This window comes from Brevundimonas basaltis (assembly GCF_014202075.1).
Classification (GTDB): Bacteria; Pseudomonadota; Alphaproteobacteria; order Caulobacterales; family Caulobacteraceae; genus Brevundimonas; species Brevundimonas basaltis.
In genome coordinates this window covers 333,670-388,482 of the sequence record NZ_JACHFZ010000004.1, presented here as the reverse complement: position 1 = coordinate 388,482, position 54,813 = coordinate 333,670, and the positions used below count along the sequence as shown (strand labels likewise).

Here is a 54,813-nt window from a genome sequence, read left to right as displayed (position 1 = left end):
GTGCAGAACGAGAAGCGCCAGGGCGACAACCAGCCGTACGGACTGGTCTACTATTCGCAGCTCGAGGCCCTGTTCCCGCCCGGCCACCCCTACCGCCACTCCACGATCGGCTCGATGGCCGATCTGGACGCCGCCAGCCTCGAAGATCTGCGTCAGTGGCACCGCGACAACTACGGCCCGAACAACGCCGTGCTGGTCCTCGCCGGCGACATCGACGCGGCTGCCGCCCGCCGGAAGGTCCAGCAGTATTTCGGCCATATCCCGCGCGGCGCAACGAACGGGCCGGCCCAGGCCGATATCCCGACCCTGGCGGCGCGCATCGACCAGCAGATGCAGGACCGGGTCCCGAACACCCGCCTGTATCGCACCTGGATCGTGCCCGGCTTGCTCGCCGACGAGGCCGCCGATCTGCAGGTCGCCGCCTCGGTGCTGGGCGGACTGGCCAGCTCCCGCCTGGACAATGAACTGGTGCGCGGCGAAGAGACCGCGACCTCGGTCGGAACCGGCTATCAACCCTTCCACCGCATCGGCATGTTTACCGTGACGGTCGACGTAAAACCGGGCCAGGACGCCGACGCCGTGTCCCGCAGGCTCGACGCTCTGATCGCCGACTACATCGCCAACGGCCCGACCGAAGACGAGATCGCCCGGACGGTGACCAGCACCTTGTCGGGCCAAATTCAGGCGCTGGAGCCCGTCGGCGGCTTTGGCGGCAAGGCGGTGGTGCTGGCCGAGGGCGAGCTCTACGCCGACGATCCCGGCTTCTACCGCAAGGAATTGGCCGATCTCGGCGCCGTCACCCCTGCATCGGTGAAGGGCGTGATGGGGCGCTGGCTGACCCGTCCGGTGCTGGCCACCCGGGTCGATCCCGGCGAGCGCGAGCCCTACGTCGAGGCTGCGGATAGCCGTCCGGCTCCGGCTCCCGCCGAACCGCTTGCCTTCACGCCACGCGAACCCATGCCCGGCGTCGGCCCGATGAAGGCGCTGGACTTTCCGGACGTCGAGCGCGCCCGGCTGTCGAACGGCATGGAGGTGATCTACGCCCGCTCGACCACCGTGCCGGTCACCCGGGTGGCGGTGGAGTTCGACGCCGGCGTCGCCGCCGATCCGGCCGCGGCCCCCGGCACGCAGCGGATGATGCTCGACCTGCTGACCGAAGGCACCACCAGCAAGACCGCCGTGCAGATCGCCGAGGAGGAAGAGCGGCTGGGCGCCAACGTCGCGGCCTTCGCCAGCATCGACCGCACCACCGTGGGCCTGACCGCCGTGACCCCGAACCTCGAGCCCTCTCTCGACCTGCTGGCGGACGTGGTCCGCAACCCGGCTTTCCGAACCGCCGACATTGAGCGGCGTCGCAACCAGCAGCTGGCCGCCATCGCCCAGGAGAAGAGTTCGCCCAACGGTGTCGGCGGCCGCGCCCTGCCGATCGTCCTGTACGGCCCCGATCATCCCTACGGTCGCGCCTGGTCGGGTCTCGGGTCGACCGAGGCGGTGCAGGGCCTCGGTCGCGACGATCTGACGGGATTTCACCAGCGCTGGATCCGGCCTGACAACGCCCAGCTGTTCATTGTGTCGGACCGGCCGCTGGCTGAGCTGACGCCACTGCTGGAGGCCCGCTTCGGCTCGTGGGGTCCCCCTGCGGCGGCGAAAGGCTCCAAGGCCTTCGACGCGCCCATACCGGCTCCGCGGTCCCGCATTGTCCTGATCGACCGGCCGCAGTCGCCCCAATCCCTGATCCTCGGCGGCCTCGTGCTTCCGGTGACCGGTCAGGACGACCTCGTCACCCTGAACGCCGCCAACGAAGTCATCGGCGCCGGCTTTCTGTCGCGCATTAATCAGGACATCCGCGAAACCCGCGGCTGGTCCTACGGCCTCAGCGGCCGCGTCAATCCGCTGGAGCGCCAGACGCCCTACATCGTCACCGCTCCGGTGCAATCGGACCGCACAGGCGAATCGATCGCCGTTCTGATCGAACAGTACCGGTCCTTCCTCTCCGACCGGGGCGTCACCGCCGCCGAGCGCGAGCGCACCGTCAACGGCAATGTCCGCCAGTTGCCCGGTAGCTTCGAAAGCTCGGCCAATGTCCTCAACGCCTTGCGCACCAACGCCCTCTACGGCCGCCCGGACAACTACTGGGAGACGCTGGCCCCGCGCTACGAGGCCCTGACCGCTGGGCAGATGGACGCCGAGGCCCGCCGCGTGCTCGGCGAGGCGCGAATGGTTTGGGTGGTGGTCGGCGACGCTTCGGTGGTCCGGCCACAACTGGAGGCGCTCGGCATGGAGGTCGAGGTCCGGGAGGCTCGCTGAGCCCCTGACCGAACCTTTGCCGGATACCAGGCGTTGACGTCATGCGCCGGATGGACCGGCAGAGGGGCGTCTGACCGATGAACCGTTGGCAGTTCCTGCTTCGGCGACTGGGGCGCAAGCTCTGGGTCCGGGCGAGTCTCTATGCGCTGCTCGGTGTGATGACCGCCATCGCGGCCACCCTGGCCACGGGGATTGTGCCAGAGGACTTCGCAACCCGTTTCGGCGGCGACTCGGTGGTCTCGGTCCTGACGATCCTCGCCTCCAGCATGCTGGCTGTGGCGACCTTTTCACTTGGCGCCATGGTCACCGCCTACACCTCGGTTTCCCAGCAGGCGACGCCGCGGGTCGCCGAACTGATCACCGGCGATGCGACCACCCAGAAATCCCTCTCGACCTTCGTGGGCGCCTTTCTCTACGCCATCGTCGGGGTGACCGCGATCAATGCCGGCTACTACGGCGCCGAGGGGCGGGCGGTGGTCTTCGTCATCACACTCGTCATCGTCGGCCTCGTCGCCTTCCGCCTGTTGGCCTGGGTGAGCCGTCTGTCCAGCCTGGCCCGTGTGGGGCACATGATCGAGCGCGTCGAAGGTCTGACCCGCGAGGCCATGGCCCAACGGATCGGCGACCGCCATCACCCGTCGGGACCGCTCGACGGGCCATCCTTCATCATCGCCAGCGAACAGACCGGCTATGTTCAGAACGTGGACCGCGACCACCTCCAGGGCATCGCGGAGACGGCGGATGTGATGATCGAAGTGGTCGCCGGCCCCGGCAAACTGGTCCGTCGGGGCGACACCCTGATCCGCACCAGCGGCGGCATCGAGGACCTGGAAGGCGTCCGGGCGGCCTTCGCCATCGGCCCCACCCGCTCGTTCGAACAGGACCCCCGCTACGGACTGGTGGTGCTGGGCGAGATCGCCGGCAAGGCTCTGTCCCCGGGGGTCAACGACCCCGGCACGGCCGTGCAGGTGATCGTCACCGGCCTCCGCCTGATGGAGGAATGGGACCGCGACCCCGCGGGCGCCCGGGTGGTCCATGACCGGCTGCTGGTTCAGCCGATCGAGGAGGCCGACCTGCTCGATGATCTGTTCGGATCGTCGGCTCGCTACGGGGCCGGGGACTTCGTGGTGGCGACCCGGCTGCAGACGGTGCTGCGGTCTCTCGGCGACCTGCCCGGCCGTGTCGGACCAGCCGCGCGAGACTACGCCCGGGATGCCCGCTCGCGATCGATGAAGGCGCTCGCCGAGGGCGCCGACCGGAAGCGATTCAGCACCGCGTTTCGTTAGACGCCCAAGCCCCCTCCGCTGGACGGGATCGCCGCAGCCGTGCCATTAAGACTTGCCTCGCGGCCCTGTTCGGGTCATGCGGCGCGCCCCTGCAACCGTCGACAGTCCGTCCATGACCGCATCCGCCGCCGCCGTCGCGTCCGTTCGGGACGTGTCCAAGACCTTCGGCGCCCGCAAGGCGCTGAACGGCGTTTCCATCGAGGTCGCGGCCGGCGAGATGGTCGCCCTGATCGGCCCCTCCGGCTCGGGCAAGTCGACCCTGCTGCGTTCGATCACTGGCCTTCAGAACATTGATTCCGGCGCGGGCGTGATCGAGGTCTTCGGCCAGACAGTGCAGAAAAACGGCCGCATCACCGGCCAGGTCCGCGCCGCCCGCCAGAAGCTCGGCATGATCTTCCAGCAGTTCAATCTCGTGGGACGGCTGTCGCTGTTCTCCAACGTCATGCTCGGCGCCCTCGGCCGCATTCCCGGCTGGCAGGGCGTCCTCGGCGTCTGGCCCTCCGCCGACAAGCGGCAGGCCATGGAGGCCCTGCACCGCGTCGGGGTCTCGGAATACGCGGCCCAGCGCGCCAACACCTTGTCCGGCGGCCAGCAGCAGCGCGGCGCCATCGCCCGCGCCCTGGTGCAGGGGGCCCAGGCCATCCTCGCCGACGAGCCCGTCGCCTCGCTTGATCCCGTCTCGGCCCGCAAGGTGATGGAGTTGCTCGTCGAGCTGAACAAACGTGACGGCCTCGGCGTCATAGTGACCCTGCACCAGGTCGACTACGCCATCCGCTACTGCGACCGCGTCATTGCCCTCAAGGCCGGCCAGGTCGTCTATGACGGTCCCTCGACCGCGCTCGACACCAAACAGCTGATCGACATCTACGGGCCGGAGTTCGAGGACGCGTTCTGGGAAACCAAGACGTGACCTTGTTCAGCCCGGTCCGGCTTGTCGGCGTCGGCCTTGTCGCCGCCGTCCTCGGCCTGTCCGGCTGTGACCGGCGGGCCGACGCCCCGGCCCCGGCGGGTCCCGCCGAAATCACCTTTTCGATCCTGTCGGCCCGCGGCGAAGCGTCGGCCGGTCCACTCTGGCAGCCCCTGCTGGCCGATATGTCGAAAGCCGTCGGCATTCCGGTGGAGCCCCATTTCGCCTCGGACTACGCCACGCTGATCGAGGATATGAAGGCGGGCCGGGCCCAGGCCGCCTGGCTCTCGGCCCAGCCGGCCATCGCCGCCATCGAGGAGGCCGACGCCGAGATGATCGCGCGCACCGTCGATCCGGGCGGCGCCGACAGCTACCGCTCGACCCTGATCGTAAAGCGGGGCTCCGGGATCACGCTCGACGACACGCTGGCGTGCGGCCAACGCTACAGGTTCGGCGCGGGCGACCCTCGCTCGACCTCCGGCACGCTGGTCCCGATGACCTTCCTGTTCAACCCCCGCGGCATCCAGCCCGAAGTTTGTTTCCGCACGGTTCGGCCGGGCAGTCACGAAACCAACGCCTTCGAGGTGGCGTCGGGAATGGTCGATGTGGCCACGTCCAACAGCGTCACGGCCAGCGATCTGCGCCGCCGGAACCCGGCCATCGCCGACCAGATCGAGGAGATCTGGCGCTCGCCGCCGATTCCCGAGGGGGGCATCGTCGTCCGCGGCGATCTGGATCCGGTCCTGAAGGAGAAGATCCGCAGCTTCTTCCTGACCTACGGACAGGGCTCGGGGAGCGAGGCCGAGCGTCAGCGGCGGGTGCTGGCCGCCCTGAACTATTCGCGCTTCAGCGCCGCCGAGGACGACTATCTCGACCCGGTGCGCGAGATGATGGCCGACCAGGCCCTGACCGTCGCCCGAACCAGCGGGGACGCCGCCGCCGTCGAGGCTGCCCAGCGGGAACTGCAACGGCTGCGGGCCAAGCGTGAGGTCCAGCCATGATCCCCGGCCAGTCCACACCCCTGATGCATCTGACCCTTCGCATGGGCGCCGCCGGCGGCCCGGATATTCAAGTATGAGCCGTCTTCGCACCCTGATCACCGCCGGCCTGGCGTTTGCCGTCGTCCTGTGCGGCTTCCTCGCCCCGGCCAGCACCGCCGTCGCCCAGACCGAGCGTCCGGCGAAGATCGTCTTCACGGTCCTGTCCGCCGAAGGCCAGGCGTCCTCCGGTCCCCTGTGGCAGCCGCTGCTCGACGACCTCGAGCGCGAGCTGGGGCTGCCTGTCGAGCCCATCTTCGGTTCGAACTACAGCGTGCTGGTCGAGGCCATGCGCGCCAACCAGGCCCAGATCGGCTGGTTCTCCGCCCTGCCGGCCGTTCAGGCCATCGACCGATCGAACGGCGAGGTCATCGCCCGCACCGTCGATGTCGAGGGGAAGGATTCCTACGTCTCGACCCTGATCGTAAAAAAGGGCTCGGGCATCACCGCCGAGGACGTCGCCCAGTGCGGCAAGCGCTACACCTTCGGCATCGGCGACGCCCAGTCCACCTCGGGCACCCTGGCCCCGATGACCTATTTCTTCGGTCCCCGCGGCATCGACCCGACCCAGTGTTTCTCGACCGTCCGCTCCGCCAACCACCAGGCCAACGCCTTCTCGGTCGCCAACGGCCAGGTCGACGTGGCGACCTCGAACTCGGTCAATACCGTCTTCCTGCGCCGCCAGAACCCCCAGGTCGCCGACCAGATCGAGGAGATCTGGCAATCGCCGCCGATCCCGGAATCCGGCATCGTCATCCGCTCGGACCTGCCGGCTGATCTCAAGGCCCGCATCAAGCGCTTCTTCATCACCTACGGCCAGGGCTTTGGCCCCAACGCCGACCGGCAGCGCCAGGTGATGGAGGGGCTGAACTACTCCCAGTTCCGCGCCGCCGATAACAGCTATCTCGACCCGATCCGCGAGATGAAGGCGGATCAGGCGCGGCGCGAAGGCCGCCCGCCGGAAGTCGCGCCCCCGGCCAGCGCGGGGACCTTGGCCGGGCGCTGGTGGCCCTTCGCCCTGATCGGCGTGCTGGCCCTGATTGCGATCGCCCTCAACGCCGTGCGGCGTCCGGCCCAGGCCACTGCCGATCCGACGAGGGTGCCCGAGCCTCCGAAGAAGTCGCCGGCCGCGTGGTCGCTGGACATCCTGCTGTGGGGCGGCTTCGCCATCATGCTGCTGGCAGCCTTCAACCGGGTCGATCTGCCCAACATCGTCAACCTGTTCTCGAGCCCCGAAAAGATGCGGGACTATGGCAGCGATTTTCTGAATCCTGATTTCTCGAACTGGCGGGCGCTGGTCAGTCTGATGTGGCTGACGGTGCAGATCGCCCTGTGGGGCACCTTCCTGGCCGTCTTCCTGGCCGTGCCGCTCAGCCTGATGGCGTCGCGCAACCTGTCGCCGTCCTGGCTGGTCTGGCCGATCCGGCGCGTCATGGACCTGATGCGCTCGATCCCGGACCTGGTCATCGCCACCCTGTTCATCGTCGCCGTGGGCCTCGGTCCGCTCGCCGGGGTGCTGGCCATCGCCCTGAACACCGCCGGCGTCCTCGCCAAACTGTTCTCGGAGGCCGTCGAGTCGATCGACAAGGGCCCCATCGAGGGGGTCAAGGCGACCGGCGCGGGCCGGCTGCACGAAATCATGTGGGGCGTCATCCCGCAGGTCGCGCCACTGTGGACCAGCTTCGCCCTCTATCGTTTCGAATCGAACAGCCGCGCCGCCACCGTGCTCGGCCTGATCGGGGCCGGCGGCATCGGTCAGGCCCTGTTCGAAAACCTGCAGGCGTTCGAGTACCGGACCGTCTCAACCATCGCGATCATCATCGTCGTGGCCGTGACCCTGATCGACATGCTCAGCCAGGCCATGCGCAAGCGGCTGCTGTAACCTCGCCCCGGCTGGTCAACGAAAAAGCCCGCCCCTGCATCGCAAGGGCGGGCTTTCTGTTTCGTCCCGCGCCGATCAGCCCCGACGCAGATCCGGCGGCGTCGCCTCTTCGGTGAGAAGACGGATGGCCTCCTCGACGGTGACCACCTCCTGCGCTTGCGACCCGAGGCGGCGGATGGCGACCTTGCCTTCTTCCGCCTCCTTCTTGCCGACCACGGCGATGACCGGGACCTTGGCGACCGAGTGCTCGCGCACCTTGTAGCCGACCTTTTCGTTGCGCAGGTCGATCTCGGTGCGCAGGCCGGCGGCCTTGAACTTCGCCACCACTTCGCGGGCGTAGTCGTCGGCTTCCGAGACGATGGTCGCCACCACCGCCTGCGTGGGTGCCAGCCATAGCGGGAAGGCCCCGGCGTAGTTCTCGATCATGATGCCGATGAAGCGCTCGAAACTGCCGAGGATGGCCCGGTGCAGCATCACCGGCCGGTGCTTCTGGCCGTCCTGGCCGATGTATTCGGCGCCCAGACGTTCGGGCAGGACATAGTCCAGCTGGATGGTGCCGCAGGTCCACTCGCGGCCGATCGCGTCCTTGACCACGAAGTCGAGCTTGGGCGCATAGAAGGCCCCGTCGCCCTCGGTGACGACCGGCTCGGTCCCGGCGGCGCGGGCAGCCTCGGCCATCAGCGCCTCGGCCTTGTCCCAGAACTCGTCCGACCCGGCGCGGATTTCCGGCCGCGTGCCGAGGCTGATATAGGCCGTCTCCATGCCCAGGTCGGCGTGGACCGACCGCGCCAGTTCGATGAAACGGGCCGTCTCATCGACGATCTGGTCCTCGCGGCAGAAGATGTGGGCGTCGTCCTGGGTGAAGCCGCGCACGCGCATCAGGCCGTGCAGGGCGCCCGACGGTTCATAGCGGTGGCAGGCCCCGAACTCGGCCATACGCAGCGGCAGCTCGCGATACGAGCGCTGGCCCTGATCGAAGATCTGCACGTGGCCGGGGCAGTTCATCGGCTTGAGGGACAGGGTCTCGCCTTCGACCGTCTCGCAGACGAACATGTTGGGCCGGTATTTTTCCCAGTGGCCCGAGGCCTCCCAGAATTTCCGGTCGAGCACCTGCGGCGTCTTCACCTCGACATAGCCGGCGGCGTCGAGACGGCGGCGCATATAGGCCTCGATGACCTGCCACAGCATCCAGCCTTTGGGGTGCCAGAAGACCATGCCCCGGCCCTCTTCCTGCATGTGGAAGAGCTCCATGGCCCGGCCGATCTTGCGGTGATCGCGCTTCTCGGCCTCCTCGACCCGCTGCAGATAGGCGTCGAGGTCCTCCTTCGAGGCCCACGCCGTGGCGTAGATGCGCTGCAGCTGCGGATTGCGGTGGTCGCCACGCCAGTAGGCGCCCGCCAGCTTGGTCAGCTTGAAGGCCTTGCCCACGAACTTCGTCGACGGGAAATGCGGCCCGCGGCACAGGTCGACCCAGTCGCCCGTCGCATAGGTCGTGATCGTCTCATCGGCCGGCAGGTCGCGGATCAGTTCGGCCTTGAAGGTCTCGCCCTTCGACTCGAACAGTTTGATGGCCTCGTCGCGGTCCCAGACCTGACGGACCAGCTTCTCGTCGCGGTCGACGATCTCGGCCATCTTCTTCTCGATGGCGGCGAAGTCGTCGGTCGAGAAGGGCTCGTCGCGGGCGAAATCGTAATAAAACCCGTCGTCGATGGCCGGGCCGATGGTCACCTGGGTGCCGGGGAACAGTTCCTGCACCGCCTGCGCCAGCACATGCGCCGCGTCGTGGCGGATGGTTTCAAGCGCCGCGGGATCGTCGCGCATGATCAGGCGGAAGGCGCCGCCGCTCTCCAGCGGGCGGTCCAGATCCCATTGCTGGCCGTTGATCTCGACCAGGGCAGCGCGCTTGGCCAGCGACGGCGAGATGGAGGCGGCGACGTCGCGGCCCGTGGCGCCGTCGGGATATTCGCGGCTGGCGCCGTCGGGGAATTTCAATTCGATCATCGTTCAGTCTTTGCAGGGCGGAACAGGGTCATAGCCCGATTTGCCGAAGGGGTGGCATTTGCAGAGGCGGCGGACGGTGAGCCATCCCCCCTTGATCGGGCCGTGCTGGATCAGCGCGTCCCGGCCATAGTCGGAGCAGGTCGGCAGGAACCGGCACTGCTGCCCGATCAGGGGAGACAGCGTCAGCTTGTAGCCGCGATGGGCCAGCCGGACGCCGCGTTCGTAGAGATTACCGCCGGGTGCCATGTCGCCGCGCTTATCCCCCGAGGCAGGCTCCGGGGCAACGGGGCTTCAGGCCGCGCCGGCGAGGCTAGTTCGGTCGCCGGGCGATTTGCGGGCGAGCGCCTGCTTCATAGCGTCCAGCGTCGCCTCGATGGCGACCATGGTCGAGGCGTGCCGGGCCGGGTAGTCGGCGACTAGTTTCAGGGCGCGCAGCCCTTCGAACCGGCCCTCGGGGCCTTCGCCTCCGGATTTGAGCATGGCGGTCACGCCGTCGCGGGCGGCCTCGATCTCATGCACCGACGCGCCGATGACGGCCTCGCCGAGCACGCCCGCCGCCGCCTGCCCGAGGGCGCAGGCCTTCACATCCTGGGCGAAGGCGGCCACCCCGCCTTCGGCATCCAGCCTGACGTCGACGATGGCTTTCGAGCCGCACAGCTTGGCCACCCGTTCGCCCGTGCCATGCGGTGCGGCCAGCCGCCCGCTATGCGGCAGGTTGGCCGCCAGCTTGAGGATGCGCGCGCTGTAGAGCTCGTCGATCATGGCGGGAAGATAGGCGGGGCGGGCCCGAACGTGAAGAGCGGCTCTCAGCCGCCCTGCAGCGAGCCCCAGGTCCGCGCCTGATCCGCCGCGGCGGATCCGGCCCGCGCCCTGAGCCATGCCAAATTCCGATCGGCGGCGTCCGGCGGCAGGTCGCGGCGCATCATCTGCTCCGCTTCGGCCATCTTGCCGTTCAGCCCCAGCGCCATGGCCAGGTTCAGCCGCACCTTCAGCGAGGCGCCCGGCTGGGCCGCGGCGCGCCGCAGCAGCGGCTCGGCGGCGGCGGTGTCGCCGCGGGTCATCGCCGAGATCGCCATATTGGTCAGCACGTCCGGATTGTCCGGCGACACGGCCAGGGCCTGCGCCCAGGCCATCTGCGCATCCTGCGACCGGCGCACCTGCTCATAGGCCGTGCCCAGCAGGGACCAGGCCCGCCAGTCCCGTGGATTGGCGTCTCGCGCCTTTTCCAGCGCCGCAACGCCGTAAAAGGCGTGGCCCCGGGCGATGTGACCCCGGCCGACCTCCAGCATGGCCTCGACATTGGCCGGCTGGACCAGCAGCACCCGCTCGGCCATATCGGCGGCTTCCTGATAGCGGCCCAGTTCGCGCATCGCCTGCGCCGCCTTCACGCCGGCGACGGGATCCAGCGGATTGATCTCGGCCTGTTCGGTCCAGAATACCGACCGGCTCAGCGGATCGGCCCGGTCATAGGCGGCGCGCGCCTCGGCGCTGGCCGGGGCGCGGGGCGTCGCGGCCTGCGCCGGGGCGGCGGCCTGCTGCGCGACGGCGGGCGCGGCCAGACCGAACAGCGGCGCGGCGAACAGGGCGATGGTTGCGATACGGGCGGTCGTGCGCGACATGGAGGGCGCTCCGGAAGGTTCGGGCTCCAGACTCGGCCCTTCGCGTCAATCCTTGGTTAAGATCGGCCGGAAAGGTCCCCCTCGATGTCCGCCCTCCACCCCGACCTTCTGACACCCGACGCCGGGGGCGCTCTGCCGGTCCGCATCGTCCGCAAGGATGAGCCCGTCGAGGGCGTCTGGGGGGCCTGGGCGCGGTCAAACGACTTCACCGGCAAGGCCGGCCAGCTGCTGCTCCTCCCCTGTTCCGACGACGGGCTCTCCGGCGCCCTGTTCGGCGTCGGCGAGGCCTTCGATCCCATGAGCGTCCGCGCCCTCTCGGCGAAACTGCCGGAAGGCCTGTGGCGGCTGGAGGGGATCGAGGACGAAGACGCCGCCGCCGCGGCCCTGGCCTTCGCCCTCGGGGCCTACCGTTTCGACCGCTACAAGACGCGTCCGGCTAGCCCGGCCCGTCTCGCCGTGGGCTCCGACGTGGACGCCGCCGCCGTCCTGCGCATCGCCGCCGCCTGCGCCCTGGTCCGCGAGATGGTCGACACCCCCGCCGCCGACATGGGCCCGCTGCAGATCGAATCCATCGCCCGCGAGATCGCCGAGGCGTCCGGAGCCGCCGTCACCGTCACCACCGGCGACGCCCTGATGGAGGAGAACTACCCCGCCGTCCACGCCGTCGGCCGGGCCGCCGCCCCGCACAGGGCGCCCCGCGTCATCGAGATCGGCTGGAACCTCGACCGGACCGACCGGCCGCTCGTCGCTCTCGTCGGCAAGGGCGTGGTCTTCGACACCGGCGGCCTGAACATCAAGGGCGGTGCGGGCATGCGCAACATGAAAAAGGACATGGGCGGCTCGGCCCACGCCCTCGCGCTGGGGCGGCTGGTCATGCAGGCCGACCTGCCGGTGCGGCTTGTGGTCCTGGTCGCCGCGGTCGAGAACGCGATTGCCGCCGACGCCTTCCGCCCCGGCGACATTCTGTCCAGCCGCAAGGGCCTGACCATCGAGATCGGCAACACCGACGCGGAGGGGCGGCTGATCCTCGCCGACATCCTGACCCGGGCCGGCGAGCACGCGCCCGACCTGACCCTCGACTTCGCCACCCTGACCGGCGCCGCCCGCATCGCCCTCGGCCCCGAACTGCCGCCGCTCTATTCCGAAGACGAGGCCCTCGTCGCCGACCTGCTTGAGGCCTCCCGCGCCGTCGGCGACCCCCTGTGGCCGATGCCGCTGTGGCCCGGCTACCGCGCCGCCCTCGACAGCGAGGTCGCCGACCTGCGCAACGACTCCGCCGCCTGGGCCCAGGCCGGTTCGGTCACCGCCGCCCTGTTCCTGCAGAAGTTCGCCCCGACGACGGGCGCCTGGGCGCATATGGACATCTTCGCCTGGAACCCGCGGGCCCAGCCCGGCCGGCCCGAGGGCGGCGAGGCGCAGGGCCTCCGCGCCTGTTTCGAAATGCTGTCCCGACGCTTTCCGGCCTCCGCCTGACAACCGGCGCCACAAGAAAGCCTCCGTTCGTTAACGGCCCTTTCGGCATATGCAGCCATCCTGGCGGTTCAACCGGACGAGCCTGATTGACTCCAGACGCCGCCACCGTTGACCCTCGCACCACGCTCGCGCGGCCTGACCTGGCCGAGCAGGCGCTGGAAGGGCTCGTGCGCGCCGACACCTACCGCGCGGTCCAGCCGATGCAGGCCGCCGTTCCCTTCGCCGACATCCACGCCGACGCCGACCCGGCCTCCGAGCGCATCGACCAGCTGATCTTCGGCGAAGCCTTCGACGTCCTCGACCGGCAGGGCGATCGCCTGTGGGGCCGGGCCCGCCGCGACGGCCTCGTCGGCTGGATCGCGGCTTCGGCCCTTCAGCCCGGCAGCCGCCTGCCGACCCATCGCGTCGCCGCCGTCGCCGCCGGCCTGCCGCTCAACGCCCTCGTCGTCGAGGCGGCGGACGTTTCGCCCGACGACCTCGCCCCCATCGGCGCCTTCGAGAGCGACCCGGTCGCGGTGGCTGAACGCCTGATCGGCGTCCCCCACAGCCTCGGGGCTCGTTCCTCGGCCGCCACCGACTGTTCAGGCCTGATCCAGCAGGCGCTCTACGCCTGCGGCCTCGCCGGCCCGCGCCATGCAGACCAGCAGGCCGAACTCGGCCGCGCCATCGACCGCGCCGACGCCCGCCGCGGCGACCTCGTCGTCTGGCTGGCCCGGCCCGGAGACTACAGCTGGACCGGCCATTCGGCCTTCATGCTGGACGCCGACCAGGTCATCCACGCCACCGGCCATCACGGCGCCGTCGTCATTGAGGCCTTCGCCGAGGCCGACGCCCGCTGCCGCGCCGAAGGCTTCCGCGCCCCGGTGTTCCGCCGCCTCTAGAGAGCAGCGCCCGTCCACTCCGCCTGCACCGAGGCGTCCGCCTCCGCCGCCAGCCGCTCAGCCCGCAGCGCCGCGAACGCCGTCCCGTCCATCAGCCGCGACAGGGCCCACACCGCCGCGCCCCGCACCACCGGCGCCGGCTCGTCCAGCAGCGCCCGCGCTGCCCCGATCAGGCCCGAATCTCCGCTGTTGCCGATGGCGTAGAGGACGTTGCGCACGAACCGGTCGCGCCCGATCCGCTTGACCGGGCTCTTCGCGAACAGCGCCCGGAAGGCCGCATCGTCCAGCCCCGCCAGATCGGCCAGCCGCGGCGACACCAGCGCCTCGCGCGCCTGCACCCGGCTCTCCTGCGAGGCCACAGCGAACTTGTTCCACGGACAGACCGCCAGACAGTCGTCGCAGCCGTAGATCCGCGACCCCGTCGCCCCCCGGAACTCCACCGGCCACGGCCCGGCGAATTCAATGGTCAGATAGGACAGGCAGCGCCGGGCATCCAGCTGGAACGGCGCCGGGAACGCCTGCGTCGGACAGACGTCGAGACAGGTGGTGCAGGCTCCGCAATGCTCCCCCTCCGCCGGGTCCGGCTCGAACTCGGCCGCGCTCAGTATCACCCCCAGGAACAGCCAGTTGCCCCGCGTCCGCGACAGCAGATTGGTGTGCTTGCCCTGCCAGCCCACGCCCGCCCGCTGCGCCAGCGGCTTTTCCATCAGCGGCGCGGTGTCGACGAACACCTTGACGTCCTCGCCCGTCCTCGCGGCGACCTGCCCCGCCAGCGTCTTCAGCCGGCCCTTGATCACGTCGTGATAGTCGTCGCCTCGCGCGTAGACCGAGATATAGCCGGCCGAACGGTCCGCCATCTCCGGCAGCGGATCATGGCCCGGCCCGTAGTTGAGCCCAAGCACGATCGCCGTCTTCGCCTCGGCCCACATGGTGGTCGGATGCGCCCGCCGCTCCAGCGTCGTCTCCATCCAGCTCATGTCGCCGTGCCGCCCGGCCCCGACGAAATGCGCCAGCCGCTCCCCCGCGCTCCACGGCTCCGAGGCCGAGGCGAAGCGGCAGACGTCGAAGCCGAGGGCTGACGCACTGTCTCTTATGAATTTGCGGGGATCGGCCGCCATCCGCGTCGTCTGACGCCTCGGCGCTCAGAAGTCGAGATCGTGATACCAGGCTGAGGGTTGCACCCCCGGGAAGCGATCACCCAGCAGGGGCCGGAAACACGGCCGCGACTTCAGCTTCATGTACCAGGTCTTCAGGCCCGGATACGCCGCCCACCCCACCTCGCCGAAATAGTCCAGCACCGACAGATGCGCAGCGGCGACCATGTCCGCCCGGCTGATCCGCCGCCCGGCCAGCGCGTCCCGCGTCGCGAGCAGCCCTTCCAGCATCGTCAGATGCGCCTTCAGCGCCTCTCGGCCGGCCCGCAGCGCCCGCGCCTCGGGCGGGCCCAGCCGCAGCAACGGCTTCTCCATCCGCTCGTGCAGCAGCACCGCGTTGACCTCGTCGTTGAAGCGACGGTCGAACCAGGCCGTCAGCCGCCGCGTTTCGGCCCGCTCCGCCGGATCGACCGGCATCAGGAACGGCTCCTTCGACCGGTCTTCCAGCCAGCCGAGGATGGCGGCGGGCTCGCAAAGGGTCAGGGCCCGTCCGGCCTCGGTGACCTGCAGCACCGGCGGCATGCCCGAGGGGTTCAGCGCGGCGACGGGGCAGCCGTCCTCCCACGGCCGCACCACCGTTTCGGCGAACTCGACCCGCGCCTCGCCCAGGGCCAGCCGCGCCGTGCGGGATCCGGGATCGAAGGCGAAATGGTACAGGACGCAGGCCGACATCATCGATCCATGCGCCAGAGGGCGTTAAGTCCGCGTTAGCTATGGAGATCGGGGCGCCGTCGCCGTCAGGCGCTTTCGCACGACTCTTCGCCCGACTCTTCGCCCGGCTCCGCATGGACCTCGGCCCGGCCCCGCGGGTCGGCGTGAATCAGGATGTCGGCGCGCGGGAACGCCTCGAGAATCCGCTGTTCGGCCCCCACGACGATGTCGTGGGCCTGTTCGAGAGTCAGGCTCGGCTCCAGATCGACGTGCATCTGGACCGACATCACCGACCCGGCCATCCGGCTGCGCAGCTGGTGGACGCCGGAGATCCGGGGGTCGGCCAGCACGGCGGTGGTGATGGCGATGCGGTCGGTATCCGGCACGGCGCGGTCCAGAAGATGATCCGCCGCCTCCTTCAGCAGCGTCAGCGCCCCCCAGAACAGCCAGACGGCGACGATCAGCCCAGCCGCCGCGTCGAGGCCGGGCGCCGCCAGGAAAGCCCCGGAGGCAACCCCGATCAGCACCACCACCCCGGCCGCCAGATCGGCGGCGTAGTGCGCCCGGTCGGCCTTCACCGCCATCGAACCGCTGCGCTTGATGGCCCGGTCCTGCATCCAAACCAGCCAGCCGGTCAGGGCGATCGAGATCAGCACCACCATCACCGCCCAGTAGCCCGCGCTCACCGGGCGCGGATCGAAGATGCGCAGCACCGCCTCCCAGCCGATGAACAGGGCCGAGGCGAAGATCAGTCCCGACTGCACCAGGGCGGCCATCGCCTCGCCCTTGCCGTGTCCGTGACGGTGCTGGGCGTCCGGCGGCGCGGCCGCCCAGCGCACGGCGAAGAAGGTTGTCAGCGAGGCGATCAGGTCCAGCGCCGAATCCGTCAGCGAAGCCATGATCGCCACCGAGCCGGAGGCGCCAAGGGCAAAGGCCTTCAGCGCGATCAGGACGACCGCCACTCCGACGGACAGCCGCGTCACGCTGCGGGTGGCCAGTTGGACGTCGTCGGAGGCGGGCGGGGTCATCGCCGCCTTGTCGCGGAAAGCGCGCGCGGCGCCAAGGCTTGCGGCGTTAGCGGCATCGTCACGAAATGGCCCCATGCTGGGCGCGCCATGGGGCGAAAGGGTCCCAGGTCTTCGGAGGCGAGATGCAGACGGCAGGGACGGCGACGCAAGCCGACCGCTGGATCGGACGCAGCGAGGCTCTGGCCCGGTTGGGGGTCAAGGCCCAGACCCTCTATGCCTATGTCAGCCGTGGCCGTATCGCCGCCCGACCCGACCCCGACGATCCGCGCCGCAGCCTCTACGCCGTCGCCGACGTCGTCCGGCTCAGCGGCGACGAGCCCGAAGCCGATATCGGCCAATGGCTGCCGCCTCCGCAGGAATCGGAGTCGCCGGACCCCGAAATCCGCTCTTCAGTCTCCTTCAGCGACGGCCGGCGTCTGTTCTATCGCGGCCTGGACGCGGCTCAGCTGGCGGAGAGCGCGACTCTTGAGGACGTGGCGCGGCTGGTCTGGGATGCGCGGCCGGGTAATCCGTTCGCCGAGGTCCGCCCGCGCGTCGGCGCCATGCCGGGTCATTCCGCCCGCGGCCGCCTGTTCGCGGCCCTCGCCCGCCGCGCCGAGGAGGACGCCGAGCTCAAACCCCGATCGCCGGAATCGTTGCGGGTCGAATGCGCCCGCGTCCTCGACGAAGCGGTCGACGCCGTGGCCGGCCCCGGCCCGCGTCTGTTCCTGCATCAACGGCTGGCGCGGACATGGAAGGTGCGGGAGCCGGACGCCCATCTGGTTCGCCGCGCCCTGGTTTTGGCCGTCGATCAAGGACTCGACGCACCCGCCCTCGCTGTTCGCGCCGCTTCTGCGGGCGGAGCCTCGCCCTCCGGCGCGGCTCTCGCGGGCCTCGCGACCCTGGCCGGAACCGGGACCATTATCGATCTGATGAAGGAATCGGCCTGGGTCGTCGCCGTCCGGCGCCAGGCCGTCGACGCCGCCCGCCGCGCCCACGAGGCCGGCGGCCTGTCTGGTTTCGGCGACGCCGCCTGGCCCGCCGGCGACCCCCGCGCGGCCGCGCTGTTGGCCGCCACCGACCTGCCGCAGGATATCGCCCGGGCCATGCGCGAGGGCGAGCAGATGACCGGTCGGCCGCCGACCTTCGGCCTCGCGCTGGTCGCCCTCGCCCGCCGGCTGGAGTTGCCGCGCGACGCCGCCGCCGACCTTCTGATGATCGGGCGCCTCGCCGGTCTTCTGGCCCATGCGCTCGATCAGACGACGAACGGCTCGCCTATCCGGGCGCGGCTGCGCTATGTGGGGCCCGAACCGGGCGCGAACTGATCCGCCTGACCTGTTTCGGGGATGCGAATGGCGGATTGGCTGGCGGCGATCATTCTTGGTCTGGTCGAGGGACTGACCGAGTTCATCCCGGTGTCGTCGACCGGCCATCTGCTGCTCCTCGGTCACTTCCTCGGCTTCGAGAGCACCGGCAAGACGTTCGAGATCGTCATTCAGCTCGGCGCCCTGCTGGCCATCGTCAGCGTCTATTTCAAACGGCTGTGGACGCTCGCCACCCGCTGGCACACCGATCGGGAGGCGCGTCGCTTCCTCATCGGCCTCGCCGTCGCCTTCGCACCCGCCGTGGTGATCGGCTTCCTGGCCTACGACTTCATCAAGACCATCCTGTTTGAGACCCCGCTGGTCATTTGCATCGCCTTGATCGTGGGCGGCGTGCTGCTGCTGTGGCTGGATCGGATGAAGAAGGTCCCGATCTTGCTCGAGGCCGACCGCTATCCGCTGCGGGTCTATTTCCTGATCGGTCTGTTCCAGTGTCTGGCCATGGTGCCCGGCGTCTCCCGGTCCGGCGCCACCATCGCCGGCGGCCTGCTGCTTGGAACGGACAAGCGTTCAGCCGCCGAATTCAGCTTCTTCCTCGCCCTGCCGACGATGGGCAGCGCGGTGGCTTATGACCTGTTCAAGAACTGGGACAGACTCGATTTCAGCGACGCCGGGCTGATCGTGCTCGGATTCATGGTCGCCTTCCTGACTGCCTTGGCGGTTGTTCGCCTGCTGCTCGATTTCGTCAGCCGGCACGGTTTCGGGCCGTTCGCCTGGTGGCGGATCGCAGTCGGCCTCGCTGGCTTGGCCGGTCTGGCGGCGACGGGCGGTCTCTGAAGCCTCAGGCCTGGACGGTGGCGGCGGTGTCGGCCGGCCGCTCCGAGAACTGCCCGCCGCGCCGGTAGCGCCACAGGTAAGAGGGCGCGATGGCCTCGATGCCCGTCGGCTCGACGCCCAGCTCGGCCAGGCCCTCGGCGCCGTCTGCAACGACGTTGTCGGTCTCGAGCAGCACGACCTGATCGCGCGTCAACACGGGCGGGATGCCGACGAAGGCGGTCAGCTGGGCCATGGAGCCGATCATCCGGGCGGCGAAGAAGGGCAGGGGGATCAGGCCGTTGCTTCGCCGCGTCTCGCGCAGCACCAGCTTCAGCACCGCCTCGAAGGTCATCACCGCCGGCCCGCCCAGTTCGAAGGTGCGGCCCGCCGCCTCGCGCAACTCCACGGCGCGGGCGATGGCCTCGGCGACATCGCCCACATAGACCGGCTGGAACCGGGTGCGGCCGAATCCGATCAGCGGCAGGGCGGGGGCCATGGTCGCCATGGCGGCGAAGCGGTTGAGGAAGTCATCGCCCGCGCCGAAAACGACGGACGGGCGGATGATCACCGCGTCGGGCTTGGCCTCGCGAACGGCCATCTCCGCGGCGGCCTTCGACCGGGCGTAGTCCGAAGCGCTGTCGGGGCTCGCCCCGATGGCCGACATCTGCACCAGCCGGGCCACCCCGGCGGCGGCGCAGGCTTCGGCGATGGTGCGCGAGACCCCGACATGCAGGGCGTCGAAAGTGCGACGGCCCTGCTCGTACAGTATGCCGATGAGATTGACGGCCGCGTCGGCGCCCTGAAGGGCGGCCGCCACATCCTCGGGCCGGTTGGCATCGCAACGCACCGCCTGGATCTGGCCGACGGCGCCCGAGGTCTGCAGCTTGAAGGCGCGATCGGGCCGGCGCACGGCCACCCGGATGCGCCAGCCGCGCCGGGCGAGGTCCTGCACCACCTGGCTGCCGACGAAACCGGAACCGCCGAAAACGGTGATCAGGCCGGGGGCGACTTCGCTCATGACAGGCTCCAAAGGCGGGCGGCCGGAGCGAGCCCGGCCTCGGCGCGGGGATTAGACGATGGCCCCGACGGCTGCAACGCAAACAGGATAAAAGCCTGTTGACCCGCCCATGGGGCTGCCTTAAGGGTCCGCGCCTTCCGGACGGAACGCGTGCGAACGCGAAATCGTCTGGGCCCAGATGGCGGAATTGGTAGACGCGCTGGCTTCAGGTGCCAGTGATCGAAAGGTCGTGGAGGTTCGAGTCCTCTTCTGGGCACCATTATTCGAAACGGCGTCGCATCCCTGATGCGGCGCCGTTTCTGTTTGGGCCCTATCGCCTCTCGCGCGGCGAGCGGCTACTTGAGGGCCTGATGATTTCGCCGGGATCGACCGCATGACCATCCATTTCCACGAGGGCGACCTGCCCGACGGCCTCGACCTCGGCCCCGAGGTCGCGATCGATTCCGAGACCATGGGCCTGCGCTTCCGGCGAGATCCGTTGTGCGTGGTCCAGTTGTCGGCCGGCGACGGCGACGCCCACGTCGTGCGCATGGACCGCCCCGGCTATGATTGCCCGAACCTGAAGCGGCTTCTGGGCGATCCGGCGGTGCTCAAGCTGTTCCACTTCGGCCGCTTCGACATCGGCATGTTCCAGCTCCACCTCGGGGTCGAGACCCGCCCGGTTTACTGCACCAAGATCGCCTCGAAACTGGCCCGCACCTACACCGACCGCCACGGCCTCAAGGACGTGGTCCGCGAGCTGGCCGGCATCGACCTGTCCAAGGCCCAGCAGAGTTCGGACTGGGGCGCGGCCGAGCTAAGCCCCGCCCAGCTGGAGTACGCCGCCTCCGACGTCCTCCACCTCCACGCCGTCAAGGCTCGGCTGGACGAGATGCTGGAACGCGAGGGTCGCGCCGAACTGGCCCGCAAATGCTTCGACTTCCTGCCGACCCGGTCCGCCCTGGACCTCGCCGGCTGGGACGAGATGGACATCTTCGCGCACGCCTGATGACCGACCCCGCCGACACGCGCGAACAGGCGGACGAGGCCCGCATCGCCGCCACGGCGAAGGCCTTCCGCGCCCGTTCCCGCCGCGTGCAGCTGCTGCGCCGGGTCCTGCCGGTGTTGATCGTGGTGCTGGCGGGCGGGACGATCAGCTGGATCGTGCTGCGCAGCGTCATCTCCGACGTCGAGCGCAAGGCCGGCGCCTCGCGCGAGGTCACCCTCGAGAAATCCCGCTTCCTTGGCCAGGACGCCCAAGGCCGCAGCTTCGTGGTCGGCTTCGAGCGGGCCGTTCGCGACGGCGAGACCGGCCGGTTCCGCCTCGTCGGCCCGGCCCTGCGGCTCAACCTCGGCGGCCGCAAGGTCACCACCCTGACCGCCGACGGCGGCGTCTACGACGAGGCCGCGAAGACCGTCACCATCGGCCCCAATGTTCGGATTTCCGACGGCGGCTCCGGTTTCACCCTCGTCACGCCCGAGGCGGTGGTCGACACGGACACCGGCATCGTCACCGGCTCGAAGGGCGTTCAGGGCTCCGGCCCTCTTGGAACCGTCAACGCTTCGTCCTATGCCATTTATGAACAGGGCGAACGGGTCGTGTTCAGCGGTTCGGGCGATAACAAGGTGCGCGGGACCATCAACCCCGCGAGGTCGGACAGATGAGCATGACCAGACTCCTGAGCGCGGCGGCGATCGCCCTGGCCCTCGCGGCCCTGCCCGGCGTGGGCGGAACGCAGAGCCTTCAGGGCGGCCAGCCGATCATGTGGGGCGCCGACGAAGGGTCGGTCACACCGACGGCCATCTCCCTGCGCGGCCGGGCCGAGCTGACCCAGGGCCGGAACCGCATCCGCGCCGACCGGATCGAAGGCTCGATCAGCAATGGCGACCTGACCCGCGTCGAGGCCACCGGCGGCGTCTATTTCGTCACGCCCGACCAGACCATCCGCGGCGACCGCGCGATCTACACCCCGGCCAACGACACCATCGTGCTGAGCGGCGACGTCATCCTGACCCAGGGTGAGAACGTCATGACCGGCGGCCGGTTGACCTACAATATCCGCACCGAGGCGGCCCGCATGGACGGCGCCGGTCAGAACGGCCGGGTGCAGGGCGTCTTCTATCCCGAACGCGGCGGGAACTGAGCCCCGGCTCGGACTGACCTTTGGCCCGCAAGGAACTCTCCGCCCTCAACGTTCATGACGCCGCCCCGGAACCGGCGGCGGCCGGGGCCCCGCGCCCGACCGGCCTGCGCGTCGAGCACATCGCCCGCGCCTTCGGCCAGCGTCAGGTGGTGCGCGACGTCTCCCTGAACGTCCAGCGCGGCCAGGTCGCCGGCCTGCTCGGCCCCAACGGCGCCGGCAAGACCACCTGTTTCTACATGATCACCGGCTTGATCCCGCCGGACAGCGGCCGGATCTTCCTCGACGGCGAGGACATCACCGGCCAGCCGATGTACCAGCGCGCCCGCATGGGCCTTGGCTATCTGGCCCAGGAGGCCTCGATCTTCCGCGGCATGACGGTCGAGCAGAACGTCCGCGCCGTGGTCGAACTGCACCACACCGGACGCCAGGTCATCGCCGATGAGACCTCGCGCCTGCTGGACGAGCTGCGTATCGACCACCTGCGCCACGCCCCCGCCTCGGGCCTGTCGGGCGGCGAGCGGCGCCGCTGCGAGATCGCCCGCGCGCTGGCCGGCCGACCCAGCTTCATGCTGCTCGACGAGCCCTTCGCCGGCATCGACCCCCTGGCCATCGCCGACATCCGCCAGGTCATCCGCTATCTGGCCGGTCAGGGCATCGGCGTGCTGATCACCGACCACAATGTCCGCGAGACGCTCGAAATCATCGACCACGCCTCGATCATCTCGGGCGGCGCCGTCCTGTTCGAGGGCAAGGCCGACGACGTCATCCGCGACCCTGAAGTGCGCCGCGTCTATCTCGGCGACATGTACGGCTGAGGCGTCAGTCCAGCATCTCGGCACCGTAGATGTCGAGGTCGAGGCAAAGTCCGCGAGATCCCATCGCCAGAACGGTCTCCGGTTTCAGGGTCGCGCCTTCGTTCCCTGCCTTCAGGAACAGGCCGCAAAACAGTCGTCCGCGAAACCGGCTCGCGAGATCGTTCCAGACAGCGAGATCGTCAGTCAGGGTTGAGAGCAGGCCAGCGATCTGACCGTCCAGGTCGCCGGGGGGCGACCGTTGCGCGACCACCCGCCATGACCCTGTTCGTGCAACCTTCTCCGCACCGAACTCCGTAACCCAGGTCTGACCCTTGCGCACACCCACCGTGGGCCGGGCACCCAGCGCTATGGTGATCTCATCGGGATCGAGATCATCACCGTAGAAGCCCAGACTTGCCGATGTTTCGTGGATACCGCCCATAGTTGATCAGTAGCGACGGGCAGGACCGCAGGCCACCCTTCCTTTGCCGGCCGTTTTCACTCCCCCAAACTCAACCGGCTGATCAGCACCGCCGCCCGTTGCGACTGACGCACCAGACTGTCCAGATCGACCCATTCCCCCTCCGCATGGGCCCCGCCGCCGGCGATGCCCAGCCCACCCAGCGTATCCACGTCCGCCGCCACGAAGCCGCTGTCGGCCGCGCCGCGCCGGGCCGGGTCGAACTCGGCCATCTCCGACAGGCCGAGGTCGCGGTTCACCGCATTCAGCCGCGCCAGCAGCGCCCGGTTGCCCTCGCTCGGCGCCATCGGCGGATAGCCGGTGTCCGCGAAGGTCAGCTCGGCCTCGGTGTGCGGCAGGTGGTCGTCGACGATGGCCAGCATCCGGCCGCGGACCCGTTCGTCCTGCTCTGGCGTCAGGGTGCGCAGGTCGCCCCGCGCCACCGCGGTCGAGGCGACGATATTGGTCTTGCCCGAGGCGGTGACGCTGAATCCCTCGGCGTCGATCGCCGCCGGCGTTCCCCCCGCGATCACCCCGACATTGTAGGTCAGGTTCGGCTCCGGCAGCTCGCGCCGGAAGGCGTCGAGGATCCGCGCCGTCTCATAGATGGCGCCATAGCCCAGCCCCTCGCTGAACACCCCGCTGGAATGCCCGGTCCGGCCGGTCGCGGTCAGGGTCCAGTTGGTCGAGCTGCGCCGCGCCACCGTGCCGAACTCGGCCCCGTCGTCCATGGCCAGGTTCTCGAACTCCAGCGCATAATCCGCCGCCCGCCCGGCCTCGATCAGGTCGCGCCGCGCGATCCCGATGGGCGACCCGACCCGCTCCTCGTCCCCGGTCAGGACCACGGTCACATTGGCGTCCGCCAGCGTTCCGGCCGCCTGCATGGCGCGCAGGGCGGCGACGATGACCACCACCCCGCCCTTGTCGTCGCCGATCCCCGGCCCGGTCGCCCGCGCGCCCTCGCCGCGCGCGAACGTCTGGAACGGGCTGTCGACCTCGAACACCGTGTCCAGATGTCCGATCAGCAGCACATTCCGGCCCGGCCCCGGATGCGTCGCCACCAGATGCCCCGCCCGTCCGGTCTCGCTCATGTCGACCCAGCGCACCGCGAACCCCAGCGGCTCCAGCTCGGCCCGCGTCATCTCGCCGACGGCCCGCACACCGGCCAGGTTCAGCGTCCCGCTGTTCTGGTTCACCATCCGCTCCAGCAGGGCCACGTGCCGGTCGTGCTCGGCCTCGACCGTCCGCATCATCGTCTGTTCGGCCGGCGAGGCCTGGGCCAGGGCGGCGCCGGGCAGGGCCAGGCAGAGCAGGGCGATCAGGATCAGGCGCATGGGGCGGTCTCTCGTGCGGAAGGCCGAGGCTTGCCGATCCATTCGACGGAGTAAAGGACCGCTCCGGGTCCAGTGAGCCAAAGGACTTCGACTGCACCCGACCCATTGCGTATGCTGTTGAGAGTGATGAAGGTCACCTGATGATCCACCCGAACGCCATTTTGCTGATCGTCGCCATAGGATTGGCTGGGTGCCAAGTTCTGCCGAGCCGCCCTCAGGAGGCGTTGCCAGATAGCTCCGCTGCCCCCATCGACCAGGCGAACAGCCCATCCGAAGCGTCTGGTCGAAACGCGTCGCTCGAGGATTTCATCGGAGTGGTGAGGATCTTCGAGTTCGCTTCATTTCATTCGGCTGGGGGCGAGGTCTTTTCAGCCCGGGTCGAGGGAGCTGAAGCGCAGCGCCGGCTCGCCGGGGAGATGCGAGTGCACGACAAGTCCGAACCTCTGTGTTTACGGGTTGCTTTCAGCGGACGCCGGCTGGCTGAAAGGGATTTTACCGGAAGGCCGATCGTCGCAATCGAGAATCTACGCCTTCTTGAGGCTGCTGATTGTCAATAACGGCGAAGGCGAAGCGGCGGCAGCAACGCGACGCAAGCGTAGCCAGCCAGATCCGGTCCCACCGCCCCCGCTTAGACCCCCGTTAACCCTTCCGGCCACACAGTGGCCGTAGCAAGTTCCGGGCCACTTCGCCCCGGATACGTCGACGGGGTCATCGGTGCTCGGACAAAGGCTGGAGATACGGCAAGGGCAGGGGCTGGTCATCACGCCCCAGCTGCAGCAGGCGATCAAGCTGCTGCAACTGTCGAACCTCGAGCTCGACGCCTTCGTCGAGGCCGAACTGGAAAAGAACCCCCTGCTCCAGCGCGAGGACGCCGAACCGGGCGGCGAGGCCGAGGCCCCCGCCGCGGCCGCCGAAACCACCGACGCCGCCGAGATGAGCTTCGACGACGGCCGCGTTTCCGACGCCGACCGCACCCTCGACGCCCGCTCCGACGACGTCTACGGCGACGCCAGCCCGGGCGAGCGCACCTCCGACCGGATGGAGGACGTCGGCGCCGGCGAGGCCCAGCCCGGCCTCAACGACTGGTCCCGGGCCGGGACCGGCGGCGGCCTGCCCGACGGCGAGGGCCGCGAACAGCCCGACACCCGCGACGCCACCCTGTGGGAGCATCTGCAGGCCCAGGCCTCCCAGGCCGGCTTCAGCCCCGCCGACCACGCCATCGCCCTCAGCCTGATCGACGCCGTCGACGAGGGCGGCTACCTGCGCGGCGAACTGGACGAGATCGCCGACCGGCTCGGCGTCGCCCTCGACCGCGTCGAGGCGGTGCTGGCGACCTGCCACGGCTTCGAGCCGACCGGCATCATGGCCCGCTCCGTGCCCGAATGCCTGAAGCTGCAGCTGATCGAGCGCAACCGCTTCGATCCGGCCATCCAGTGCCTGCTCGACAACCTCGACCTGTTGGCCAAGCGCGACCTGACCGCCCTGAAGAAGGCCTGCGGCGTCGACGGCGAGGACATGGCCGAGATGATCGCCGAGCTGAAGGCCCTGACGCCGCGCCCCGGCGCCGGCTTCGGCGGGGAACCGGCCCAGACCGTCATCCCCGACGTCCATGTCCGCCCCGATCCCGCCGGCGGCTGGAAGGTCGAGCTCAATGCCGACACCCTGCCGCGCCTGATCATGGACAAGCGCTATCACGGCGTGGTCGCCGCCGGCGCGCGCTCCGACGTGGAAAAGACCTTCGTCGCCGACTGCGCCGCCCAGGCCAGCTGGCTGGTCAAGTCGCTGGATCAGCGCGCCAAGACCATCCTCAAGGTGTCGTCCGAGATCGTCCGCCAGCAGGACGCCTTCCTCGCCTTCGGCGTCGAATTCCTGCGCCCCCTGAACCTCAAGACCGTCGCCGACGCCATCGGCATGCACGAATCCACGGTCAGCCGCGTCACCTCGAACAAATACGTCTCCACCCCGCGCGGCGTGTTCGAGCTGAAATTCTTCTTCACGGCGGCGATTCAGTCCTCCGATGGCGGCGCGACCCATTCGGCCGAGGCCGTGCGCCACCGTATCAAGTCGATGATCGACAGCGAGGCCCGCGACGGCGACGTGCTCAGCGACGACCGAATCGTCGAGATTCTCAACGAGACCGGAATCGACATCGCCCGCCGCACCGTGGCGAAATACCGGGAGGCCCTGCGCATCCCCTCCTCGGTCCAGCGCAAACGCCTGCTCCGCACCGGCTGATTGGAGTCGGAGCACATCGATATCCAGTCAGTCGCTGACGCCAGACACCAACACCGTCATTCCGGGGCCGCGCAGCGGAACCCGGAACCCAGGAGGCTGGCTCGACTCCCGTAGCGGCTTTCCGGCCGGCCTCGATCCCCTGGGTTCCGGGTTCCGCGACGGGCTCGCGCCCGTCACGACCCCGGAATGACGGAGAATCATCAGCCCCGCGCACGGATTCCCGAGTTGGATTGGGCCAAGTCCCCGAAGTCTCTCAATTATCACCCGGCCGTCGCCGAAGTCCCTGTCGGGCCGTCCCCGAATTCCTCACCACATTTCAGTGATCGGCGTTGACACCAAACGCCAACGGTCGCGTTCTACAGACATGCAAATCCAGGTCAGCGGTAAACACGTGGATGTCGGCGAAGCGTTAGGCTCCCGCATCTCCCAGGAACTTCAGGACGGGATCGGCAAATATTTCGAACGAGGGGCCCAGGACGCCGAGGTGATCGTCGCCAAGGAGGGTCACAACTTCAAGGTCGACTGCTGGGTGCGGCTGGCCTCGGGCCAGGTCGTGGTCACCTCGGGGCAGGGCGGCGACGCCCATTCGGCCTTCACCGAGAGCCTCGACAAGCTCGAGAAGCGGGTCCGGCGCTACAAGCGCCGCCTCAAGGACCACCACGCCGGTCCCAAGGGGCTCTCGCCCGAAAAGACCGAGAACGCGGCCCGCGAGGTCGCCCGCAGCATGGTTCTGCGCGATCCTGACAGCGTCGAGGACGCCGATTTCGGTGACGCCGGCGCCCAGGACGGCCCGCCGCCGGTCGGCATGGTCATCGCCGAGACCGAGGCCGAGATCCGCACCGTCACCGTCGGCCGCGCCGTGCTCGAGCTCGACATGACCGGTTATCCGGTCGTGGTGTTCCGTAACGCCGCCCATGGCGGCCTGTCCGTGGTTTACCGCCGCCCGGACGGCAATGTCGGCTGGATCGATCCCGAGCGGACTTCGAAAACGCTCAATGGACACGGTTCGGTAAACGGTGGTGCGTCATAGTGCTTCCCACAACGAGGCGGGTCGTCTACACGGCGCCCGCCCAGCGGGAATGTTTGGGTAGAGTCGGGATAGCTTATGGACATCGGGGAATTGCTGGCGGAGGGCGGTGTCGTCCTGCGCGGCGGCGCGTCGTCGAAACGTCAGGCGCTGTATACGGTGGCGGAAGCGGGCGCCCAGGCGCTCGGCCTGCCGGAGTCCCGGGTCATGGAGGCCCTTCTCGAGCGTGAGGCTCTCGGCTCGACCGGGCTCGGCTCCGGCGTGGCCGTACCCCACGCCCGCATCGAAGGCATTGACCGGGTGACGGCGGTGTTCGTGCGCCTCGACACGCCCGTGGCCTACGATTCCGTCGACGATCGTCCCGTGGACCTGCTCTTCGCCCTGTTCGCGCCCCCCAGCGACGGCGCGGAGCACCTGCGCGCGCTGGCGGCGGTCTCGCGCGCCCTGCGCTCGTCGGAAATGCGGGAACACCTGCGCCAGGCCCGGACCACCGACGCCATCCGCGCTCTCTTCGTCCGCGACCAGGTCCCGGCCACGGCGGCGTAGCCGAACTACCTTCAACGACGTCATTCCGGGGCCGCGCAGCGGAACCCGGAACCCAGGAGTCTGGCCCGGGTCGGGAAGCAGCTTTCGCAGCAGGGACGATCCCTTGGGTTCCGGGTTCCGCTACCGGCTCGCGACCGCCACGGCCCCGGAATGACGGGTGAAATCAGACCGCTACCAGACCTGAAAGTCGATTGAATCTAGTGAACCGAAACCGGCTCCAGTTCGTGCGCCACGGCGGCGGCGAAGGCGGTTTCGCGGTCCATCATCACGGCCAGCCGCTCGCCGTCGGCCCCGTGCACCGCATACAGAACCGCCTCGGGATCGATCGACAGACCCTTGGTATCCGGCAGCGGCGCATCGGCCAGCACATCGGCGGCGCGGATCTCGCGCACATACACCAGGTCCGGGGCGCCCAGGCCCTTGAAGTCTTCCTTGGTCATCGTCATCGGCGTCATCGCGACCGCCTCCTTACTCTCAACTAACCCCCGAAGGGCGGTGTGGTTCGGCCTCCATTTGGACAGCCGGTGACATGGCGGCTGGATCAGCCCGCCGTGATCGGTATGCGCCGGACCGTGGGCAGGTCCTCGGGCCGGCTCAGTTCGACGTGCAGCAGGCCGTGTTCCAGCCGGGCCTGATCGACCTCCAGCCCGTCCGCCAGCACGAAACTGCGCACGAAGCCCCGCCCGGCGATGCCGCGATGCAGGAAGGCCTGTTCGCCCTTGCCGGCGTCCTCGCGCTTGCCGGCGATGGTCAGCTGGCGCCCCTCGATAGTCACCGTCAGGTCGTCGGGGCCGAAGCCCGCCACCGCCAGGGTGATGCGCACCGAATGCTCGCCCAGCTGCTCGACGTTGTAGGGCGGATAGCTGTCTCCCGCCGCCCGCGCCGCCCGGTCGATCAGGGCTCGCGTATGGTCGAAGCCGAGCAGGAAGGGGCTGTCGAACAAAATGGTGCGCGTGGTCATGGTCTCGCCCCCGAAGCAGGCCTGCGACCGTCCACGCCCCCCGGGATCGGCGAGGCGTCGGCCGCTGTCTCCAAGATGGGAGGACGGGCTCGCCAGATCAACGGCCGGGGGCCACAAAGGACGAAGGCCCCGCGGTCTCCCGCAGGGCCTTCGATGGTGGAGCTTAGCGGAGTCGAACCGCTGACCTCTTGCATGCCATGCAAGCGCTCTACCAACTGAGCTAAAGCCCCGAACCCTTTCGGATCGGATCGCCGGGAGAAAACCGCCCCCGGCGAGGCGGCGGAACCTATGTCAGGGCCTGATCCTGATCAAGCCCGGTTCCGCCATTTATTTTCGGCCCCCGGAGAGGCCGGAAAATCAGTCCTCGTCCTTGCCCTTCTTGACGATCTCCTCGCCGAACGAGTCGTCGTCCTCGTCCTCGATGAAGGGCACCGAGTCATCGTCATCGTCGTCGGCCAGCACGTCGTCGTCATCGTCGCCGGCCTCGCCCATGCCGGGCTCCTCCGAGGCGTCGGCGGCCGAGTCATCATCGTCGTCGTCCGGGGTCAGGATCGGCTCATGGCCCTCCTGGTCGATCTCCGGCGTGGCGACCGTTTCGTCCTCGTCGTCATCGTCAGACGCGGGCTTCTTCTTGTCGACCTGATCGTCCGTATCCTCTTCGGTCGTCTCCTCGGCGGCGTAACCGGCCGGACGGCCGCGGCGGTTGCGCAGCTTCAGCGCCTCCTCCGGATCGAATTCGGTGTCGCATTTCGGGCAGTGCGCCGGGCGGCGCGTCAGGTCGTAGAATTTGGCCTGGCAGTTCGGGCAGACCTGCTTCTGGCCCAGTTCGGGATTGGCCACGGTTGAAGACCTTTGGCGGGAGTTTGAAATCGGGCGCGTCCCTTGCCACCATGGGGGGCCGCTGTCAAAAGCCATCTCTCGCGCCGCCCGGGCCGCCTGACCAATTCGGAGACCGCCGGGTGACGATCCCCTCGACCTTGACCGCCCGCAGCGCCCCGGCGCTGGCCGGCGTGGTCCGCGCCCCGGGCGACAAGTCCATCTCCCACCGCGCCCTGATCCTCGGGGCCATGGCGTCCGGCGTCACCGACATCGACGGCCTGCTCGAGGGCGACGACATCCTCGCCACCGCCCGCGCGGTCGCGGCGCTCGGCGCCGGCGTCGAACGGCTGGGACCGGGCCGCTGGCGGGTCACCGGCCACGGCGGCTTCAAACAGCCGGCTGGCGTCATCGACTGCGGCAACGCCGGCACCGGCGTTCGCCTGCTGATGGGCGCGGCGGCGGGTTATCCGATCACCGTCACCTTCGACGGCGACGCCAGCCTGCGCAAACGACCGATGAAGCGGGTGACGGGCCCGCTCGCCGACATGGCCGCGCGCCTCGCATGGTCCGGCGAAGAGGACCGGCTGCCGGTCACGATCACCGGCGGCCGCCTCGCGGCCATCAACTATCGCCAGACCGTCGCCTCGGCCCAGATCAAGTCCGCCATCCTGCTGGCCGGCCTCAACGCGGACGGCGTCACCGCCGTCACGGAACCCGAGCCCAGCCGCGACCACACCGAGCGGATGTTGCGCGCCTTCGGAGCCGAGGTCGGCGTCCTGCCGGACGGCGCCGGGTGGCGCGTCACCTTCAGGGGCGGTCAGACCCTGACCGCCGCCCCCGTCACAGTCCCCGGCGACCCGTCGTCGGCCGCCTTCCCGCTCGCCGCCGCCCTGATCGTCCCGGGCTCGGCGGTCACCGTCGAAGGCGTCATGCTCAATCCCCTGCGCACCGGCCTGTTCGAGACCTGGCGCGAGATGGGCGCCGACCTGACCGTCTCGAACCGCCGCACGGCCGGCGGCGAGGAGATCGGCGACATCACCGCCCGCCACTCGGCCCTCAAGGGCGTCGTCGTGCCCCCCGAGCGCGCCGCCTCGATGATCGACGAATACCCCATCCTCGCCGCCACGGCCGCCTTCGCCGACGGCGACACCGTCATGCGGGGCATTGGCGAGATGCGGCTCAAGGAAAGCGACCGCATCGCCCTGATGGCCGCCGGACTGCAGGCCTGCGGCGTCGCGGTCGAGGAGGAGGCGGAGGGCTTCACCGTCACCGGCGGTTCCAAAAACGGATCGGTCCGCGGCGGCGCTGCAGTGACCACCCACGGCGATCACCGCATCGCCATGAGCCATCTGATCCTCGGCCTCGCCGCCGCCGACCCCGTCACCGTCGACCAGCCCGCAATGATCGCCACCAGCTTCCCCGGCTTTGTCGAGTTGATGCGCGGGCTCGGGGCAGATATCGGCTCCGCATGAGCCAGGCCCTGATCATCGCCGTCGACGGACCCGCCGCCTCGGGCAAGGGCACCATCGCCGCCCGGCTGGCGAAGGCCTACGGCCTGCCGTTCCTCGACACCGGCCTGCTCTACCGCGCCGTGGGCCTCGGTCTGCTCGACACCGGCGGCTCGCTCGACGACGCCGCCGCCGCCGAAGCCGTGGCCCGCGCCCTCGACGCCAGCCACCTGACCGACACCGACCGGCTGACCGATCGCGGGGCGGGCGAGGCCGCCAGCCGGGTGGCCGGCTATCCCGGCGTGCGCGCCGCCCTGCTCGCCTTCCAGAAAACTTTCGCCAGCCAGCCCGGGGGCGCCGTCCTCGACGGGCGCGACATCGGCACCGTCATCGCCCCCGAGGCCCCGGCCAAGCTGTTCGTCACCGCCACCGCCGAGGTCCGCGCCACGCGCCGCTGGAAACAGCTGACCGGCCGGGGCGAGGTCATCGCCTTCGAGGACATGCTGGCCGACATCGTCCGCCGCGACGAGCGCGATGCCGGACGCGGCGCCGCCCCCATGGTCCAGGCCGAAGACGCCGTCTTGCTGGATACGACCGATATGGATATAGAGACCGCCTTCGATGCGGCCCGCCGTATCGTCGAGGCGGCGCGCGCGAAACACGGTCTCTGACCCGTTCCGCAAATCCAACGCTCCCATCCTCGGCTTCCGCGGGCGACCTGGCTTCATTTGCCTCGCATCCCGACGACCTGCTTTCACCCTTCAATCCACCTCGCGCGGGGCCGTCCGGTCACGCGCCACAACCGTTAGAAACCCATTGACCGATACCCAAAGCTTCTCCCCCTCGCGTGACGACTTCGCCGCGCTGCTCGACGAAACCCTTCAGGGCCGTGACCTCGGCGAAGGCCAGGTCGTCCACGGCCGCGTCGTCGGCATGGAAAAGGACATCCTGATCATCGACGTCGGTCTGAAGACCGAAGGCCGCATCCCGGCCCGCGAGTTCGGCGTCGGCGAAGGCGCCGTGATCCCGAAAGTCGGCGACAACGTCGAAGTCTACCTTGAGCGCGTCGAGAACGCCCTGGGTGAAGCCGTCATCAGCCGCGACAAGGCCCGCCGCGAGGAAGCCTGGACCCGTCTGGAAGTGGTCTTCGCCGAAGGCCAGCCGGTCAACGGCGCCATCATCGGCCGCGTCAAGGGCGGCTTCACCGTCGACCTCGGCGGCGCCTCGGCCTTCCTGCCGGGCTCGCAGGTCGACATCCGTCCGGTGCGCGACGTCGCCCCGCTGATGGGCAAGGAACAGCCCTTCGCCATCCTCAAGATGGACCGTCCGCGCGGCAACATCGTGGTCTCGCGTCGCGCCATCCTGGAAGAAGCCCGCGCCGAACAGCGCACCGAGCTGGTCGGCCAGCTGCAAGAGGGTGAAGTCCGCGAAGGCGTGGTCAAGAATATCACCGACTACGGCGCGTTCGTGGACCTCGGCGGCATCGACGGCCTGCTGCACGTCACCGACATGTCGTGGAAGCGCGTCTCGCACCCGTCGCAGGTCCTCGCCGTCGGCGACACCGTCAAGGTCCAGATCGTCAAGATCAACCCGGACACCCAGCGCATCTCGCTCGGCATGAAGCAGCTCCAGGCCGATCCGTGGGACGGCGTGGAAGCCAAATATCCGGTCGGCGCCAAGATGTCGGGCCGCATCACCAACATCACCGACTACGGCGCCTTCGTGGAGCTGGAAGCCGGCGTCGAGGGTCTGGTGCACGTCTCGGAAATGTCGTGGACCAAGAAGAACGTCCACCCCGGCAAGATCGTCTCGACCTCGCAGGAAGTCGACGTGGTCGTGCTGGACGTCGACGCCTCCAAGCGCCGCATCTCGCTGGGCCTGAAGCAGGCCCAGGACAACCCGTGGGACGCCTTCGTGGCCAACAACCCGATCGGCTCGACCGTCGAGGGCGAGGTCAAGAACGCCACCGAGTTCGGCCTGTTCATCGGCCTCGACAACGACATCGACGGCATGGTCCACCTGTCGGACCTCGACTGGAACGTCTCGGGCGAGGAAGCCATCCAGCGCTACCGCAAGGGCGAAACCGTCAAGGCCAAGGTGCTGGACGTCGACGTCGAGAAAGAGCGCGTCTCGCTGGGCATCAAGCAGCTCGGCGGCGATCCGATGGAAGGCGACACCTTCAAGAAGGGCCAGCAGGTCACCGTCACCGTCACGGCGGTGGAGACCGGCGGCATCGAGGTCAAGTTCGGTGAGGACGACGCCCCGGCGACCGCCTTCATCCGCAAGTCGGACCTGTCCCGCGACCGCGCCGAACAGCGCACTGAGCGCTTCTCGGTCGGCGACCGCGTCGACGCCATGGTCACCGGCATGGACAAGGCCTCGCGCCGCGTCTCCGTCTCGATCAAGGCGCTCGAGATGAAGGACGAGAAGGAAGCCGTCGAACAGTTCGGGTCCTCGGACTCGGGCGCCTCGCTGGGCGACATCCTCGGCGCCGCCCTGCGCGAAAAGGCCGGCTCCAAGGAGTAAGGCCTTCGCTGCAGAGCGAATGATTGGGGCGGCCAGAGCGATCTGGCCGCCCTTTTTCATGCCTCCGGCCCGGATGGTGAAGGTCCAGTAACCGACATTTCCGGGCGTCGGGTCTTTTGCCTCCGGCCTCCGGTCGCTAAGGTAGGGATTGCATTCGGGTTTCGGATGCACCCGTATGGTCCTGGGAAGGGCGTTGGAGGGCGGGGGCCTGACATGATCAAATCCGAACTGATCGAGAAACTGGCGGCCGAGAACACCCATCTGACCCACGCCGAGGTCGAGCGGGTGGTCAACATCGTCCTCGGCCGGATGGTCGAGGCGCTCGGCGAGGGCGGCCGGGTCGAGCTGCGCGGCTTCGGGGCCTTTTCGGTTCGCGGACGGCCGGCGCGGGCCGGACGCAATCCGCGCACCGGCGAGACCGTCGACGTACCCGCCAAGGCGGTGCCCTTCTTCAAGAGCGGCAAGGAGCTTCGTGAGCGTCTAAACGCTACCGACTGATGGGATTGCTCGCCGAATTCAAGGAGTTCGCCGCGCGCGGCAACGTCATCGACCTCGCCGTCGGGGTCATCATCGGCGCTTCCTTCGGCAAGATCGTCACCAGCCTGGTCGATCAGGTGATCATGCCGCCGATCGGCTTGGCGCTCGGCAATGTCGACTTCTCGAAGCTGCAGTGGGTTCTGAAACCCGAGGACCCGACGACCGAGGCGGTCGAAAAGGTGGCCATCCAGTACGGTGCCTTCATCAACACCCTGATCCAGTTCCTGATCGTCGCCTTCGTGGTCTTCCTGCTGGTCAAGGCGATCAACCAGATGCGCCGCAAGCAGGCGGCCGAGCCCGCCGCCGTCCCGCCGGCCCCCACCCCGACCGAAACCCTGCTGACCGAAATCCGCGACGCACTGAAGGCGCGGCGGTAGGACGACCTTTCCACCACCATCGTCACCCTCGGGCTTGACCCGAGGGTCAGACCAACCGGTGCTGCGTCGAGGATCATGCAGCCCGCGCCCTCAGGGCCGTCCTTTGCGCACAGCCCAGTCTGACATCTGATCCTCAGGTCAAGCCCGAGGATGACGGTCGATCGAAGCGAAGAGGGGCAGGAATTTATTCCTGTCCCGCCCTTGATCCCCGCCCGCGCCGCCCCATGTCAGTCCAGCCAGGCCTCACCGCCGGCCGGTCTTTGAAATCGTGTTGTTGAGACGCGGCGGCTGCAGCGGCGTCTATGGATGCTTCGGGCGATGTAGACTCTGTCGACTCCGCCACACCGAATTTCGGCGCCGACTCTGCCGACTCCGCCACACCGTTTTTTTGGTTTCACTCAGGAGTGAAAATCCCCGGCCCGGACGAATCCGATTCCACGTTTGACTCTCCGTCCCATGCGGAACAAAGAATGAACATTCAGCGTCTGAATGATCATGAACCCGTCGCCCGCCCTGTCACAGGACCCGTTCCCGCAAACGCCCGCCCCGCTCGAGGAGGCGTGCGCGCCCACGCCGCGCGACGTGGCCGCGGCGGTGGCGTTCGCCCTGTCGCGACGGCGCGCGGACGACACCCGGCCGGTGCTGGTCACCGCGCCCAGGGCCTGGTTCGTCGAATACGGCCGCCCCTACGGCCCCGGGATGGCGGGGGTCCCCTTGATCCTCGCTTCCGCCGCCTCCCTGGCCGAGGCCCTGTGGGTCATGGAGCAGGGGCTTCGCTCCGGGGCGGTGGCGCTCGGTCTCGGCGCGGTCGAGGGCGCGACCCTGGCCCAGACCCGCCGGCTCGATTTCGCGGCGAAACAGGGCGAGGCCGTCGGCCTGATCCTGTCGCGCGGACTGGACGGGCTCAGCGCGGCCCGGCGGCGCTGGCGGATTTCGACGCAGGCCAGCGCAGTGGACCCCGAGGACGACCGCGCCCCCGGCCGGGCCCGCCTTCTCGCCGAACTGACGCGCGGCCGGGGCGAGCGGCCCGGCGCCTGGATGCTGGAGCAGGATGATGAGACGCATCGTCTCCGTCTGGCTGATCGACTGGCCGATTTCGGTTCGCCGTCGATCGCTGGAACGGGCGCGCCGTCCGGCCTCGCCGCCTGAGCCCGCTCTCGACCCCCGCAACCCGTTCGCCCTGATCCTCAAGAACAGTCGGGGCGCGGCGGTGATCCACGCCCTGAATCCGGCCGCCCGGGCCGCGGGCCTTCGGCGCGGCCAGACCCAGGCCGACGCCCGGGCCATGGTCCCGCACCTGATCGGTCAGGCCGCCGATCCCGCCGCCGACGCCCGGGCCCTGACGGCGCTGGCGCAATGGGCCGAGCGCTGGTCGCCCTCGGTCAGCGTCGATCCGTCTGAGGAAGGGCTGGAGGGCCTGTTCCTCGACGTCACCGGCGCCGCCCACCTGTTCGGCGGCGAGGCGGCGCTGGCGGAACAGATCCGGCAGCGACTGGCCGAAGCGGGGATCAAGGCCCGCGTCGCCGTCGCCCCCACCCCCGGCGCGGCCTGGGCCCTGGCCCGCTGGGGCGAGGACGAGGCCGGGGCGGCCCCGATCGCCACGCAGGACGACGCCCGCGACCGGCTGGCCCCCCTGCCGGTGGAGGCCCTGCGCATCGCCGACCGCACCTTGGCCCAGGCCCGCCGCTTCGGCCTCAAGCGGATCGGCGACCTCTACCCCATGCCCCGCGCCGGCCTTGCCCGCCGCTTCCGCAACGACGGCGGCGTCGATCTGGTCCGCCGGCTGGATCAGGCGCTTGGCCACGTCGGCGAGGCCCTCGTCCCCGTCCGCCCCCCGCCCCGCTACCGGTCGTGGGAGACCTGGATGGAGCCGGTCGCCGATCTGGAGGGGGTGGAGACGCGGTTGTCCGGACTGGCCGCCGACCTCGCCGCCCCGCTGGAGCGCGACGGTCAGGGCGCGCGGGCCCTGACCCTGACCGGTTTCCGCTCCGACGGCCGGACCACTTCGCTGTCCGTCCGCATGGGCCGCCCCGGCCGCGACGCCTCCGTCTGGCTGCGCCTGTTCCGCGAGGCCGGGCTGGGCAAGCTGGAGCTGGGTTTCGGCCTCGACGCCCTGATGCTGACCGCCGATGTGGTCGAGCCGATGGCGGCCCGGCAGGCGGCGCTGGAGCGCGAGGCTGAGGCGAAACAGGCCGAAAGCCTGACCGCCCTGATCGACCGGCTGACGGCGCGGCTGGGCGAGGCCCGCATGCTGGCGCCCGAAGCGCTCGACAGCTGGCTCCCCGAACGGGCCGAACGGTTACGCCCCGCCCTCGGCCGCCGCATCGAGGCCGCTCCCTGCGAGGCCGTCCGCCGCCCGATCCTGCTGCTCGACCCGCCCGAGCCGATCAGGGACCCGCTGTTCGACCTGCCCGACGGCGCTCCGGCCCGCTTCACCTGGCGCCGCGCCTCCCGCCGCGTCGTCCGGTCGGAAGGCCCCGAACGCGTGGCGCCCGAATGGTGGCGGACCGCCCGCGCCCGGACCCGCGACTACTACTGCCTCGAGGACGCCGAGGGCGGCCGCTACTGGGTCTTCCGCGAAGGCCTCTACGGCCGCGAATACGCCGGCGGCCCCGATGAGCGGCCTCCCAGCTGGTGGATGCACGGGGTGCTGGCGTGAACGGCTGGGACGGCGCCTACGCCGAGCTCGGCGTCATGAGCAATTTCAGCTTCCTCGAGGGGGCCTCCCACCCCGCCGAGCTGATGCTGCAGGCCAGGGCGCTCGGCCTGGCCGCCGTCGGCGTCGCCGACCGCAACACCCTCGCCGGCATCGTCCGGGCCTTGATGGGCGCCGAGCAGGCGGACATCCGGCTGGTCATCGGTTCGCGCCTGACCTTCACCGACGGAAACGAGCTGATCGTCTTCCCCCGCGACCGCGCCGCCTACGGCCGCCTCTGCCGCCTGCTGTCGCTGGGCAAGAGCGAGGTGGTGCCGCAGCCGGGCGCCGATCCCGACGGCGACCGCATCGAAAAGGCCGAAACCCGCCTGACCTTCGACCAGGCGGCGCAACGGGGCGAAGGCATGATCGCCCTTGTCCCGGCGCCGGCAAGCCCGGACGCGGCGTTCGAGACCCGGCTGACGGCGTGGCGGCGCGCCTGGCCCGACACCCTTCATCTGGCGGCTTCGCCCCTGTGGCGCGGCGACGACCGGCGCCGTCTCGCTCGTCTGGCGGCCATGGCCCGGCGCACCGGCGCACCGATGATCGCCACCAACGCCGTCCTTTACCACCACCCCGACCGGCGCCGGCTGCAGGACGTCCTGACCTGCATCCGCGAGGGAACCACCATCGACAAGGCCGGTCGCCGCCTGCAGGCCAACGCCGAGCGGTTCCTCAAATCGCCGCAGCAGATGGCGCGCATGTTCCGCGGCCATGAGGTGGCGCTGGCCCGGACCATGGACGTTGTGAGGGCCTGCACCTTCTCCCTGCGCGAACTCAGCTACCAATACCCCGACGAACCCGTGCCCGACGGCTGGACCGCCCAGCGCCGGCTGATCCGCCTGACCTTCGAGGGCGCGCGGGAACGGTGGCCGGAGGGCGTGTCGCCGCGCATCCGGCAGACCATCGTCAAGGAATTGAGGCTGATCAAACAACTGAAGTATCCCAACTACTTCCTGACCGTGCACGACATCGTCGCCTGGGCCCGGCGCCAGGACGATCCGATCCTGTGCCAGGGACGCGGCTCGGCGGCCAACTCCGTGGTCTGCTACTGCCTCGGCGTCACCAATGTGAACCCGGCCGAACAGGATGTTCTGATCGAGCGCTTCATGTCCGCCGACCGCGCCGAGCCGCCGGACATCGACGTCGACTTCGAGCACGAGCGGCGCGAGCAGGTCATGCAGTACGTCTACCGCCGCTACGGCCGTGACCGCGCGGCCATCGTGGCCACCATCATCCACTATCGCCCCCGCTCGGCGATCCGCGACGTCGGCAAGGCGCTGGGCCTGACCGAGGACGTCACCGCCCGCATGGCCGACACCGTCTGGGGCTCGTGGGGCGACGGCGTGAAGGGCGAACACATCGACCGGACGGGCCTGAGCCGCGACGACGAGCGAATGCGGCTGGCGCTGGACCTGACCGCCGAGCTGATCAAATTTCCGCGCCACCTGAGCCAGCACGTCGGCGGTTATGTGCTCAGCCAGACTCCGCTGTTGGAGATCGTACCCATCGGCAACGCGGCGATGCCGGATCGGACCTTCATCGAATGGGACAAGGACGACATCGACCACCTCAGGCTGATGAAGGTCGACGTGCTGGCCCTGGGCATGCTGACCGCCCTGAAGCGCGCCTTCCGGATGATCGAACAGAGCTACGGTCGGGCGCTAGAGCTGCACACCGTCCCGATGGGCGAGAAGCCGGTCTACGAAATGCTTCAGAACGGGGACTCGATCGGCGTCTTTCAGGTCGAGAGCCGGGCGCAGATGGCCATGCTGCCGAGGCTGCGGCCCGAGACCTTCTACGACCTGGTCGTCGAGGTCGCGATCGTCAGGCCGGGCCCGATCCAGGGCGGGATGGTCCACCCCTATCTGAAGCGGCGAAAGGAAAGACGGGAGGCCGAGGAAGAGGGTCGACCCTACCGGATCGACTATCCTGCCCCGTCGCCGGACCACGGACCGGCCGACGAGCTCAGGCAAGTCCTGCACAAGACGCTGGGCGTGCCCCTGTTCCAGGAGCAGGCCATGCGCATCGCCATGGACGCGGCGAAATTCAGTCCGGCCGAGGCCAATGGCCTGAGGCGCGCCATGGCCACCTTCCGGCACATGGGCACCATCCACGAGTACGAGGGCCTGTTTGTCGGGCGGATGATCGAGCGGGGTTATCCGCCCGACTTCGCCAAAAGCTGCTTCCAGCAGATCAAGGGCTTCGGGGAATACGGGTTCCCGGAGAGCCACGCCTGCGCCTTCGCCCTGCTGGTCTACATCTCCGCCTGGGTGAAGTGCGTCTATCCGGAGGTGTTCACGGCGGCGCTGCTGAACAGCCAGCCGATGGGGTTCTACGCCCCCGCGCAGCTGGTCAGGGACGCGCGGGAGCACGGCGTCGAGGTCAGGCATCCGGACGTCAACGCCAGCGGCTGGGACGCCTCGCTGGAGCCGCGCGAGGGCGAGGCGCGGCACGCGCTGCGGCTGGGTTTGCGGTCGATCGACGGGTTCCGGGAAGCGTGGGCGGAGCGGATCGTGGCCGAGCGGCCGTTCGCGGATCTGGAGGATCTGCGGGTGCGGGCGAAGCTGCCGCCGGCGGCGCTGGACCGGCTGGCCGAGGCCGACGCCTACGGCTCGCTGGACCTGACGCGGCGCCAGGGCCTGTGGGCGGCCAGGGGCGCCCCGTCGGCGGCGGCGCCGGCCCCGCTGTTCGAGGCCATGGGGCTGGTCGAGGGCGACGGCCGACCGCCGGAGGCGCTGCCGGCGCTGGCCCCCTCGGAGGAGGTGGTGGGCGACTACCAGACCCTCCGGCTGTCGCTGAAGGGGCACCCGCTGAGCTTCCTGCGCGAGCGGCTGGCGGCGGCGGGGGCGGTGACGGCCCAGGCCTGCGCCGAGGTGGCGAACCACAAACGAATCCGGGTCGGCGGCGTGGTGCTGGTGCGGCAGCGGCCGGGCACGGCCAAGGGCGTCTGCTTCATGACCATCGAGGACGAGACCGGGGTGACCAATCTGGTGCTGTGGCCGGATGTGTTCGAACGGTTCCGGCCGACGGCGATGGGGGCCCGGATGGTGCTGGCGACCGGCAAGGTCCAGAGCGCCGAGGGGGTGACCCATCTGGTCGTCGAGCAGCTCGACGACTGGACCCCCATGCTGGGCCATCTGACGCCGGACCGGGCCCCGGGATCGGGGCACGAGCCGGCCCGGGGACGGCACCCGAGAGCGGTGCGGGTGCTGCCGGGGTCACGGGACTTCCACTAGCCCTTGCGGCGGTGGGTCCAGCGCCACAGGGCGTTGCCGAGGATGGGCAGGAAGCCGCCGATCAGGGCCGCCGCCAGCACCGTCCCGAAATCCCCGTCGAGGCCGTATTCCCCGACCGCCGCCCCGATCCCCGCCGCCACGAGGGGGCCGAGCCAGGGCAGCCAGCCGGGCGGCCCGAGGCGAAACTCAGGCATCCACCTTGATGACGCCGCGCCGGATCTGGTCCAGCTCGATGGAGTCGAACAGGGCCTGGAAATTGCCCTCGCCGAAGGCCTGGTTGCCCTTGCGCTGGATGATCTCGAAGAAGATCGGGCCGAAGGTGTCCTGGGTGAAGATCTGCAGCAGCAGGCCGTCCTCGACCGAGCCGTCGATCAGGATGCGGTTCTCGCGCATGCGGGCCACGTCCTCGCCGTGGCCCGGCAGGCGTTTGTCGATCAGGTCGAAATAGGTCTCGATGGTGTCCTGGAAGGGGATGCCGCGGCGCTTCATCTCCTCGACCGTCTCGAAGATGTTGTCGGTGTGCAGGGCGATGTGCTGGATGCCCTCGCCGTTGTAGCGGCGCAGGAATTCCTCGATCTGGCTGTTCTCGTCCTGGCTCTCGTTGAGCGGGATGCGGATGGCGCGGTCGGGCGCGATCATCGCCTGGGACAAGAGGCCGGTCGCCTTGCCCTTGATGTTGAAATATTTCTGCTCCTCGAAGGCGAAGACGTCGCCGTAGAAGCCCGACCAGGTGCGCATCTGGCCGCGTTTGACGTTGTGGGTCAGGTGGTCGAGGCAATACAGGCCGACCGAATTCTTGCGCTCGGCCTCCTCCCAGCCCTCGATCTCGTCCCAGCCGTCGTAGAGCGAACCGGCGTCGCCGTATTTGTCGACGATGTAGAGCAGCGAGCCGCCGATGCCCTGCAGGATGTAGGGATAGCCGCCGCCCAGCGCGCCGCCGTCGGCACCTTCGGCCGGTTTGGCGCCGCGCGACACCGCGCCTTCGTAGGCGGCCCTGGCGTCCTTGACCCGGAAGGCCATGCCGTTGGCCGAGGGGCCGTGGTCGTCGGCGAACTGTTTCGCCTGACCGGCCGGCGACTGGTTGACCAGCATGGTGATGTCGCCCTGCTTCAGGCGCACGACCTTGTTGGCCGGGTTCACATGGGTGCGGGTGAAGCCCATCAGCTCGAGCCGGGCGATCATGGCCTCGGGCTCGGGACCGGTGAACTCGACGAATTCGAAGCCGTCGACGCCGAGCGGGTTTTCCTTGTCGAGGCGGGCGGCCGCGTCGGATTGGGGCGCGTCATGCATGGGGCGTCTCCTGAAAGGGTCGCGGCGGGTCCGCCGTCGTTGCGGCGGAACCTAGTGGCGGGGAGGCGGGAAGCCAAGGTTTGCGGCGGTCACAGGCGCGGGAGGCGCGGGGATCACCCATCCTTCCCGGCCTCCGCCCGGTCCGGAAATTTGGGTATGGCAGAGTCGGCAGAGTCGGCATCGGCCGCCGCCAGAAAGCCCGGCGTCGGGCGCAGCCAGTCGGCGCCGTCGGCCGCCTCGGCCAGCCGGGCGCTGTTGAGCGCCTCTTCCTGACAGAGGTAGCGGCGCATCTCGGCCTCTTCCGCCTCCAGCGCCTTGCCGACCCGGCCCCAGCGCAGGGCCCCGGCGGCGTCGCCGCGCAGCACGCAACGCAGCATCCGGCGGTGGGCGACGAAGATCAGTTCGCCAGTGTCGATGCGGTCGAGGTCGCCCTCGCTGCGCTGCTCCAGCTGGACGCCTTCGTCGGCCGGGTCGAGGGCGTTGGCCGGCGTCCACGGCTGGTCGATGCGCCGCCAGCCGTTGCGCGCGGCGCGGGAGCGCAGGGCCGCGATGGTCACCCCGTGGCGCCGGCAGCACTCATGCGCCGGCAGCCCGGCCATATAGTCGGCGCGGACCGCCTCCCAGACGGTCTTCGGGGCGGGCCGGCGGGCGCCGTCCCGCCGCGTTCGGGGGGCGGTGAGGGGTCTGGCGTCGGGCATGGGCGTGGCGTCCTTTGTTGCTGGCGGAGGAAAGTCTACGCGCGGTTTTTCATGGGGCGGGAAGATCGCGTTTAGATTCAGCCAAGGCGCTGAAAAGGCCAGAAATCGTCCGCATAACCCGACTATAATTTCCCGGATTGTCAGCACAGCGTCATGGGGTTTGGGCGGCTGTGGAGAGCCGAGGTTCTTCACAACGAGCACAACGATTTCACAACGGACACGACGGGGCCGGTGCCCGCGGCTCCCGTCAGGGAGACGCCATTGATGGAATTGCGGGCAAGGGCCCGCGAAGGGCGAGGACAGGTGGGCTCCCGTTGTGTTCGTCGTGTCTCGTTGTGCCCGTTGTGATGAACCCGACGGCCCCGAGCCCTATATGAAGGGCCCGCCCGGAGATCGACCCATGCCCAAGTCCCTGCACATCGACTTCGTCTCCGACATCGTCTGCCCCTGGTGCGTGGTGGGGCTGGGCGGGCTGGAGGCGGCGCTGGAGACGCTGAAGGGGGAGGGGATCGAGGCGCAGGTGCGCTTCCAGCCGTTCGAGCTGAACCCGCAGATGCCGCCCGAGGGGCAGAACATCGTCGAACATGTGGCCGGGAAATACGGTGCGACGCCGGAGCAGTCGGCGCGGAACCGGGTGATGATCGCCGAGCGGGCGGCCGAGGCCTGGCCGGGGTTCGAGATGCGGATGGGCGAGACGAGCCGGATCTGGAACACCTTCGACGCCCACCGGCTGCTGCACTGGGCGGGGACGATCGGGATGGCGGAACAGAGGGCGCTGAAGGGGGCGCTGTTCACGGCCCATTTCACCGAGGGCCGGACGATGACGGACGCCGATGTGCTGGCCGACGCGGCGGCGGCGGCGGGGCTGGACCGGGGGGAGGCCGAGGCGGTGCTGGCGGAGGGGCGCTATGCCGAGGAGGTGCGGGCGGCGGAGGCGCTGTGGGTCTCGCGCGGGATCAGCGGCGTGCCGGCCGTGGTGGTGGAGGGGAAGTGGCTGATCTCGGGTGGGCAGCCGGCGGCGGTGTTCGAGGAGGCGTTGCGGGGGATGGCGGGTGAGTGAGCGCTGCTAAAGTCGATATGTCCGCTTTTGACGCATCGCAGGTATAAAATCCCTTCGATGGCACGGCTCCCCGTTCACCTACCCGACGTCGTCGACATCTCCCGGTGGGAATTGGACGAGGACAACCCCTTCGGGCCGCAAGGCGCGAAGCCGAAGAGGTTTGTGATCTCTCCCAATCCGACGGCCCGACCGGATCTCGTGAGCGCGCATCGCTATGTATTCAAGGAACCCACGGGCAATCGGGCAATGCAGATCTGGTCGGAGGTCATTGCCTATAGGTTGGCCCGGGAAATGGGGCTGCCGGTCCCGCCAGCCTTCTTGGCGACCGATGCCATTGGACGCCCCGGAGTGCTGGTTGAGTTCTTCTTCGGCCACCCTGGTCACGAGCCCCTCAGGTTCGTTCACGCCATCGAGCGGTTTCAGGGCCTCGGCAGAACAACCGATTTCCGGCGCGGCAGCATGAGGGAAAACATCTGGCTGACACGAAGCCACCAAGTGGTGGACTGGCATTCTTGGTGGGCCGAGGCGATCGCGTTCGACGCCGTCATCGGGAATACGGATCGGCATTCGGAGAACTGGGGCTTTCTGGTTCGCGTCTCTACGGATGGTCAAGTGACGCACTCGTTGGCGCCGATATTCGACAATGGGACCAGCCTCGGCTTTTCGATCAGAGATGAGGACATGGGACGGCTAACTACAGGGGCCGCATTCGACCGTTTTGTCGCGCGAGGGATGCACCATTGCGGTTGGCTGGCGGGAAATGACGAAAGCGCGAGGCACGCCGAACTGTGCCGCCGGTTTATGGAAGTTCACGGCAGGGATGGAACGAAGATGGATCGTGTGATTCACTTGCGTGATTCTACGATCGATGACGTTGTTCATGCCTGCTCGGCGACTGAGTTCCCGATCCGCTTCACGGAGCGGCGAGCGGACTTTGTCACCCGTCTTTTGAAAGCGAAGCGCGACGCGGTCATCGCTGCGATTGGAGCTTAAAGATGTCGCAGTGGATTGAATACTTGAGTGAACCCAAGCGGCTTACGCTGACGTGGGAACCTCCTCTCACAGTGCCGGGGAGGACGCGATGGATCGTGGGAGAAGTGCGGCGCACTTCGGACGGCGTGGAGTTTCGCTATCTGAAAGGTGCAGAGTTCTCGATGGAGAACAACGGGCGCACAGAGAGCGAACTTAGGGCGACAGGATACCTAGGGTACCCGGCGTTCGATTCCCGCGGAAGCGACAAGACGATCTTCGATGACCATGTCTTGGAAGCCTTCCTCAGGCGCCTTCCGCCGCCGACGCGTTCCGACTTTGGCGCCTATCTTGAGCACTTTCGCATTCAGACCACTGACCGCGTGAGCCCTATGGCGTTGTTGGGCGCAACTGAGGCTCGTTTGCCTGGCGATGGCTTCTCCTTGATCGATCCATTCGATCCCGAGCAGGCGTTTTGTGATGCGGTGATAGAAGTGGCGGGCCACCGCCACTATCCAGACAGCCGTGCAGCACTCGTCCCGGGAGGGGTGCTGGAACTCACGCCGGAACCGGATCATCCTCATGATCCCAATGCCGTCCGAATTTCTGCTGATGGCATCACAGTTGGGTATGTGAATCGGGTCCAAGCGCCTTCTGTCTCGGCTTGGATAAGCACGAGGCAAGTCGAGGCCACGCTGCTGCGCCTCAACGGGTCTACCACCAAGCCCAGAGCCTTTGTGTTTCTGAAGGTGCGGCCGTTGGCGGGACTGAAGGCGGCCTAGCCCCTCACACCTTCACCTCCACCACCCCGCCCCCGGCCCGGAATTTCGCGCTCATCTCCGCCATCCCGGCCTCGGCCTCGGCCAGCGAACCGCCCGCGTCGTTCTGCGCCTGGGCGTCCCTCCGGATGTCCTGGCTGATCTTCATCGAGCAGAATTTCGGGCCGCACATGCTGCAGAAATGGGCGGTCTTGTGGGCCTCTTTCGGCAGGGTGGCGTCGTGGTATTTGCGGGCCGTTTCGGGGTCGAGGCCGAGGTTGAACTGGTCTTCCCAGCGGAACTCGAACCGGGCGCGGCTGAGGGCGTCGTCGTGGGCGCGGGCGGCCGGGTGGCCCTTGGCCAGGTCGGCGGCGTGGGCGGCGATCTTGTAGGTGATGACGCCGTCCTTGACGTCCTGACGGTCGGGCAGGCCGAGGTGCTCCTTGGGCGTGACGTAGCAGAGCATGGCCGTGCCGAACCAGCCGATCATGGCCGCTCCAATCGCGGATGTGATGTGGTCGTAGCCGGGGGCGATGTCGGTGGTCAGCGGCCCCAGCGTATAGAAGGGCGCCTCGTGGCAGTGTTTCAGCTGCTCATCCATATTGGCCTTGATCTTGTGCATCGGCACGTGGCCGGGGCCCTCGATCATCACCTGGCAGCCGTGGTCCCAGGCGATTTTGGTCAGCTCGCCGAGGGTGCGCAGCTCGGCGAACTGGGCCTCGTCGTTGGCGTCGGCGATGGAGCCGGGGCGCAGGCCGTCGCCGAGGCTGAACGACACGTCATAGGCGCGCATGATCTCGCAGATCTCGGCGAAATGCTCGTAGAGGAAGGACTCCTTGTGGTGGCTGAGGCACCACTTGGCCATGATCGAGCCGCCGCGTGAGACGATGCCGGTGACGCGGTTCGCGGTCAGCGGCACGAAGGGCAGGCGGACGCCGGCGTGGATGGTGAAATAGTCGACGCCCTGCTCGGCCTGTTCGATCAGGGTGTCGCGATAGACCTCCCAGGTCAGGTCCTCGGCCACGCCGCCGACCTTCTCCAGCGCCTGGTAGATGGGCACGGTGCCGATGGGGACGCTGGCGTTGCGGATGATCCAGTCGCGGATGTTGTGGATGTTGCGGCCGGTCGACAGATCCATGACGTTGTCGGCCCCCCAGCGGGTGGCCCAGACCAGCTTGTCGACCTCGTCGTCGACGGAGCTGAGGACGGCCGAGTTGCCGATGTTGGCGTTGATCTTCACCAGGAAGTTGCGGCCGATGATCATCGGCTCGACCTCGGGGTGGTTGATGTTGTGCGGGATGATGGCGCGGCCGCGGGCGATCTCCTGACGCACGAACTCGGGGGTGACGAAGTCGGGGATGGCGGCGCCGAAATCCTCGCCGTCGCGGATGCAGGGCGCGGTCTGCTCGCGGCGCAGGTTCTCGCGGATGGCGACGTATTCCATCTCGGGGGTGATGATGCCGGCCTTCGCGTATTCGTACTGGGTGACGGGGCGGCCCTCGACGCCCCTGAAGACGCGGTGGCGACTGGTGTCGAAGCGGGGGGCGAGGTTCTTGCCGGAGGCGTGGCCGTTGTCTTCGGGCTTGACCTCGCGCGGGGTCTCGACGGGGGCGATGTCGCCGCGGTCGAGCTGCCAGCTGGATTTGACGAGGGGCAGGCCCTTCTTGATGTCGATGGTCACCGAAGGGTCGGTGTAGGGGCCCGACGAGTCGTAGATGGTGACGGGCGGCTCGTTGGCGCTGGGGTGGACGGCGACCTCGCGGAAGGGGACGCGGATGTCGGGGAACAGCTCGCCGGCGACGTAGACCTTGCGGCTGCCCGCGCGCTCGCCGGTCGGGATGGAGCCGGTCTCCTTCATCACCTGCTCGCGGGCGTCTTTCAGAGCCAGATCGACGTTGGGCTCTTCGGGGGTGACGGGCGGGGTGACGGCGATGTTCATGGCGGCCTCGGTGTTGAGGGCGCCGGCGTCGGGCGAGGGTCCTGTGGCGTTCGGACCGCGCGTTACTCATCCCTTCGCCGGCATGACCCGGATCAGGTTCGACGGGTCAGGCGGTCACGCCAATCTCAGCCGCTCAGGCGCGGCTCCCCGGAGAACGGCTTCAGCCTAGGCCGAAGGGGCGAGGGGTTCAACGGCTCAGGGCTCCGACCAGCCGGCGACGGAGACCCGGGCGGCGCGGGGGTCGGCGTCGAAGGCGAGGGTGACGCGATGCTTTCCGTGGGCGGGGACGTAGTCGACGGTGGCCTCGGCGGTCTCGGCGCCGAGGCGGCCCTCGATCCCGACGGCGGCGGCGGTCTCGCCTCCGAGGTTGCGGACTTCGACGTCGGCCAGCCAGCCGGCGCCGGCGGGGCGGGTCCCAATCAGGCGGGCCTCGAGCCGGGCCGGTTCGCCGGCGCGCAGGGCTTCGAAGACGATCACGGCCAAGGCGGCGAGCACCAGCAACAGGCCGAGCCCGCCCATGGCCCATTCGAGCAGGGCGGGGGCGGGCGGCGCGGACTTGCGGCGGGCGGCCATCAGACCAGCAGCCGGGCGGCGGCGGCGCCGATCGCGCCGGGGAAGGACAGGACCACCACGGCGTCGACAAGCTCGGCCAGGCCGTGGCCCTGCGTCCGTCCGAACACCCACAGCACATACAGGCTGGTCAGCAGCACGAGGCCGTAGCCGGCCAGGGTGTAGTGGACGAAGGCGGCGAAGGGGCGGGTGTGCGCTTCCTGGCCCGGAAAGCCGATGTTGTAGACGATGGCGTGCATGACGGTGAGAGAGACGAGGATCAGGGCGATGACCTGGACTGCGCTCATCCGGTAGGCGATCAGGATCATCTCCTCGGTCGGGGCCATGTTGAGGGCGAGGAACAGGGCCCCGGCGACCATCAGGAACAGCTCGCCGGGATAGGCGGCCTGATCCTCATCGCCGATGTCCTCCTCGCCGGCGCTGAGCTGGCGGCCGGCGAGCAGGGCCCCCATGGCGCCGGCGACGGCCTGCAGGGTCAGCTGACCGACGATCTGGCCTGGCGGGGCGCCGGGCTCGAGCACGCCGAACAGGGCCAGGACGGCGGCGGCGGTGATGGCCCCGACGGCGAGGGCGACAAGGGTGTCGAGCAGGGCGTGGCCGAGGCCGCGATGTTGGGCGCTGAAGCCGGCGTAGAAGGCCAGGCCGAACAGCAGCGGCAGGGCGACGAGCAGGAAGACCGCGAGGCGGAGCGGCTCGAGGATGAAGCCGAACCACCACATTTCCATGGTCATCAGCAGCGGCAGGCTGAACAGCAGGGCGCCGCCGAAGGCGCGGGCCAGATCGCGGGCGTAGGCGAGCTCGCGGCGGCGGTCGAGGGCGAGGCTGGCGCTCATGGAAGCGGCAACGCCTGAAAAGGGAGGGTGGCTCCCGCTATTCCGGGAAGGCCACCAGCAGGGCGTCCAGCGCGGTCTCGATGCGGGCCCAGCCGGCGTCGTCGAGGGCGACGCCGCCGACGCCGGGGCGGGCGCCGCCGCTGAGGGCGAGGTGCTGGACGGCGGCCAGCAGAACGGCGTTGACGGCCACGGCGTCGCCGGCGGGCGGCGTGCGCAGTCGCGGACGGCGCTCGCGCATCCAGGCCTGCAGCACAGCCGAGCGCTCGGCCTCGATACGGTTGAGCAGGGGCGAGGATTCGACCAGGGCCCAGGCCATCAGCCGCAGGGTCAGGGGGCTGGCGCGCAGGGCGCCGAGCCAGGCCGACAGGCTCTCGCGGGCAAAGGCGCGCAGGGACTCGGTCCCGGAGGCGGGGGCGGCGTCGAGCGACCGGACCAGGTCGGCGTGGGCGCGGGCGGCGATGCGGGCCACGACCCCATCGGCGCCGTCGAAATAGCGATAGACCAGCTTGCGGTCGCATCCCGCCTCGCCAGCCAGGGTCTGGACGTTGAGACCGGGGAAGCCGTCGCGCAGGAGGATCCGCTCGCCGGCCTCGACGATGAGAGCCTCGGTGGCGGCGCGGTCGCGCAGGCGGGCGGACGATTCGGCCATGGGGACAGCATCGGGCCGCCCGGGATTCGGAGCAAGGGAGGGCTTGGGGCTTAGGGCTTAGGGCTTAGGACTTAGGAGGAGCAGACTCTCGAAGCCCTGGGCCCGGGCACGGGATTCCGGACCTTGATCTCTACGACCTAAGCCCTAAGCCCGATCACCTATGTCCTGAGAAGGTAGCGGCCCGGCCTGCGTCGGGGGGGCGTGGCAGAGGCCGGGCCGCTGGTGGACTAGTCGAGCGCGCATCGCCGCTTGGTCCGATCGATAAACAGCAATCGGCGGGATCGGTTCCGGGGCTCCCGCCGATTTCCCGGAAAAATGCGCCCGGTCAACCTCGGCGGGCGATGCCGAATGTCCGGCTCCGGACATAACCGATTATCTTCAAGGACTTGTAGACCCGTCGGTGAATCCCTCTACCTTGACCGTGGCTGTGGGGAGGGATCATGCCGACACGACTGGACCGACTGGTTTACCGCAGCGTCGCCGTGATGCCGACGGAGGCGCTGGCGCCGCTGGCCGAGTTGCTGGGCGAGGCACAGCGCAACAATGCTCGCGATGGCCTGACCGGGGCGCTGGCGGCCCATGACGGCCGCTTTCTGCAGGTGGTCGAGGGGGACTCCGGCTATCTGGATCAATTGCAGCGCCGGCTGGGCCGGGACCGGCGGCATCGGGAGATCGAGGTGCTGGACCGTCGGCCGATCGAGCGCCGCGCTTTCGACGCCTGGACCATGGCGAGCGCGCGGATCACGCCATCGCTGGCCCCGGAACTCGACGCCCTGATGACGGAGGCGACGCCCTCGGGGGATCGCATCGTCGGCCTGATGCTGGAGGCGGTGGCGCCGACCTGACGGTTGGAGGCGGCGCTTGGGCCGGAGCCGGGTCCGCGCTAGGACGGACACCCAGCCGGAGTCTCCCCATGCACCTCGCCCGTTTCCCCCGCGTCCGCCTCGCCCATCTGCCGACGCCGCTGGAGCCGCTGCCGCGGCTGAGCGAGGAACTGGGCGTCGATCTGTGGGTCAAGCGCGACGACTGCACCGGTCTGGCCGGCGGCGGCAACAAGACGCGCAAGCTCGAATTCCTGCTCGGCGAGGCCTTCGAACAGGAGGCGGATACGCTGGTGACCCAGGGGGCGGTGCAATCCAACCATGTGCGCCAGACGGCAGCCGCCGCCGCCGCCCACGGCCTGGCCTGTGAGGTCATTCTGGAGGAGCGGACCGGGTCGAAGGCGCACGACTATGTGGCCAACGGAAACGTGCTGCTGGACCGGCTGTTCGGGGCGGGGGTGCGGTTCGTGGCGGGCGGCTCGGACATGCCGGCCGAGCTGGAGAAGACGGCGGCCGAGGTGCGGGCGCGCGGTGGGCGGCCCTATGTCATTCCCGGCGGCGGCTCGAACCCGGTCGGGGCGCTGGGCTATGTCGACTGCGCCCGCGAGATCGTGGTCGGCGCCGACGAGCTGGACCTGCGGGTCGACCGGATCGTGACGGCGACCGGCAGCGCCGGGACACACGCCGGACTGGTCGCCGGGCTGGCGGTGATGGGGGCGGATATCCCGGTGCTGGGCATCGGGGTGCGTGCGCCGAAGCCGAAGCAGGAAGAGAATGTGCTGAAGCTGGCGCGCGAGACGGCGGCCCTGCTGGGGCGTCCGGACGCGGTGACGGCGGAGATGGTCAAAGCCGACTGCGACTATGTCGGCGAGGGCTATGGCCTGGTCGACGACGGGGTGATCGAGGCGCTGAAACTGGCGGCGCGGACCGACGGCATCGTGCTGGACCCGGTCTATTCCGCCAAGGCGATGAAGGGGCTGATCGCCCTGGCGCGCAAGGGCTCCTTCAAGGGGGAGACGGTGGTCTTCCTGCACACCGGCGGGGCGCAGGGGCTGTTCGGCTATGAAAGCGTGGTGGGGGCGGGGCTGTAGCGCGCCAGTCCGGCCGCGGCGCGGCCGGCCGCCGCGCCGTCCTGCAGCTCCAGCAGGGTCGAGACGAGCCGCCGGGCGTCGATCGGCTTGGACAGGTGGCGATCCGCTCCCGCCGCGAGCGCCGCCTCGACGTGCTCAGGCAGGGCGTTGGCCGTCAGCATGATGATTCCGGTGCGGGCCCGGCCGGTTTCAGACTCGAACGCGCGGATGGCGCGGGTCGCCGCGAGCCCGTCCATCACCGGCATCTGCATATCCATCAGCACGGCGTCGAAATCGCCCGTCCCGAACGCCTCTACCGCCGCGGCGCCATCTTCGACCAGCGCGAGGTCGACGTTCATCGGGCCGAGAACCAGTTCAATGACCTTCCGGTTGGTCGGGTGGTCATCAGCGGCGAGAATACGAAGCGGCCGATCGATGACGGATTCTTCCACGCGCGGCGGCATGGCGGGAACCGCGGCGGCGTCCGGCAAGGTCAGGCTGAAGTGGAAGACGGAACCCTGGCCGGGCGTGCTGTCGCAGTCCAGGTCCCCGCCCATCAGTTCCGTGAGTTGCCGACAGATGGCCAGCCCGAGGCCGGAACCGCCGAACCGGCGCGTCACGGATCCGTCGGCCTGTTCGAAGCGATGGAACAGGCGCTCCTTGTGCTCCGCATCGAAGCCGAGCCCGGTATCCTCGATCGTAAAGAAGTAGCGCGCCGCGCCATCCGCCACCGCGACGCGGGACGCGGTCAGGCCGACGTGCCCCTGATCGGTGAATTTCACCGCGTTCGAGACGAGGTTCGTCAGCACCTGTTTGAATCGCACGACGTCGCCCACGACCCGCCCCGCAATGTCGGGCGCGACGTCGAGCCGGACCCGCAGACCCTTGGCCTCGGCCGCCGGTGCGTGGAGCTGGAAGGTTTCGTGGACCGTCTCGCGCAGGTCGAAGTCGACCGGGTGAAGTTCGAGCTGCGCCGTTTCGATGCGCGCCATGTCGAGGATGTCGGACAACAGTTGCTGCAGCGACACCCCGGACGAGGTGACGAGCGCCAGCATGTCGCGCTGGGCGGGTGTCAGTTCAGTATGGGACAGCGCCTCGGCGACCCCGAGGACGCCATTGAGCGGGGTCCGGATTTCGTGGCTCATATTGGCGAGAAACGCGCTCTTGGCCCGATTGGCGTCCTCGGCCTTGCGGGTCTGGTCCTTGAGGTCCACCGCCGACCGGGTCAGTTTCAGATGGTTCTTCCATCCGTGGGCCGCGGAACTGACCGCAAATCCGACAAGCACGGCCAGGGCAGCCGCGAGCTGGACGCGGTTCCAGGGGCCGGCGTCGTACAGGAAGGGCAGGGCCAGGAGGCAGAGCGCGGGCGGGATTCCGCAGACCAGCAGATGGATCGGGGTCCGGTAACAGGCCTTGATGATGTAGATCGATACGCCGGACAGCAGCGCCACGGCCATCACCATGCTGGTAAGCGTGCCGTGAAACCACAGAAGCAGACCGCCGAGCACCCAGCCGCAACTCGCCATGCAGGAGGCGAAGAGGCGCAGCGCCCGCGCCGGGACAGGCGATCGCCGGACCAGACCCGGACTGGTGGATGTCCACAGTATGGCTTCGGCCGCGAGGGCGAACAGCCACCAGGCGGACGCAGCCGCCAAGCCGATCGAGGGGGCGCACAGCAGCAGAACGAGCACCGACAGCCCCACGCGCTCGCGTGCCTTGGCGCGGGTTGAGGCGGCGGTGATGTCGAATTCGGCGTTGAAGCCGAGCGCGTCCAACCTTTCCAAGGGCCTTCTCCGTGCCCCGCAGTTCTAACGCCGATAGGTGAGCCCGCCGTTAATCCGCTTCCGAACGGTTCCGGGGGCCGGGCGGCTCAGCCCACCCCCGCCGCGATCTGCATCATCACCAGGCCGGTGAACCAGGCGGCGGCGGTGCCGACGATATAGCCGACCACGGCCAGCAGCACGCCGACCGGGGCCAGGGAGGGGTGGAAGGCGGCGGCGGCGACCGGGGCGCTGGCGGCGCCGCCGATGTTGGCCATGGAGCCGACTCCGAGGAAGAAACTGGGCGAGCGGATCAGGAAGGCCATGCCGAACATCAGGGCCACGTGGACCAGCATCCAGACGCCGCCGATCAGGAAATAGACGGGCGAATCGAGGATGGCGCCGATGTTCATGTTGAGGCCGACGGTGGCGACCAGCACATAGACGAAGACCGAACCGACCTTGGACGCGCCCGGTCCCTGCAGCTTGCGGGCGCCGGTGAAGGACAGCAGCACGCCGATGACGGTGGCGGTCAGCACCAGCCAGAAGAAGCTGGAGTCGAACGACAGCCGCTGGGCCCATTCGAAGGTTTCACCGAACCAGGCCGACAGCGGGTCGGCGATGGCGTGCGACAGGCCGACGGCCCCGAAGCCGACGGCGAGAATGAACATCAGGTCCTTCAGCGACGGGATGCGGGCGTGCTCGGCCTCATAGGCCTCGGCCTTGTCGCGGACCCGGTCGACGGCGGTGGCGTCGGCGCGGAACAGTTTGTCGAACCGGCGCTGGTTGGCGGCGATGAACAGGACTACGGCCATCCAGATGTTGGCGACCACCACGTCGACGGCGATCCAGATGGAGAAGGTGTCGGGGCCGGCCCCGTAGATCTCATACAGGGCGGTCTGGTTGGCCGAGCCGCCGATCCAGCTGCCGGCGACGGTGGCCATGCCGCGCCAGATGGCCTCGGGGCCCGCGCCCATCAGCTCGGGCGCGACCCAGCTGGTGAGCAGCAGGGCGACCGGGCCGCCGATCATCACCCCCAGGGTGCCGGTGGCGAACATGATCAGCGCCTTGGGTCCGAGACCGACCACCGCCGGCAGGTCGGCCGAGACGGTCAGCAGCACAAGGGCGGCGGGCAGCAGGAAGCGCGAGGCGATGAAATAGAGGCGCGAGGTCTCGGGATCGACGACGCCGAAGGTGGTCAGCAGCGAGGGCAGGAAATAGCACAACAGCAGCGCCGGGATGATGGTGAAGAAACGCTTCACCCACGGGTGGCTGAGGTTCGAGGCCCAGAACACGGCCCCCAGGATGACGGCCAGCAGGCCCAGGACGACGGCGTCGTTGGTGATCAGGGCCGTCGCGGCCTCGGTCTCGGTCTGCATTGGCGTTTCCCGGTTGTTTTGTCGCATAAGGGCGGCTGAACGACCGGTTGGCAAGACGCAGTCGGGACGGGAGGCGAGATGGCCAGACGAACTCTGGGCGTATTGGGCGGCATGGGACCGGCGGCGACGACGGCTTTTCTGGCGCGGGTGCAGGCGCTGACCGGCGCGGCGCGGGACGCGGATCACATTCGCATGCTGGTCGACATCAATCCGCAGGTGCCGGACCGGCAGCGGGCCGCGGACGCGGCCGAGGCGGTGCTGGGGCAGATGGCGATGCGGCTGCGCGACGCCGGGGCCCAGGTGCTGGCCATGCCCTGCAACACCGCCCACGCCCTGACCGGATCGATCCGCAAGGTCGGTCTGCCGTTCATCGACATGATCGAGGAGACGACCGCGGTGGCCACCAGCGCCGGGGCGAAGAAGGTCGGGGTGCTGGCCACGCCCGGCGGCGAGGCGCTCTACACCCGCGCCCTCCAGGCGAGGGGAGCGAAGATCGAGCGCCTGACCGGGGCCGACCGGCAGGCCATCATGGGCT

General features: G+C 69.1%; 53 protein-coding genes, 2 tRNA genes and 1 riboswitch (2 of these 56 cut by a window edge). Of the genes, 32 read left to right on the top strand and 23 right to left on the bottom strand.

The features are described from left to right. The 5 genes from HNQ67_RS11565 to phnE all read left to right on the top strand — a co-directional run. Positions 1–2,307: the 3' portion of a M16 family metallopeptidase gene (locus HNQ67_RS11565; RefSeq protein WP_183255525.1), read on the top strand. The gene continues 495 nt to the left of window position 1, outside the view; 2,307 of the gene's 2,802 nt are visible here — the last part of the coding sequence; its start codon lies off the left edge, out of view; it ends in the stop codon at positions 2,305–2,307. Positions 2,308–2,384: 77 nt separating this feature from the next. After that, positions 2,385–3,593, top strand: a complete 1,209-nt coding sequence (locus HNQ67_RS11560; protein WP_183255523.1) for a DUF2254 domain-containing protein — start codon at positions 2,385–2,387, stop codon at positions 3,591–3,593. 112 nt (positions 3,594–3,705) lie between these two features. Further along, entirely contained in the window at positions 3,706–4,503 is a 798-nt protein-coding gene (phnC, locus tag HNQ67_RS11555; protein WP_183255521.1) for a phosphonate ABC transporter ATP-binding protein, read from the top strand. Further along, the gene (gene phnD / locus HNQ67_RS11550; protein ID WP_183255518.1) at positions 4,500–5,501 is read left to right on the top strand and encodes a phosphate/phosphite/phosphonate ABC transporter substrate-binding protein; all 1,002 of its coding nucleotides are present in this window, start codon (positions 4,500–4,502) and stop codon (positions 5,499–5,501) included. The genes phnC and phnD overlap by 4 nt, the downstream gene beginning before the upstream one ends. A gap of 73 nt (positions 5,502–5,574) precedes the next feature. Next, entirely contained in the window at positions 5,575–7,419 is a 1,845-nt protein-coding gene (gene phnE / locus HNQ67_RS13875; protein WP_425486346.1) for a phosphonate ABC transporter, permease protein PhnE, read from the top strand. 75 nt (positions 7,420–7,494) lie between these two features. Here phnE and thrS read toward each other — a convergent pair whose 3' ends face one another. From thrS to HNQ67_RS11520, 4 genes are read right to left on the bottom strand one after another with little or no spacing between them, the layout of a single operon-like run. Beyond that, positions 7,495–9,420, bottom strand: a complete 1,926-nt coding sequence (thrS, locus tag HNQ67_RS11535) for a threonine--tRNA ligase (RefSeq protein WP_183255516.1) — start codon at positions 9,418–9,420, stop codon at positions 7,495–7,497. A gap of 3 nt (positions 9,421–9,423) precedes the next feature. Beyond that, positions 9,424–9,666: a membrane protein insertion efficiency factor YidD gene (gene yidD, locus HNQ67_RS11530; protein WP_183255513.1), complete on the bottom strand. Its 243-nt coding sequence runs from the start codon at positions 9,664–9,666 to the stop codon at positions 9,424–9,426. Between the two features lie 45 nt (positions 9,667–9,711). Next, positions 9,712–10,182: an iron-sulfur cluster assembly scaffold protein gene (locus tag HNQ67_RS11525; RefSeq protein WP_183255510.1), complete on the bottom strand. Its 471-nt coding sequence runs from the start codon at positions 10,180–10,182 to the stop codon at positions 9,712–9,714. Between the two features lie 44 nt (positions 10,183–10,226). Continuing rightward, positions 10,227–11,039: a tetratricopeptide repeat protein gene (locus HNQ67_RS11520; RefSeq protein ID WP_183255508.1), complete on the bottom strand. Its 813-nt coding sequence runs from the start codon at positions 11,037–11,039 to the stop codon at positions 10,227–10,229. Between the two features lie 84 nt (positions 11,040–11,123). On the opposite strand from HNQ67_RS11520, the gene HNQ67_RS11515 reads away from it, so the two are divergent. Then, positions 11,124–12,512, top strand: a complete 1,389-nt coding sequence (locus HNQ67_RS11515) for a leucyl aminopeptidase family protein (RefSeq protein WP_183255507.1) — start codon at positions 11,124–11,126, stop codon at positions 12,510–12,512. 86 nt (positions 12,513–12,598) lie between these two features. Further along, positions 12,599–13,393, top strand: a complete 795-nt coding sequence (locus tag HNQ67_RS11510; protein ID WP_183255505.1) for a C40 family peptidase — start codon at positions 12,599–12,601, stop codon at positions 13,391–13,393. On the opposite strand, the gene queG is transcribed toward HNQ67_RS11510, so the two are convergent. From queG to HNQ67_RS11495, 3 genes are all read right to left on the bottom strand, one after another. Continuing rightward, entirely contained in the window at positions 13,390–14,511 is a 1,122-nt protein-coding gene (gene queG / locus HNQ67_RS11505) for a tRNA epoxyqueuosine(34) reductase QueG (RefSeq protein ID WP_183255501.1), read from the bottom strand. The genes HNQ67_RS11510 and queG overlap by 4 nt on opposite strands. Positions 14,512–14,535: 24 nt before the next feature. Beyond that, positions 14,536–15,222, bottom strand: coding sequence for an FtsZ-binding protein FzlA (gene fzlA, locus HNQ67_RS11500; RefSeq protein WP_183255499.1), 687 nt, complete (start codon positions 15,220–15,222; stop codon positions 14,536–14,538). A 62-nt stretch (positions 15,223–15,284) separates the two neighbouring features. After that, positions 15,285–16,226, bottom strand: coding sequence for a cation diffusion facilitator family transporter (locus tag HNQ67_RS11495; protein ID WP_183255497.1), 942 nt, complete (start codon positions 16,224–16,226; stop codon positions 15,285–15,287). Positions 16,227–16,348: 122 nt separating this feature from the next. Here HNQ67_RS11495 and HNQ67_RS11490 point away from each other — a divergent pair, with 122 nt between their 5' ends. Both HNQ67_RS11490 and HNQ67_RS11485 read left to right on the top strand, forming a co-directional pair. Then, complete coding sequence (locus HNQ67_RS11490) at positions 16,349–17,530, top strand: citrate/2-methylcitrate synthase (protein WP_183255495.1); 1,182 nt, start codon at positions 16,349–16,351, stop codon at positions 17,528–17,530. A gap of 27 nt (positions 17,531–17,557) precedes the next feature. Then, positions 17,558–18,364, top strand: a complete 807-nt coding sequence (locus HNQ67_RS11485) for an undecaprenyl-diphosphate phosphatase (RefSeq protein ID WP_183255491.1) — start codon at positions 17,558–17,560, stop codon at positions 18,362–18,364. 4 nt (positions 18,365–18,368) lie between these two features. Here HNQ67_RS11485 and HNQ67_RS11480 read toward each other — a convergent pair whose 3' ends face one another. Continuing rightward, complete coding sequence (locus HNQ67_RS11480) at positions 18,369–19,361, bottom strand: complex I NDUFA9 subunit family protein (protein WP_183255488.1); 993 nt, start codon at positions 19,359–19,361, stop codon at positions 18,369–18,371. A gap of 172 nt (positions 19,362–19,533) precedes the next feature. Here HNQ67_RS11480 and HNQ67_RS11475 point away from each other — a divergent pair. The 5 genes from HNQ67_RS11475 to lptB all read left to right on the top strand — a co-directional run bounded on the left by HNQ67_RS11475 (position 19,534) and on the right by lptB (position 22,299). Further along, positions 19,534–19,620: transfer RNA gene (locus HNQ67_RS11475), tRNA-Leu, on the top strand. Between the two features lie 114 nt (positions 19,621–19,734). Continuing rightward, a complete protein-coding gene (locus tag HNQ67_RS11470; RefSeq protein ID WP_183255485.1) occupies positions 19,735–20,349 on the top strand; it encodes a ribonuclease D in 615 nt (204 codons plus the stop codon). Beyond that, positions 20,349–21,005, top strand: coding sequence for an LPS export ABC transporter periplasmic protein LptC (gene lptC, locus HNQ67_RS11465; protein ID WP_183255482.1), 657 nt, complete (start codon positions 20,349–20,351; stop codon positions 21,003–21,005). Before HNQ67_RS11470 ends, lptC begins: the two co-directional genes overlap by 1 nt. 2 nt (positions 21,006–21,007) lie before the next feature. Next, positions 21,008–21,484, top strand: coding sequence for an LptA/OstA family protein (locus HNQ67_RS11460; protein WP_246347558.1), 477 nt, complete (start codon positions 21,008–21,010; stop codon positions 21,482–21,484). A 20-nt stretch (positions 21,485–21,504) separates the two neighbouring features. Further along, positions 21,505–22,299: an LPS export ABC transporter ATP-binding protein gene (gene lptB, locus HNQ67_RS11455; protein WP_183255474.1), complete on the top strand. Its 795-nt coding sequence runs from the start codon at positions 21,505–21,507 to the stop codon at positions 22,297–22,299. A gap of 4 nt (positions 22,300–22,303) precedes the next feature. Here the strand turns inward: lptB and HNQ67_RS11450 are convergent, their stop codons facing one another. Next, positions 22,304–22,720, bottom strand: a complete 417-nt coding sequence (locus tag HNQ67_RS11450; RefSeq protein WP_183255472.1) for a DUF4279 domain-containing protein — start codon at positions 22,718–22,720, stop codon at positions 22,304–22,306. Positions 22,721–22,776: 56 nt separating this feature from the next. Further along, positions 22,777–24,072, bottom strand: a complete 1,296-nt coding sequence (locus tag HNQ67_RS11445; RefSeq protein WP_183255470.1) for a M20/M25/M40 family metallo-hydrolase — start codon at positions 24,070–24,072, stop codon at positions 22,777–22,779. 140 nt (positions 24,073–24,212) lie between these two features. Between HNQ67_RS11445 and HNQ67_RS11440 the strand changes: the two genes are divergently transcribed. The 4 genes from HNQ67_RS11440 to HNQ67_RS11425 all read left to right on the top strand — a co-directional run bounded on the left by HNQ67_RS11440 (position 24,213) and on the right by HNQ67_RS11425 (position 27,880). Further along, the gene (locus HNQ67_RS11440) at positions 24,213–24,629 is read left to right on the top strand and encodes a hypothetical protein (protein WP_183255468.1); all 417 of its coding nucleotides are present in this window, start codon (positions 24,213–24,215) and stop codon (positions 24,627–24,629) included. A 157-nt stretch (positions 24,630–24,786) separates the two neighbouring features. Beyond that, positions 24,787–26,307 (top strand): RNA polymerase factor sigma-54, encoded by a 1,521-nt coding sequence (gene rpoN / locus HNQ67_RS11435; protein ID WP_183255465.1) that lies wholly within the window; start codon positions 24,787–24,789, stop codon positions 26,305–26,307. Positions 26,308–26,671: 364 nt separating this feature from the next. Further along, a complete protein-coding gene (gene hpf / locus HNQ67_RS11430; RefSeq protein WP_183255462.1) occupies positions 26,672–27,337 on the top strand; it encodes a ribosome hibernation-promoting factor, HPF/YfiA family in 666 nt (221 codons plus the stop codon). Between the two features lie 75 nt (positions 27,338–27,412). Beyond that, a complete protein-coding gene (locus HNQ67_RS11425) occupies positions 27,413–27,880 on the top strand; it encodes a PTS sugar transporter subunit IIA (protein ID WP_183255460.1) in 468 nt (155 codons plus the stop codon). 197 nt (positions 27,881–28,077) lie between these two features. On the opposite strand, the gene HNQ67_RS11420 is transcribed toward HNQ67_RS11425, so the two are convergent. From HNQ67_RS11420 to HNQ67_RS11405, 4 genes are all read right to left on the bottom strand, one after another. Continuing rightward, on the bottom strand, positions 28,078–28,335 hold the full coding sequence (locus tag HNQ67_RS11420; protein WP_183255458.1) for a DUF1150 family protein: 258 nt from the start codon (positions 28,333–28,335) through the stop codon (positions 28,078–28,080). Positions 28,336–28,421: 86 nt separating this feature from the next. Beyond that, a complete protein-coding gene (locus tag HNQ67_RS11415) occupies positions 28,422–28,841 on the bottom strand; it encodes an Hsp20 family protein (RefSeq protein WP_183255456.1) in 420 nt (139 codons plus the stop codon). A gap of 154 nt (positions 28,842–28,995) precedes the next feature. Next, a tRNA-Ala gene (locus HNQ67_RS11410) sits at positions 28,996–29,071 on the bottom strand. Between the two features lie 127 nt (positions 29,072–29,198). Continuing rightward, positions 29,199–29,681, bottom strand: coding sequence for a TIGR02300 family protein (locus HNQ67_RS11405; protein WP_183255452.1), 483 nt, complete (start codon positions 29,679–29,681; stop codon positions 29,199–29,201). A gap of 125 nt (positions 29,682–29,806) precedes the next feature. Here HNQ67_RS11405 and aroA point away from each other — a divergent pair, with 125 nt between their 5' ends. The 8 genes from aroA (at position 29,807) to HNQ67_RS11365 (ending at position 40,482) form a co-directional block, all read left to right on the top strand. Further along, positions 29,807–31,132: a 3-phosphoshikimate 1-carboxyvinyltransferase gene (aroA, locus tag HNQ67_RS11400; protein ID WP_343054908.1), complete on the top strand. Its 1,326-nt coding sequence runs from the start codon at positions 29,807–29,809 to the stop codon at positions 31,130–31,132. Next, positions 31,129–31,779, top strand: a complete 651-nt coding sequence (gene cmk, locus HNQ67_RS11395) for a (d)CMP kinase (protein WP_183255447.1) — start codon at positions 31,129–31,131, stop codon at positions 31,777–31,779. The genes aroA and cmk overlap by 4 nt, the downstream gene beginning before the upstream one ends. Before the next feature lie 145 nt (positions 31,780–31,924). Next, on the top strand, positions 31,925–33,634 hold the full coding sequence (gene rpsA, locus HNQ67_RS11390) for a 30S ribosomal protein S1 (protein ID WP_183255445.1): 1,710 nt from the start codon (positions 31,925–31,927) through the stop codon (positions 33,632–33,634). A 213-nt stretch (positions 33,635–33,847) separates the two neighbouring features. Beyond that, the gene (locus tag HNQ67_RS11385; protein WP_183255442.1) at positions 33,848–34,132 is read left to right on the top strand and encodes an integration host factor subunit beta; all 285 of its coding nucleotides are present in this window, start codon (positions 33,848–33,850) and stop codon (positions 34,130–34,132) included. Further along, on the top strand, positions 34,132–34,548 hold the full coding sequence (gene mscL, locus HNQ67_RS11380; protein WP_183255439.1) for a large-conductance mechanosensitive channel protein MscL: 417 nt from the start codon (positions 34,132–34,134) through the stop codon (positions 34,546–34,548). The genes HNQ67_RS11385 and mscL overlap by 1 nt, the downstream gene beginning before the upstream one ends. A 489-nt stretch (positions 34,549–35,037) precedes the next feature. Continuing rightward, a complete protein-coding gene (locus tag HNQ67_RS11375) occupies positions 35,038–35,697 on the top strand; it encodes a hypothetical protein (RefSeq protein WP_183255437.1) in 660 nt (219 codons plus the stop codon). Further along, complete coding sequence (locus HNQ67_RS11370) at positions 35,603–37,207, top strand: Y-family DNA polymerase (protein ID WP_183255435.1); 1,605 nt, start codon at positions 35,603–35,605, stop codon at positions 37,205–37,207. The genes HNQ67_RS11375 and HNQ67_RS11370 overlap by 95 nt, the downstream gene beginning before the upstream one ends. Beyond that, positions 37,204–40,482 carry an error-prone DNA polymerase gene (locus HNQ67_RS11365; RefSeq protein WP_343054902.1) on the top strand — a complete coding sequence of 1,093 codons (3,279 nt, stop codon included), beginning with the start codon at positions 37,204–37,206 and terminating at the stop codon, positions 40,480–40,482. Before HNQ67_RS11370 ends, HNQ67_RS11365 begins: the two co-directional genes overlap by 4 nt. On the opposite strand, the gene HNQ67_RS11360 is transcribed toward HNQ67_RS11365, so the two are convergent. The 3 genes from HNQ67_RS11360 to HNQ67_RS11350 all read right to left on the bottom strand — a co-directional run bounded on the left by HNQ67_RS11360 (position 40,479) and on the right by HNQ67_RS11350 (position 42,470). Beyond that, positions 40,479–40,676: a hypothetical protein gene (locus HNQ67_RS11360; protein WP_183255432.1), complete on the bottom strand. Its 198-nt coding sequence runs from the start codon at positions 40,674–40,676 to the stop codon at positions 40,479–40,481. The two genes, HNQ67_RS11365 and HNQ67_RS11360, sit on opposite strands and share 4 nt — an antisense overlap. Further along, positions 40,669–41,772 (bottom strand): 4-hydroxyphenylpyruvate dioxygenase, encoded by a 1,104-nt coding sequence (hppD, locus tag HNQ67_RS11355; protein WP_183255430.1) that lies wholly within the window; start codon positions 41,770–41,772, stop codon positions 40,669–40,671. The genes HNQ67_RS11360 and hppD overlap by 8 nt, the downstream gene beginning before the upstream one ends. Positions 41,773–41,885: 113 nt before the next feature. Then, positions 41,886–42,470: a hypothetical protein gene (locus tag HNQ67_RS11350; RefSeq protein ID WP_183255428.1), complete on the bottom strand. Its 585-nt coding sequence runs from the start codon at positions 42,468–42,470 to the stop codon at positions 41,886–41,888. Between the two features lie 400 nt (positions 42,471–42,870). On the opposite strand from HNQ67_RS11350, the gene HNQ67_RS11345 reads away from it, so the two are divergent. Genes HNQ67_RS11345 through HNQ67_RS11335 form a run of 3 tightly spaced genes read left to right on the top strand, consistent with a single transcriptional unit; the run spans position 42,871 to position 45,281 of the window. After that, a complete protein-coding gene (locus HNQ67_RS11345) occupies positions 42,871–43,530 on the top strand; it encodes a DsbA family oxidoreductase (protein ID WP_183255425.1) in 660 nt (219 codons plus the stop codon). Positions 43,531–43,587: 57 nt separating this feature from the next. Then, entirely contained in the window at positions 43,588–44,523 is a 936-nt protein-coding gene (locus HNQ67_RS11340) for a HipA domain-containing protein (protein ID WP_183255423.1), read from the top strand. 2 nt (positions 44,524–44,525) lie between these two features. Further along, positions 44,526–45,281: an HIRAN domain-containing protein gene (locus HNQ67_RS11335; RefSeq protein WP_183255411.1), complete on the top strand. Its 756-nt coding sequence runs from the start codon at positions 44,526–44,528 to the stop codon at positions 45,279–45,281. A gap of 4 nt (positions 45,282–45,285) precedes the next feature. On the opposite strand, the gene thiC is transcribed toward HNQ67_RS11335, so the two are convergent. The 4 genes from thiC to HNQ67_RS11315 all read right to left on the bottom strand — a co-directional run bounded on the left by thiC (position 45,286) and on the right by HNQ67_RS11315 (position 49,248). Beyond that, the gene (gene thiC, locus HNQ67_RS11330) at positions 45,286–47,115 is read right to left on the bottom strand and encodes a phosphomethylpyrimidine synthase ThiC (protein WP_183255622.1); all 1,830 of its coding nucleotides are present in this window, start codon (positions 47,113–47,115) and stop codon (positions 45,286–45,288) included. Between the two features lie 132 nt (positions 47,116–47,247). Beyond that, positions 47,248–47,356: riboswitch (TPP riboswitch) on the bottom strand. Between the two features lie 35 nt (positions 47,357–47,391). Beyond that, a complete protein-coding gene (locus HNQ67_RS11325; RefSeq protein WP_183255409.1) occupies positions 47,392–47,769 on the bottom strand; it encodes a hypothetical protein in 378 nt (125 codons plus the stop codon). After that, positions 47,769–48,599: a TIGR02587 family membrane protein gene (locus tag HNQ67_RS11320; protein ID WP_183255407.1), complete on the bottom strand. Its 831-nt coding sequence runs from the start codon at positions 48,597–48,599 to the stop codon at positions 47,769–47,771. Before HNQ67_RS11320 ends, HNQ67_RS11325 begins: the two co-directional genes overlap by 1 nt. A gap of 37 nt (positions 48,600–48,636) precedes the next feature. Beyond that, complete coding sequence (locus HNQ67_RS11315) at positions 48,637–49,248, bottom strand: TetR/AcrR family transcriptional regulator (protein ID WP_183255405.1); 612 nt, start codon at positions 49,246–49,248, stop codon at positions 48,637–48,639. 440 nt (positions 49,249–49,688) lie between these two features. On the opposite strand from HNQ67_RS11315, the gene HNQ67_RS11310 reads away from it, so the two are divergent. Next, a complete protein-coding gene (locus HNQ67_RS11310) occupies positions 49,689–50,093 on the top strand; it encodes a BLUF domain-containing protein (RefSeq protein ID WP_183255400.1) in 405 nt (134 codons plus the stop codon). A gap of 68 nt (positions 50,094–50,161) precedes the next feature. Further along, positions 50,162–51,160 carry a D-cysteate sulfo-lyase gene (gene cuyA / locus HNQ67_RS11305; protein ID WP_183255399.1) on the top strand — a complete coding sequence of 333 codons (999 nt, stop codon included), beginning with the start codon at positions 50,162–50,164 and terminating at the stop codon, positions 51,158–51,160. Here cuyA and HNQ67_RS11300 read toward each other — a convergent pair. After that, positions 51,130–52,923, bottom strand: a complete 1,794-nt coding sequence (locus tag HNQ67_RS11300; RefSeq protein WP_246347557.1) for an ATP-binding protein — start codon at positions 52,921–52,923, stop codon at positions 51,130–51,132. The two genes, cuyA and HNQ67_RS11300, sit on opposite strands and share 31 nt — an antisense overlap. Positions 52,924–53,009: 86 nt before the next feature. Further along, positions 53,010–54,278, bottom strand: a complete 1,269-nt coding sequence (locus tag HNQ67_RS11295; RefSeq protein WP_183255397.1) for a DUF819 family protein — start codon at positions 54,276–54,278, stop codon at positions 53,010–53,012. Positions 54,279–54,356: 78 nt separating this feature from the next. Here HNQ67_RS11295 and cuyB point away from each other — a divergent pair, with 78 nt between their 5' ends. Then, a protein-coding gene (cuyB, locus tag HNQ67_RS11290) for a cysteate racemase (protein WP_183255395.1) crosses the window boundary here: on the top strand, positions 54,357–54,813 show its 5' portion. 209 nt of this gene lie beyond the right edge of the window; only the first 457 of its 666 coding nucleotides appear in the window; it begins with the start codon at positions 54,357–54,359; its stop codon lies off the right edge, out of view.

What these genes read in the sequence shown, in the direction of transcription:
- HNQ67_RS11560 (WP_183255523.1), top strand. Translation starts at nt 2,385, where the DNA reads ATGAACCGTTGGCAGTTCCTGCTTCGGCGACTGGGGCGCAAGCTCTGG.
- mscL (WP_183255439.1), top strand. Translation starts at nt 34,132, where the DNA reads ATGGGATTGCTCGCCGAATTCAAGGAGTTCGCCGCGCGCGGCAACGTC.
- hpf (WP_183255462.1), top strand. Translation starts at nt 26,672, where the DNA reads ATGCAAATCCAGGTCAGCGGTAAACACGTGGATGTCGGCGAAGCGTTA.
- cuyA (WP_183255399.1), top strand. Translation starts at nt 50,162, where the DNA reads ATGCACCTCGCCCGTTTCCCCCGCGTCCGCCTCGCCCATCTGCCGACG.
- phnE (WP_425486346.1), top strand. Translation starts at nt 5,575, where the DNA reads ATGAGCCGTCTTCGCACCCTGATCACCGCCGGCCTGGCGTTTGCCGTC.
- HNQ67_RS11445 (WP_183255470.1), bottom strand. Translation starts at nt 24,072, where the DNA reads ATGCGCCTGATCCTGATCGCCCTGCTCTGCCTGGCCCTGCCCGGCGCC.
- HNQ67_RS11490 (WP_183255495.1), top strand. Translation starts at nt 16,349, where the DNA reads ATGCAGACGGCAGGGACGGCGACGCAAGCCGACCGCTGGATCGGACGC.
- yidD (WP_183255513.1), bottom strand. Translation starts at nt 9,666, where the DNA reads ATGGCACCCGGCGGTAATCTCTACGAACGCGGCGTCCGGCTGGCCCAT.
- HNQ67_RS11360 (WP_183255432.1), bottom strand. Translation starts at nt 40,676, where the DNA reads ATGCCTGAGTTTCGCCTCGGGCCGCCCGGCTGGCTGCCCTGGCTCGGC.
- HNQ67_RS11450 (WP_183255472.1), bottom strand. Translation starts at nt 22,720, where the DNA reads ATGGGCGGTATCCACGAAACATCGGCAAGTCTGGGCTTCTACGGTGAT.
- HNQ67_RS11470 (WP_183255485.1), top strand. Translation starts at nt 19,735, where the DNA reads ATGACCATCCATTTCCACGAGGGCGACCTGCCCGACGGCCTCGACCTC.
- hppD (WP_183255430.1), bottom strand. Translation starts at nt 41,772, where the DNA reads ATGCATGACGCGCCCCAATCCGACGCGGCCGCCCGCCTCGACAAGGAA.
- HNQ67_RS11440 (WP_183255468.1), top strand. Translation starts at nt 24,213, where the DNA reads ATGATCCACCCGAACGCCATTTTGCTGATCGTCGCCATAGGATTGGCT.
- phnC (WP_183255521.1), top strand. Translation starts at nt 3,706, where the DNA reads ATGACCGCATCCGCCGCCGCCGTCGCGTCCGTTCGGGACGTGTCCAAG.
- thiC (WP_183255622.1), bottom strand. Translation starts at nt 47,115, where the DNA reads ATGAAGGAGACCGGCTCCATCCCGACCGGCGAGCGCGCGGGCAGCCGC.
- HNQ67_RS11340 (WP_183255423.1), top strand. Translation starts at nt 43,588, where the DNA reads ATGGCACGGCTCCCCGTTCACCTACCCGACGTCGTCGACATCTCCCGG.
- queG (WP_183255501.1), bottom strand. Translation starts at nt 14,511, where the DNA reads ATGGCGGCCGATCCCCGCAAATTCATAAGAGACAGTGCGTCAGCCCTC.
- HNQ67_RS11480 (WP_183255488.1), bottom strand. Translation starts at nt 19,361, where the DNA reads ATGAGCGAAGTCGCCCCCGGCCTGATCACCGTTTTCGGCGGTTCCGGT.
- lptC (WP_183255482.1), top strand. Translation starts at nt 20,349, where the DNA reads ATGACCGACCCCGCCGACACGCGCGAACAGGCGGACGAGGCCCGCATC.
- cmk (WP_183255447.1), top strand. Translation starts at nt 31,129, where the DNA reads ATGAGCCAGGCCCTGATCATCGCCGTCGACGGACCCGCCGCCTCGGGC.
- HNQ67_RS11320 (WP_183255407.1), bottom strand. Translation starts at nt 48,599, where the DNA reads ATGAGCGCCAGCCTCGCCCTCGACCGCCGCCGCGAGCTCGCCTACGCC.
- HNQ67_RS11375 (WP_183255437.1), top strand. Translation starts at nt 35,038, where the DNA reads ATGATCATGAACCCGTCGCCCGCCCTGTCACAGGACCCGTTCCCGCAA.
- HNQ67_RS11415 (WP_183255456.1), bottom strand. Translation starts at nt 28,841, where the DNA reads ATGACCACGCGCACCATTTTGTTCGACAGCCCCTTCCTGCTCGGCTTC.
- HNQ67_RS11315 (WP_183255405.1), bottom strand. Translation starts at nt 49,248, where the DNA reads ATGGCCGAATCGTCCGCCCGCCTGCGCGACCGCGCCGCCACCGAGGCT.
- HNQ67_RS11335 (WP_183255411.1), top strand. Translation starts at nt 44,526, where the DNA reads ATGTCGCAGTGGATTGAATACTTGAGTGAACCCAAGCGGCTTACGCTG.
- HNQ67_RS11520 (WP_183255508.1), bottom strand. Translation starts at nt 11,039, where the DNA reads ATGTCGCGCACGACCGCCCGTATCGCAACCATCGCCCTGTTCGCCGCG.
- HNQ67_RS11485 (WP_183255491.1), top strand. Translation starts at nt 17,558, where the DNA reads ATGGCGGATTGGCTGGCGGCGATCATTCTTGGTCTGGTCGAGGGACTG.
- HNQ67_RS11295 (WP_183255397.1), bottom strand. Translation starts at nt 54,278, where the DNA reads ATGCAGACCGAGACCGAGGCCGCGACGGCCCTGATCACCAACGACGCC.
- HNQ67_RS11370 (WP_183255435.1), top strand. Translation starts at nt 35,603, where the DNA reads ATGAGACGCATCGTCTCCGTCTGGCTGATCGACTGGCCGATTTCGGTT.
- thrS (WP_183255516.1), bottom strand. Translation starts at nt 9,420, where the DNA reads ATGATCGAATTGAAATTCCCCGACGGCGCCAGCCGCGAATATCCCGAC.
- fzlA (WP_183255499.1), bottom strand. Translation starts at nt 15,222, where the DNA reads ATGATGTCGGCCTGCGTCCTGTACCATTTCGCCTTCGATCCCGGATCC.
- HNQ67_RS11350 (WP_183255428.1), bottom strand. Translation starts at nt 42,470, where the DNA reads ATGCCCGACGCCAGACCCCTCACCGCCCCCCGAACGCGGCGGGACGGC.
- HNQ67_RS11385 (WP_183255442.1), top strand. Translation starts at nt 33,848, where the DNA reads ATGATCAAATCCGAACTGATCGAGAAACTGGCGGCCGAGAACACCCAT.
- HNQ67_RS11345 (WP_183255425.1), top strand. Translation starts at nt 42,871, where the DNA reads ATGCCCAAGTCCCTGCACATCGACTTCGTCTCCGACATCGTCTGCCCC.
- HNQ67_RS11325 (WP_183255409.1), bottom strand. Translation starts at nt 47,769, where the DNA reads ATGGCCGCCCGCCGCAAGTCCGCGCCGCCCGCCCCCGCCCTGCTCGAA.
- HNQ67_RS11515 (WP_183255507.1), top strand. Translation starts at nt 11,124, where the DNA reads ATGTCCGCCCTCCACCCCGACCTTCTGACACCCGACGCCGGGGGCGCT.
- HNQ67_RS11310 (WP_183255400.1), top strand. Translation starts at nt 49,689, where the DNA reads ATGCCGACACGACTGGACCGACTGGTTTACCGCAGCGTCGCCGTGATG.
- HNQ67_RS11425 (WP_183255460.1), top strand. Translation starts at nt 27,413, where the DNA reads ATGGACATCGGGGAATTGCTGGCGGAGGGCGGTGTCGTCCTGCGCGGC.
- HNQ67_RS11460 (WP_246347558.1), top strand. Translation starts at nt 21,008, where the DNA reads ATGACCAGACTCCTGAGCGCGGCGGCGATCGCCCTGGCCCTCGCGGCC.
- HNQ67_RS11525 (WP_183255510.1), bottom strand. Translation starts at nt 10,182, where the DNA reads ATGATCGACGAGCTCTACAGCGCGCGCATCCTCAAGCTGGCGGCCAAC.
- HNQ67_RS11495 (WP_183255497.1), bottom strand. Translation starts at nt 16,226, where the DNA reads ATGACCCCGCCCGCCTCCGACGACGTCCAACTGGCCACCCGCAGCGTG.
- HNQ67_RS11420 (WP_183255458.1), bottom strand. Translation starts at nt 28,335, where the DNA reads ATGACGCCGATGACGATGACCAAGGAAGACTTCAAGGGCCTGGGCGCC.